Below are 54,927 nucleotides of genomic sequence, written 5' to 3' on the forward strand. Positions count from 1 at the left end.
GCCCGGCGGTGCGCTGCTGGTGGTCACCCCCACAGAGCGGCATCTCGCCGAGAGCACACCCAGTGGGTGTGCTCTCGCCGCGCTCGGTGCCTTAAGTCAAATCGATGGACTTACGCCGGGCGCCCTGGAGCTCCCATGCATGCGCGACGGTTCAGGGCCGCTGCACGCTGCCGTCGGTGTTCCGCAGCAGCGCCCACCGGTCGTGGCCGAGAGGCTCGGGCACGGGGTGGCGTCGGGCCGCGGCCTCGTCGAAGCCAACGCCGTGGCCCGGCACTCCGGAGGGCACGAGCAGCCCGTCGTGTGCCACCACGGTGCCGGGGAACACCTCGTGCGCCGGCTCCTTGAAGACGGCTGCCTCCTGAACGCCGAAGGCCTGGCTGCTGACGTCGAGCGCGAGGGTAGCGGCCTGGGCGACGGGGCTGACGTCCGCCGGTCCGTGCGGGGCGAGGCGGACCCCGTGCAGTTCGCACAGGGCTGCCAGCTTCCGGGCAGGGGTCAGGCCACCGAGGGTGGGGATGCGCACGCGCGCGAAGTCGATGTCCGGTCCCCTCAGGAGCGCCACGAACTGCTGTGGATCGCTGAAGAGCTCTCCCACGGCGAGGGGAACCGGCGAGACGGCGTGCAGCCGCGCGAAGTGCGCGGCATCCTCGGGGGCGAGCAGGTCCTCGACGAAGTACAGGCCGATGTCCTCCACACGGCGCAGAAAGTCCGCGGCCTGGCGAGGATCGAGCCGTTCGTGCACATCGTGCAGCAATTCGACATCCTCGCCCACGAGCTCGCGCACCCGCGCCAGCACCCGGGGGACGGTTCGCAGATACGCCGCGGAGTCCCATGGCACCCGGCGCTCGCGCACCGCCTGCGGATCGGCACCACCACCTGCCCCGTATGTGTCCGACCCCGGCACCGCGGCCTGGATTCGCACATGCCGGTATCCGCGCTGCCGGGCCGCGCCCACCTTGTCGGCGATCTCCTCGGCATCGGCTCCGTCGACATGCGTGTACGCTTCGGCGCCGGTGCGCACGCGGCCGCCGAACAGGGAGTACAGCGGCACGCCCAGGCGCTTCGCCTTGAGGTCCTACAGAGCCACGTCGACGCCACCGAGGGCGTTGCCGGTCACTGAACCGCCCCGCCAGTAGGCGCTGTTGAGGATCAGCCGGTGCAGGTCTTCGATGTCGTCCGGCTCGCGTCCGGTGAGCAGCGGGGCGAGGTAGTCGTCGAGGACCGAGCGGACGGCGAGGGTGCGCTGCGGATCGCTGGCGCAGCCCAGGCCGTGCAGCCCTGGTTCGTTGGTCTCGACCCGGACGATGAGATGGGGGCAGCCGTGCGGGGCGGTCAGGAAGGTGCGGACGGCCGTGATGCGGATCTTGGACCCGCGCTCATCGACCCAGGGGGCCGGAGCGAGCAGGCGGGCGGAGGCAAGGGCATCAGGCTGCGTCATACGGACTCCAGCATTCGAGTAACAGAATGACGTACTGCTATCCGAACGTACGAAGCGGGATCCTTTTTGTCAACGGCCATGCAGATACGGCACTTGAGGGCCGGGGGCACGAACTCCCGGCCCTCAAGCGCGCATGGCACCGCGCGTGTGCGCTCAGTGCTGGCCGAGGCGCTTGAGGAGCATGCTCAGCGAGTGCGCCGCCTCGGTCACCGCCTGGGCCACCTCCTCGATCCGGTCGTCGCCCATCCTGCTGCGCGGCGCCGAGCAACTCACCGCGTCACCGCCGTCCGGGGACACGCCCAGCGGCACGGCGACGGACCGGATGTCCACCGCGTTCTCCCCGTCGTCCATGGCCCAGCCGCGCAGCCGCGCCTCCGCGAGTTCGGCCAGGAAGGCGTCCGGGTCGACGACGGTGTCCGGCGTGAGTTTCTCCAGCGGCCAGGTGAGCCGGCGCTGCACCTCCGCCTGGTCCAGCTGGGAGAGCACGGCCTTGCCCAAAGCCGTGGCGTGCGCCGGCAGCCGATACCCCACCGCGGAGTACGTCCGCAGCGCGTGCCGTGACTCGCGCTTGGCGAGGTGGACGACGTGCGTGCCGTCGAGCCTGCCGAGATGCACCGCCTCGCCGGTCTCCTCGGCCAGGGCGTCGAGCACCGGCCCGGCCAGGCTCGCGACGTCGTCGCCGGCCAGATACGCGGTGCCGGTGAGCAGGGCCTTCAAGCCCAGGCTGTAGCGCGTGCCGGACGGGTCGACGTCCACCCAACGCCTGGCCTGCATGGTGCGCAGGATCGCGTGCAGGCTGCTCTTGGGCACGGCCATCGCGCTCGCCATTTCCGCGAGCGAGAGGCGGGCGCCGTCCCGCCCGAGGAGTTCGAGGACCTCCAGGACCCGAGCCGCGGACTTGACCTCTTCGACCTTGCGGACCCCCGCGGCGTCCGTCACCGATTCCACTGCCCCTCCGCTTCCCGCCCAGATCCCGACTGGACCGTCACCCACGCTCAATCCCGCCCTGCGTCTTGACGCTATATCACGACGAGCCTAAGTTCAGTCACTCCAACGCCATTCGGCCTTCTGAACGGTCGACCCTAGGTAGGGGTTCATGCGTATCTCAACTTCCCGCAAGGCCAAATACGTCGCCACCGCCGTGGCCACCGCGCTGTCGCTCAGCGCCCTGACGGCTTGCGGCAGCAGCGGCTCCGGTGGCTCGGACGCCAAGAGCCTCAAGATGTGGACCTTCAAGCAGTCCCACGTCAAGGCTCTGCGCAACGCCGCCAAGGAGTTCAAGAAGGAGACCGGCATCTCCGTCAGCATCGAGGTCTTCACCCCTGAAGAGGCCTATATGACCAAGGTGCAGAGCGCCGCCAAGACCGGCGATCTGCCCGACGTCCTCGAGGTGCACTCCGACGGCGAGGACCGCGTCCTCGGCGCGGCCGGCATCGCCGTAGACCTGCGCGACGACTACAAGGGCGACTGGCTCAACGAGATCCAGGACTCCGTGCACGAATCCGGCCTCATCACGCCCGAACGCTTCAAGAAGTCCCAGAACACGAAGTCCTCGGACAACGGCATCAAAGAGGGCGCGCGCTACAGCGTCCCGCTGACCATCGGCACGTTCGGCATCGTCTACGCGAACAAGCAGAAGCTGGCCGACGCCGGGATCAAGCAGCCCCCGAAGACCTGGGAGGACCTGATCTCCGCCCTCAGGGCGACGACGAAGAAGGACCCGAAGAACGGCGGCCTCACCACAGGTCTCAAGGCCAAAGGCCCCGGCCTCAACTGGATACTTCAGCCGCTCGCCTTCGCCCAGCTGGGCAAGAAGGGCTACGAGGACCTGTGGGGCAAGGACAAGAGCGCCGACTTCGGCTCCCCGAACGGCGTCAAGGTGCTCTCCCAGTACAACCAGCTCACCCCGTACTGGACGCCCGGCACCCAGTCGCTCGACGTCGACCAGGCGGACCAGGCCTTCGCCCAGGGCAAGGCGGCGTTCGACGTCGGCGGCACGTTCACCCTCGCCTTCCTCCAGCAGAGCGGCATGAACCCGGACGACGTCTACGCCTTCGGCCTGCCCGCCCCCAGGAGCGGCGCGGTCCCCGACCGGGCGCTGGCCCCGATGGCGCTCACCGGTATCACCCTCAGCTCGGCGAGCGGGCAGCCGGACAACGCCAAGAAATGGATGCGGTTCCTGGCCGGCAAGAAGGTCGCCGCCCAGTTCGCGCAGGACGCCACCGACCTGCCGGCCGCGGACCTCGGCGCCGACGCCGCGAAGGCGCTCGGCCCGACGCTCAACTCCATGGTCCAGAGCTTCAAGGGCACGCCAGAGACGACGTACGACGCCAACCTCAACCAGAACTTCCAGTCCCCCGGCTACGAGCAGAACGACGTCGGCGACATCCTCGCCGACATGTCCCCGCTCAAGCGCGCCTCCGTCGAATCCACCGCCCGCAAGATCAGCGATCTCAACCAGTCGTACTGGAAGGCAGCCGGCCAGTGACGCTCCAGCCCACGCTCCCCGCGAGGGTGGAGAAGGGCCGCGCCGCGGTGCCCGGGAGCGGGCCCTCACGACGCAAGGACCGCCGGTACGAGGCGCTCACGGGCTATCTGTTCATCGCGCCGGCCGTCGTGCTGTTCCTGGTGATGGGCCTGTACACGGTCGGCTACGGATTCACTCTGTCCTTCGCCAAGTGGAACGGTTTCGCCCCGAACTGGGAGTGGGTCGGCCTCGACAACTACAAGGACCTGTTGTGGCGCGACCCCGTGTACGCGCCCCGCGTCCGGCACGCCGCCGCCAACACGATCTGGGTGATGGTCGCTGCCCCCGCACTGACCGTTGTCGTCTCGTTTCCGCTCGCGGTGCTCCTCAACCAGGTCAAGCGGTTCCAGGGCGTCCTGCGCTCGGTCTACTTCCTGCCCTACGTCACCAGCGGCGTCGCGGTGTTCTTCGCCTGGCAGTACATCCTCCAGCCGGACGGGGCCATCAACTCCCTGCTCAGCGGCCTGGGTCTGGGCTCGCTCCAGCAACCGCAGGGCTGGCTCGGCAATCCCTCCACGGCCATGCCCACCATGATCATGATCACCGTGTGGGGCCATGTCCCCGTGGCGATGCTGCTGTACCTGACGGGGCTACAGGGCATCGACCGCAGCATCCTCGAAGCCTCCGAACTGGACGGCGCGGGCTGGTGGCGCACCAACATGTCCGTCGTGTGGCCGCTGGTCAGGCCGATCACCGCGATCGTCCTGCTGCTGAATCTGCGCGAGGCGCTCCAGGGGTTCCAGACGTTCCTCGTGATGACCAACGGAGGCCCCGGAGACCACACCAATGTCCTCGGCCTGGAGGCCTACCGGCTGGCCTTCCTCAAGAACCTCTCCCCCACTCTCGGCCTGGCAAGTGCCCTGGGCTGGCTCCTGTTCGCGGCCGCCCTCGTCCTCGCTCTGATCAACCTGCGAGCGCTGCGGAGCAAGACATGACAACGATATCAACGGTCCGGCCCCAGCCGGTCCGCCCCGCCCGACGAGCGCCATCCGGCCGCTCGTCGGCCCGGATCGTCATGGGCGTGCTGCTCACCCTGTACGCGCTGGTCAGCATCTACCCGTTCCTGTGGATGGTGTCGGCGGCGTTCAAGGACCAGGTCGAGGTGGTGCGCGGCGGTCATCTGATCCCGGACCACCCCACGCTCCAGACCCTGGTCGACACCTGGAACGAGCTGCACTTCTTCGACTTCTTCGTCAACAGCGTCCTGGTGACGCTGTACACGGTCGTGCTGACGGTGGTGTTCTACGCGGCGGCCGGCTACGCGTTCGCGGTGCTGCGCTTCCCAGGACGCGGTGCGCTACAGAAGCTTTTCGTCGCGCTGCTGTTCGTGCCGGGTGTGACGGTGATGCTGCCGATCGTGCTCCTGGAGAACAAGATGGGCATCCTCGGCACACACTGGGGGCTGGTGCTCCCGTTCGTGAACGGCGGCGCACCCCTGTCGATCCTGCTGATGACCGGGGCGTTCGCCGCGGTCCCCATGGAGCTGCGCGACTCCGCGCGGGTCGACGGCGCCGGGGAACTGCGCATCTTCACACAGGTCTATCTGCCACTCGCCCGGCCCGCGTTGATCACCGTCGCCCTGCTCACGGCGATCCCCACCTGGAACGAGTACCTGCTGACCCGTGTGTCGCTCAACGATCCGTCCCAGTACACCCTGCCCCTCGGTCTCCAGGTGCTCTCCTCCGAGAACGTGCCGCACTACAACAACCTGATGGCGGGCGCCCTCATCGTGGTGGTCCCCGTGATCCTCCTCTTCCTGTGCCTCCAGAAATACTTCGTCAACGGCCTGGTGGGGGCGGTGAAGGGCTGATGCGTGTCCTGATCACCGGCGCCGCGGGGCACATCGGCATCCATGCCACCCGCGCACTGGCCTCCGCAGGACACGAGTTAACGCTCACCGACCGGGTACCGTTCGACGCCCCTGCCCGTACCCGTGTCCTGATCGGCGATCTGCGGGACGCCGACCTCGTCCGCAAGGCGGTGGACGGCGCGGAGGCCGTCGTCCACCTCGGGGCGATCCCCCACCCGAACGCCGAGGACGGCAGCGCCCTGTTCGCCGCCAACTGCCTCACGGCCCACCGCGTCCTCGACGAGGCCGGACGGGCGGGCGCGCACCGCATCGTGGCGGCGTCCAGCCTGGCAGCCGTCGGTCTCGCCTGGTCACCGATCCCCGTCTCACCCCGCTACGTGCCCCTGGACGAGGAACACCCGACGCTCGTACGCGACCCGTACGGCCTGTCCAAACTCGTCCTGGAGGAGACGGCCCGCAGCACACACCGACGCTGGGGCACGGACATCGTCTGTCTGCGCTTCCCCTTCACCGGGACCGGTCAGCGACTCACGGACCAACTGGCCCACGTCGCGGCCGATCCCGGCGCCCACCGGCACGACCTGTGGGCCTGGCTCGACACCCGGGACGCGGCCGCCGCGATCAGCCGTGCCCTGGCGGCCACCGTGACCGGCTGCCACGTCCTCAACGTCGCGGCAGCCGACACATCATCACCGCTGAACACCGGCGAACTGCTGCACCGACACCACCCGGGCGTACCGGCCTTCGAACCGCTGCCCGACCGCATCTCACTGATCGACACCAAGGCATGCGCGGACCTGCTCGGCTTCACCCCGCGCCATACCCGTCCATCCGTCCAAGGAGAGTGACCCGGATGACCGCACACCCCAGACCTCTGTCCCGTCGAGGATTCCTCGCCGCCGGCGCCGCCGCGACCGCCGCCGTCGCGGCGGGTACCGGCAGCGCCACGGCAGCCCCGGCACACAAGCCATCCGCACGCGCCCACATCTTCTACTACCCCTGGTACGGGAACCCGCAGGTGTACGGCGAGTGGCGGCACTGGCAGCAGGGCGAGCTGACCCCGCCCGAGGCGCTCAGCTCCAACTACTACCCCGTGCTCGGCCCCTACGACTCCGGTGACCGGCGCGGCGCCGTCGACCGGCACATGCGCTGGCTACGGCAGGCCGGCACCGGTGTGCTGGTCAGCAGCTGGTGGGGGCAGGGCAGTTACGAGGACCGGATGGCACCGGTGGTCCTCGACGCCGCGGCCGCCGCCGGCCTCCAGGTGGCGTGGCACATCGAGCCGTACGAGGGCCGCGACGCCACCTCGGTGGTCGCCGACATCCGCTATCTCACCGAACACTACGGCGACCACCCGGCCTTCCACCGCGACGCGGAGCGCGGCGGGCGGTGCGCCTGTTACGTCTTCAACAGCCTTCTGACGGTGGACTGGTCGCCGCTTCACGAGGTCGACGACCGGGCGATCGTGATGGCCCAGACCTGGGACCTCTCCCGGATCGGGGACTTCGGCGGCGTGTACACGTACGACGCGATCGCCACGGCCAACAAGCCGGACTGGTCGCAGGTCGCCGCCTTCTGCGCGGAGCGCGGCATGGTGTGGGCGCCGTCGCTCGGCCCCGGCTACATCGACGACCGGGCCGTTCCCGGCAACACGACACCGTCCCTGGACCGGGCGCGGGGACGGACGTACGACCTGGAGTGGGAGTACGCCCTGTCCACCGGGGACTCGGGCGGCGTCCCGGACTGGGTGAGCATCACCTCGTTCAACGAATGGCACGAGGGCACCCAGATCGAACCGGCCACCGCCGACACTCCAGGCCCTCTCGACTACCTCTCGTACGAGGGAGCCTACGGCCGCAAGGGCGACCGCGCGCAGACGGCCTACCTGGACCGCACGGCATACTGGGTCGCCCGCTTCGAAGCCGCCCACGCTCGGCAGCGGGACTGACGCGGCGTTGCCGGTGCCCGGGGCGCTGCACCCCGGGCACCGGGGGGCTCACCTCTTCTGCTCGACCCGGACCCAGTCGATCTCCGCCTGCACTCCCCCGGCGGCGATCTTGTCGACGCTGGACTGAGGCAGACCCCAGTAGGGGGTGGTGACCTGGTTCCATCCGGCCGGGTAGGCGCCGCCGAGGGCGAGGTTCAGGATGACGTACTGATTGCGGTCGAAGACCCATTGGCCCCGCGTGGACTCCAGCTTGTTGCGGGTCGTCTCCTGAACCAACCGGTCGTCGACGTAGAACCGCATGGTCGTCGGCGCCCACTCCACGGCGTAGGTGTGCCACTGGTCGGCGCGGCCGCCGCTCGGGTAGATCTGGCGCGCGCCGATGTTGCCGTCGGCGGAGTAGCCGGGTCCGTGCAGTGCGGTGCTGGTCCAGTCGGCGTAGCCGATGTTCTCCATGATGTCGGTCTCACCGGAGGAGGGCCACGACACGGCCGGGTCGTCGACATTGCTGCCGAGCAGCCAGAACGCGGGCCAGAAGCCGTCCCCGACGGGCAGTTTCATACGGGCGCTGACCCGGCCGTAGGTGAAGTCGAACTTGGTGTTGGTGTCGATGCGTCCCGAGGTGAAGTCATAGGTTCCCCCGCCCGCCTGGGTGCAGCCCTTGCAGTACTTCGCGCGCAGGATCAGGTTCCCTCCCTCCGTGCGGATGTTGTCGGCGGAGTCGACGTACGCCTGCGATTCGCCGTTGACGGAGCCCATCTCGGTGCCGGTCCTGACCACCCGCCACTTGGAGCGGTCGAGAGAGGCCGCGGTGAAGTCGTCGAAGAACGACGTCTGGTAGGTGCCGGACTGCTCGCCGGGCAGTGCCTGGTACGCGGCGGCGGCGCTGCCGCCGGTGCCCCATACCTGGAACTCGTACAGCGAGTAGCCGAACTGGGCGGTGGCCGGTGCCGGGTTGTAGAAGGAGCGCCGTTCCTTGCCCAGCATCCGTACATAGCGACCGGTCGCGGGCTGGGACAGTCTGATGCTGTCGTGACGGCCGGTGGCCTCGGCCGGGGACTTCACATCGGCGCGCCGGGCGGCGACCTCGGCCGCCGTGGGCTGGTGGACGGTGCGCCAGGTGCGGTTGTCGTCGGAGACCTGGATCTCGTAGTCGACGGCGTAGGCCGCCTCCCAGTACAGGTCGACGGTGTCGATGGTGGAGGTGGCACCGAGGTCCACGGAGACCCAGCGGCTCGCGTTCCAGTCGCTGGACCAGCGGGTCTGGTCGGCCTTGAGGTCGGCGGGCCAGCCGCCGTCGGTGACGAAGGCCGGGGAGTTTCCGGCGTGCTGGTAGTAGTTGCTGTAGGCGGGGTGGTTCAGGGCGAGGTTGGTGCGGGTGGTGGAGGCCGGGGCGGGTGTCCCCCCGTAGACGCGGAACGAGTACAGCGAGTAGCCGTAGGGGGTGGCACGTTCGACACCCCGCAGCCGGACGTAGCGGCCGGTGACCTCCTGCGGGTAGGTGTGGGCGGTGACGGTGCCGCCGGTGCCCGCGGTCTCGCTGTAGAAGGGCGTCCAGTTGGTGCCGTCCCGCGACACCTCCAGGACGTACCTCTTGCCGTACGCAGCCTCCCAGTCCAGGACGACGCGGTCGACCCGGATGGTGGAGCCGAGGTCGATGCTCAGCCAGGCGGTGTCGGCGAAGTTGCTGGACCAGCGGGTGGCGCCGTTGCTGTCGAAGGCGAGGCCCGGCGCGGAGTCGGCGTTCTCGCTGCCGGATGCCGTGACCACACCCGGGTTGGCGGCGTAGGCCGCCGCGGCCCAGTCGGTGTCCCAGGCCGCGACGGCCACGGTGTCCCTGGGCGCGGCGAAGGACGGACCTGTGACGAGGGACAGGGCCGAGGCGACGGCCAGGGCGGCCATGAGCGTGCGGGGGCGCGGGGCATGTGCATGGGAAGGCATACGGCTCTCCTCATTGCGGTGGGGGTGCCCGAAGGTGTTGGCGGAAGGTGCCGTGGAGCGGGGAGTCGAGGGCTCCTGCCACCGGAAGGCCCGGGGCAGGATGATGCGCACGCCCGGCCGTCAGGTGCGGGCGGCTGCTCCGGCGAGGAACCGGGAGGCGACGGTTCCCGGCGGTGGGCGGCCGGAGCCCGCCGGGCGGTCGGTCCGGGACGGTCAGTCCCCGACGGCCGGCCCCGTACGACCGGCCCCGGGCGGCCGACGCCGGGCGGTCAGCCCGCCGCGGCCGGCGCCGACTGCCGTACGACGAGTTCCGTGGGCAGGACGACGGGTAGTGCCGTGGCCGTACCGCCCGCAAGCCGGGCGAGCAGCATCCCCGCAGCGGTCTCGCCCATCCGCCGCATCGGCTGCCGGACCGTGGTGAGCGAGGGCTCGGTCAGCGGTGCCGTCGGGATGTCGTCGAACCCGATGACGGCCACGTCGTCCGGCACACCGCGCCCTGAGGCGCGCAGGGCCGCCATCGCGCCGACCGCGCCGAGGTCGTTGTGCGCGAAGACCGCGTCGAAGTCCCGTCCCTCGCGGACCATTCGGCGTACGGCCTCGCGGCCGTCGGCCTCGGTGAAGTCGCTCTCGACGACCAGACCGGAGTCGAGGGTGTGCCCGTGCTCGGCATACGTCGTACGGAACCCGGCAAGCCGGTCGCGTACGCAGCCGAAGCGGGTCGGCCCCGTGAGGACGAGCGGCCGGCGGCGGCCCATGCTCAGCAGATGCCGGGCCGCCGCCGCCCCGCCCTCGTGGTTGGCGGCGGTGACGTAGGGGAAGTCGGGGTGGTGGCCCCGGTCGTCGATGAGCACGACCGGAAGCCCCTTGCGGTGCAGTGCCGTGAGCATGTCCAGGGTGTTCTCCGGTTCCACGACGAGCAGCCCGTCGAAGGCCCGCGCGGACACCTGGCTGGTGAAGCGCTCGACGGACTCGGTTCCGCGGTTGCAGGTGAACAGCAGCAGCCCGAACTCGGCCGCCTCCAAAGTGTCGACGACGCCCTGGACGACCTCGCCCATCCACGGCCAGGTCAGCGACGGGACGAGCATGCCGATGGTCCGGCTGCTCCCCCGGGCCAGGCCCACAGCGCCCGAGCTGGGTACGTAGCCCATCCGGTCGATCACCTCACGGACCCGTGCGGCAGTCGACCGGTCCACCTCACTGCGGGTGTTGAGCACCCTGGACACGGTCGTCTTGCTCACGCCCGCCACGCGGGCCACATCCGCGATGGTGACGCGCATCGCTACCTCCAGGGTTGGAGTCGCTGCCCTCGACGTATGGCAGGAGCACCACGGAAGCGGTACCGGAACCGGTTCCGGCGCTGGTCGACGAGTGAACAGCACTGTCATGGTGACGTCAATACTTGGCGTCAGAAGTGGTACGGCGCTGGGCGCTTGACCGGGTGGTGCCGCGCGTGTCCGCGCGGTTGCCTTGAAGTCTTGAAGCCATTGATGGCTGCCGATGGAGCAATGTCTACGAGAAGTATTGACGTTTGCATGACATGCGGTTTCACTCACGAAACAGGCCACGGAACCGGTACCGGAACCGGTTCCACCATCCGCGTTTCCCCACAACACGGAGGAGGAGTGCCGTGTCAGGCAGATCCCCCCGCACATCTGACGAGCGCCACCCGAGACCGCGCAGGAATCGCCGACCCGTCGTCCTGGCGGTTCTCGGCCTGGTACTGACCATGCTGTACGCCGGTTCGGCACCCGCGAGCGCCGAACGCGGCGGCGCCGCCCCGGCCGCCGCCGGGCCCGAGGTCGTCCGCGTGGCGGAGTTCCTCGCCGAGTGCCCCTACAGCCACCGTCTCCCGGACGACCCGATCGTCTACCCCGGGCTGCCCGGCGCCTCGCATATGCACAGCTTCTTCGGCAGCCGGGTGACGAACGCCCATACGAACGTGACCGATCTGGTGGGCTCCGCGACCACCTGCGGTCCGACCGTGGACACTTCGTCCTACTGGGTGCCGACGCTCTACCGGAACGACCAGCCCGTCGAGCCCACCGGCACCACCTTCTACTACCTGGGCGAGGGGGTGCGTGACGATGTCATCGCACGCATCAAGCCCCTTCCCCTGGGCCTGCGGATCGTCGCGGGCAACGCCAAGGCGACCGGCGTGGACGACCCCAGCTCCATCGCCCGCTGGTCCTGTCTGCACCACGGCGAGGTCAATCCCTCCAAGGACTTCGTCACGTGCCCGGCCGACTCGATGCTGGAGTCGTACCTCGACTTCCCGCAGTGCTGGAACGGCAAGGACCTGGACTCCGCCGACCACAAGAGCCACATGGCCTACCCGGTGAACGGTGACTGTCCCGCCAGCCACCCGGTGCCGGTCCCCAAGCTGCGGCAGGTGCTGCGGTATCCGGTGACGGGCAGCGCCCAGGGGCTGCGGCTGGCGTCCGGGCCCGGCTACACCATGCACGGCGATTTCTTCAACGCCTGGCCAGAGCAGGAGATGGCACGACGAGTGGCCAACTGCATCAATCCCATCATCAAGTGCGGGGCGGACGGCAACCCGTCCTGATCCGCGACGCGCGGCAACGGGCACGGCGAAAGGAGGCCATCATGACGGGACCCGCGGCGCGACTCGGCCGCCCCGGCACGGCCCTGGTCCTCGCGGCGACGCTCAGTGCCCTGGCCGTGTCCGGATGTGCCGGCCCCGAAGCACGGGCCGGCACATCCGGCGCGGCAGCGGCCACGGCGACGGGGACCGGACCGGAAACGCTCAACCCCACGGACCTCGCCTGGCTCCAGCTACAGCTGGCCATGGACGAACAGGCCCTGCACATCCTGGAACTCGCGCCCGGATCCGGCGCCGACCCCGAGCTGAAGCAGTGGGCGGCGAAAGTGGCGAAGGCCCATCGCGCCGACCTCGCCGCCCTGCGCGAACTGCTCACGGCGGCCCGCGTCCCCGACACCAACCCGCACGAGGGCCACGACATGCCGGGCATGGTCAACGCCACGGAACTCCACGCGCTGGAGGCCGCCGAAGGCCAGGAATTCGACCGTCTGCTGCGTTCCGCGCTGCGCGACCACCTCACCCACGCGGAGCGCATGTCCGGCGAGCAGCGGAAGGCGGGATCGGACCCGGAGGTGAAACAATGCGCGGCGAGCATCGGCCGGTCCGCCTCCGACCACCTGCGCCGTATGCCGGGGTGACGGCCCCAGGGCTGCCGGGCGGCCGGAACATCAGATGTCGAGGTATGCCCGGGGCGACGGCGATGGCTCTCACCGACGGGGGACAGCGACGGCCGTCCCCCTCGGACAACGACGATCAGCAGGTCCTTCCGGCATACCGGGCCTCTTGTACGGCCGGCCGGCCCGGAGCGTTGATTACTAGACCTTGAAAGTCTAGTCTCGACGGGATACACCGTGACCGGTCCCCGATGGAGGAAGCGTGAGAGCCGCCGACCACACGGCGCGCCCCGGCCGCCTGGCCTGGATGGACACAGACCTGTGGAAACAGCAGGTGAAGCAGCGCGCCGGGGACGACGGCCTGGCCCGCGCCCGCTCGCGGGTCCTCGAGGCGCTCCTGACCGCGTACGCCGAGGGGGCGATTGATGCGCCCGTTCCGGCCGGCAGCACGTTCGGCACGGCGGAGCGGGGCGGATGCCGCGTCTACCTCGATGAGAGAGTGTGCGAGAGGGCCGAGACCAGGTGGAAGATCCAGGAGCAGGCCCGCCGAGGAGGCGACCCCGGGTTCGGGCTGCTGTGTGAAGTGCTGTTGAGAGAGTACGCCGAAGGGCGCGTCGAACTGCGGATCACCGCGGCTCCCACCGGGAGCACAGGGAGCGTGGCGGCATGAGTGAAGCGGCAGCGGACGGGCACGGGCCTCTGATCCCACAGCCCAAGAACACAGCGGAGGACCTGCGCGCGGCTCTGGCGCGGATTGCGCCGAACCAGGTGGCCGCGTTCGACGCAGAGCGGACGGCGGCGGTGGAGGCCGCCCGCAGCCAGGTCGACGCGGCCCCCATGCGCCGGTTCCTGCGGCGGTGGGCGCTCGCGGTGGCGATCGAGCGCGTTCCCGCGCGGGCCGCGCGCCTGAGCGAGCTGGAGGCCCGCGCGGGGCAGGTCGAGGATCTGGCCGAGGGGCGTGCCATCGCCGCCGAGGTCGCTGCCATCCACGCAGAGGCGGCGGCCGAGGCCGGGATCGACGGGCGGACCGCCGGGTGACCGAAGACACCCGACAGGGGTGGCACTGGGAGTACGAGCCGGACTACGAGCACGTGGCGAAGGGGCTGTCCGAGCGCGTGGTCGGGGAGGTGGAGCGGCTCGCCGGGCAGCTGGTGGACCTGGCCGAGATGGGCATCGACGTCACGGCGATCGGAGACGGCCCGAGGCCGGGAGCCGCAGGCGGCGTGCGGCGCCTCCCGCTCCTCGAAGACGGGTTCATGCTGGTCCTGCCGCTCCCCCGGCTGCGCCTTGTCGCCGTCACCTATATCTGCCCGCCGTTCGCCGACCTGTAGGCCCTTTCGCACACCTGAGGACCGCAACCCCGCGCGGACGGCGGGCCATGCGGCGAGGCACACCCCCGACCCCGTCGCCGTACGACGGAGCGGGGCGGGGTACGGGGGCCCGGTGGTTCTGATCACCTCAAGGCGAAGGGGAACCCGGACAGACCCACGACGATGTGTATGTCGGCTAGCGCTGTCTTGCGTCGCCTTGCACGTTCTTGCGCTCGCGTTGGTACGCCCCCGGCGGCACGCCCACGATCCGCGTGAAATGCCGGTTGAGGTGCGGCTGGTCGGTGAACCCCACCAGGGCCGCCGCCTCGCCGGGTGCCGTCCCGGCGTCGAGCAGCCGCCGCGCCCGCCGCACGCGCGCGTCGGTGAGCCAGGCGTGGGGCGGCATGCCGTACGCATCGCGGAAGGCCCGCAGCAGCGCGAACGGACTGGTCCCCAGGTCCCCGGCGAGCCGTGCGAGGGCCGGGGGCTCGGCCATCCGCTCCTCCAGCACCTCACGCGCGCGTGCCGCGATCCGCGCCCCGGCCGTCCGCACCTCGCGCCGGGGCAGCGGGCCGCCGTTGAGCCGCAGCAGCCGTGTCACGGCCACCCGCAGCAGGGTGTCGGCGGCCAGCGCGTTGCCCTCGTCGGCGGCCCGCAGCACCTGGTGCACCAGGGCGACGGAGTACGGGTCGTCGAGCACCGGACTCAGGAACCCCGGGGTTCCCCGGATCGACGTGGTCTCGGCCGCGATCCCGGCCACGACCTCGGGCGACGGGTACACGGCCCCGTACCGCCACCCCTCCGGCACCCCGGCCCGCCCGGTGTGCGGGGTGTCCGGGTTGAGCAGCCCGAGCGCGCCCGCCCCGGCGTACTGGTCGGTGCCGTGGTGGTGGAAGACCTCGACACCCTCGGCGATGGCGGCGATCACGAAGTGCTCGTGGGTGTGCCGCACGAAGTTCTTGCGCACGTACCGCGCCCGCAGCAGATCGACGTCGGGCAGGTCGGCGTACCGCCAGTGCCGCGCCACATCACCCGATCCCGCCATGCCCTCAGGATGGCACGTGGTGTGTCCACCGGTCCGCGCCGGCCAGGTGACAGTCACAGTGGTGCCCTCGGCATCAGGCTCAGAACACCGGGGCGAAGAACACCCAGCGCCAGCCGAGTTCGGTCAGCAGCCCGCCGATACCGGCGAAGACCAGCAGGGCCTTGTCACGCTGCGCCCCTCCGCAACCTAGGCCGCCCCCTTATCCGTACCCGGAGGTTCGTGTGAGTGCCCAGCGCAGAGGTTAAAGATCAAGCTAAGCTAAGTTCCCGTTCCACATCCCGAACCCGTTCAGACCAGCAGTGCATGACCAGCCATCATGAATTCCGACCGGTAATGTCGATAGCAGCCGCACTGACGCCATAATGGCATATCGAGCTTGTAATGAATGCAGGTGATTAATCATGTCCGAGGTCAGGGTGGCGTTTACCCGGGGCGTTGAGTTTGATGAATTGGTCGAGCATGCTCGCGATCAGGGCTGGAGAGCGGAGACGCCTTCAGGTTATCCGATTCCCGCTACCGACCCCCTTGAAGCAGATGCCTACTATTTCGTCTGGCGGTTCGGTGTCGATGGAATCGCTCGATTCGTGGACGACGAGGTGACTGAGGTCCAGTTCATCCAACTGGACGGAGAGGGTGCTCATGCTGCCGCCACCATCTTGGCGGAAAAATTTTCAACCGTAAGTTATGCCGAATGCCTCGATCTCCTTAATGGCCAGATTTCCACCGACGAGGGCGAGAAGGCCTTGGAAAGGATTGACTTAATCGCCCCTCGCGATTACGCCAGTGGTGTTCATGAAGCCATTTTGAGAGGCCTGGAAAGCGACTCGTCCGTGGTCCGCACTGCGGCCATCTCAGCCATCCTTCAATTGTCTTGGGTGGAATTTAGATCCGCCTTGCGGAATGTCGTCGACAGCGATCCGGATCCCAATAACAGGGCCTGTGCAATTAACGCTTTGCACGCTCTGCCGCCGGTCTAATCGGCTATAGTTCCATCATCCGAAAAGCCGCTCTGCTGATGTCCGCCCCGCGCATGACAGGATGCCACGATGGACGACCATATCTGGTTCATCGGCCTGCCCTACGACGACGACCGTGACGGTTCCACCCCGGCCGACCAGAAGCGTCTCGCCGAGGTCCTGGAGGAGCAGGACTTCCGGACGGCGCCCGTTGAGTTGGGGCCGTCGCTGGAGGTGTGGCTGCCGGGCCTGTCGGATTTCGTGGCCTCAGTCCACCTCGGTGACAGCTGGATGGTGCAGGTCGCCGTCGACGAGGGCCGACTCGACGAGGACTACGACGAAAACCGGGGCAGCAACGACGCCCTGGCGAAGCTGATCGGCATAGTCACCGAATTCGCGAGCACGTACCTCGGGTTCGTCACCGCCGACGACGATGACGATCTGTCCTTCATGGAGGAGAACCCGCCGGTCCAGCTGGAACAGCCGCTCGCGATGGTCTATCTCGGACGGCGCTACCTGAGCGACTGGCCGACCGAGCCGGAGTGGGCCGCGGGCCCCAAGGCACGCTGGGAGTTGCCGACCGGAATCCTGCTGGTTCCGGCAGCCTCCCCGCTCGAGATCAGCCGGGCCCAGCCTCGCCGTTTCGCTTGAACGGCGTCCGCCTCAACGCAACGCCACGCGTTGCGCAGGCGTCTTTCGGCGCGCTTGACACCTACCGGTGCGGAGCGGTCCGAATCGCGTCGGCTGCGGCACGCAGAAGGCAACAACTCTCAGGATGACACTCCGTAGCAGGTGGCAATCGCGGCGGCGCGGTCGCGCAAGGAGGAGCGCAACCACTGCGGGGCCAGGGCTTCCGCGTTCGTGGCGAGCTGCCACAGCGCCCATTCGGCGTGTCGTGAATCCTGAAAGGTCACCTCCAGCCGCAGCCAGCCGTCAGGGTCGGTTTCTTCGGCGAGGACGGCCAGCGCTGTGCCCACCAGGTCCTCGCGCCGCGCCGGGTTCACCCGTACCAGCACCGCGACTTGGTCGCCGCCGGTCCGGAACCGCGTGCTGCGTTCCTGCCAGGCCCGGTCCAGGTCGACCCGGTCTGGTCGCTGGGCGGGTTCGTCGAGTTCCTCGGCGGCCAACACCCGGGCCAGCCGGTAGGTGCGGTCCGCGCCAGACCTCGTGGCCAGCAAGTAGCCCTGGCCGCGTACGGTGACCAGGCCGATCGGGTCCACGGTGCGCCACTTCGGGGCCTGGTCCACAGCCGCGTAGTGGATGCGCAGCTTGTGTCCGGCGAACACCGCGCGCCGGACCTCGGCCACTACGGTGTCGGGCACCTCCTCAGCGACCGCGCGGCGCGAGAGGAGGTCGGTCTCCGGGTCGATGAGCAATCGCTGCGCCGCGCCGGCCGCGGTGTCCCGATGGCCTTCGGGCAGCGCGTCAACCACCTTGAGCATGGCCGAAGCGAGCGCCGAACCGAGACCGAATACCTGCGCGCCACGTCGTGATCCGGCGACCAGCAGGGCGAGCGCCTCGTCGTGGTTCAGTCCGGTGAGCTCTGTCTGGAAACCGGGCAGCAACGCGAAACCGCCGTGCCGACCGCGTTCGGCGTAGACCGGGACGCCGGCTGCGGACAACGCCTCGATGTCACGCAGCACGGTGCGGGTGGACACGTCCAGCTCGCGGGCCAGCGTGGCCGCGGACAGTCGACCGCGCTGGCGCAGCAGCAGCACCAGTGAGACCAATCGGTCGGCGCGCATACGAAAAACTCTACCGGAATACACGACACAGGATGTCGTGGTTCGTTGAGAGGCTTTCAACACGACGTCAGCGATTGGCCGGCAACCGAGCCGATGGACGTACGTACGCCCAATGAATCGAATGGAGCCGATGTGGCATTGGAACGAACGGCAGTCAACCCGGTGACGTGGTCGACGGAGATGGGATTCAACCAGGGTGAGATCGTCTCCGGACACACCCGCACCCTGTACTGCTCCGGGCAGACCGCGATGAGCAACGACGGCAAGCCCCAGCACGACGGTGACATGGCGGCCCAATTGGCCCTGAGCCTCGACAACTTGGAGGCCGTTCTCGGCGAGGCCGGCATGTCTCTCACGAACCTCGTCCGGCTCAACGTCTACACCACCGACGTCGATCTGCTTTTCCAGCACTACGGCGTGCTGGCGTCGCGGTTGGGCGCCGCCAAGGTAGCGCCGACCACCACGATGCTCGGGGTGACACGGCTGGCGATCCCCACCCTGATGGTCGAGCTCGAGGGGACCGCCGTCGCGTGATGCGACCTCGCCACCTCCGCTGCTCGTGCCGGTTGAACCGGCACGAGCAGCAGGCAGGTGGGTGGGTGATTTCCGGTGCTCAGCAGTCGAGGGCGATCTCGCCGACGGCCGGGTGGCAGAAGGCCCTCGTGAGCATCGGCGCGGCCTGTACGTCGTGCCGTTCCCAGAACCGGGGGAAGTCGGGGCCGACGTTGTGGAGTTCGTCGATGGGGCCGGTCACCGCGGGATCGGTGGGGTAGCGGGCGAGGGTGGCGCGGAGCTGCATCACGACGCTCAGCCGGAACTCGGCGGCGTCGGAGATCCCGTAGAGCGTCACGTCGGCGCGCTGTGGCCCGGGGAAGGCCCGGCGCGCGAGGTTGCGGTGCCGGGCTGTAGCCGCCATCAGCCTGCGCAGTGGTGCCCCCTACGATCCAGGTCAGCCGTACATCGCCACGCGGTACAGAGTCGCAAGCGCGTCGTCGATAGGATGGGGCTGCGGCCTGCCGAAGGAGTCGAGCCTGTTCCACCTCTGCATGTTCACCGCGACTGCCATCTGCCGCGTGCCGTCGGCACGGGTCATGGCCAGCGCTCCACCGCCCCAGACCGTGCCGCCATGGCCCCAGAAGGTGCCCTGACCGGGACCTTCCATTGGGTGCAGGCCGAGGCCGTAATCGATCGTCCTCCCCTCTTGGGAGATGACCGGGACAGTGCGCTGCATCTGCGCCAGCGACGACGGACTGACGATCTTCCCGGCCAGCAGCATGCCGTAGAAGCGGTTGAGGTCCGAGACGGTTGATATCAGCGAGGCCGACGGCCCCACCCATGACATGTCGTAGACGCTGTAGTCGCGCGGCGGGTCGATCATGCCGAACCACGCCTCATAGAGCTGCGAGTGCGGCCCGTTGACGTGCGGTCCGGCGGGGAGTTCGGTGTCCCGGAGCCCGGCGCGCTCGATGACGTTCCGGGTGATGTACCGCTCCGCCGTGACGCCGGTCGCCTGTTCCAGGAGTTGGACGAGAAGCAGGTAGTTGGTGTTGGAGTACACCCCCGGAGTGCCGCCCGGGGCGCCGACGGCAGGTGCGGTGACCCCCATCTCGATCAGTTCAGTGGGGTCGAACCGCGTGAGCCGGTGGTCGTCCAGGCTCTGGGGTCCGGTGTCCGCGAGGGCGGGGTACGCCTTGAGTGAGGGGTAGGCGTACGGGAGGTACTCGGCGAGGCCGCTGGTGTGGTTCATCAGCATCCGGACCGTGATCGCGTCACCGCGTTCTCCGGGAACCAGCTTCGGAAGGTACCGGCCGATCGGTGTGTCGAGCCCGATGTGGCCGCTCTCGACCTGCTGTAGGACCGCGGCGGCGGTGAAGGTCTTGGTGATGCTGCCGACGCGGTGCCGCATGTCGGCGGTGACGGGGCGGCCGGTGGCCACATCGGCGACCCCGGCGGCGCCACGCCAGACCTGGTCGCCGTCTCGCACCTCGGCGAACAGGCCCGGCATCCCGGCGCGGTGGACGACTTCGATGGCCGCGTCCAGCGCCGCGGAATCCAGTGGGTTCTTCACGTCATGCGTCCTTTCGTAATCCCCGGGGTGAGCCACGCATTGGCGACCTCCTGCCGGGCCGTCGGGCATGCCCATGCCCTCATTATGCACGCGGTGCGCGCAACGCCAAGCGCATAGGTCAGGCCAGGACCGGCGAAAGGAGCGAGTTGGCAGGCCGAAGGTGCTGGTCGACCGAGGAGATCCTCCGCGCCGCATGGTCGCAATCTGATCATCCATGGGGGCGCGTTGATCACTTGAGAGTGCCATCGTTCGACGGCAGGGAAAGGCGTCCCGCCACGGAACTGGTACGTCCACGACGCCGGCGTATGGCGGCCTGGCCGGCTCCTGTTGTGGGTCGGACGGAAACCGGCGCGCTGAGAAGCCGCGAAACTCAGATCATGCGGCGTAGCGCGGTCTCAACGGCATCGATCAGCGCATCACCTTCGGACCGTGGGTGCCGTGCGAGACCGAATTCAATGTCCGGCAGGGTGGGCAGGGCGTCCGCGTCGCGGCAGACCATGGCCGGTTCGAGATTCGTCGGCAGGAGCGCCGCGACGCCGAGTCCGGCCCGTATCGCGGCGAGCACACCAACCAGGCTGTTGCTTTCGAACGCCACCCGCCAGGGTCGATCGGCACGTTCCAGCGTTTCCAGCACCGACGTACGCCAGGAGCACGTGTTCGAGAACAGCACCACCGGCAGGGGATCGACAGCCACGTCGACACCCTGGCCGATCGCCCAGACCAGCGGGCGGCGTACCGTCCAGCGCGGCGGTCCGGGAACGGCCGGCACCTCGTTGAGCACCAGTTGGACGCGGCCCGCGTCGTAGGCCTCCCGCATCGCGGCGTTGGACATGCTGAGCACCTCCAGCGTCGCGCCGGGGTGCAGCCGGGCGAGGTCGGCGAGGGCCTGCGGAAGCTGGGACGCGGCGAGGTCTTCGAGCAACCCGACGCCGCAGCGGCCGCTGAGCGTGCGCCCGGTTTCGCTGAGTGCCTGTGCGGAGAGCGAGAGAATGCGTTCGGCGTACGGCAGGAGTTCCTCGCCCGCCCTGGTCAGCGAGACACCGGACGGTGATCGGTGAAGCAGCGGACGGCCGATGGCCCTCTCCAGCTTGCGCACTTGCTGGCTGAGCGCGGGCTGGGTATGTCCAAGCGTGGTCGCGGCGCGGCTGATGCTGCCCGCCTGCACGATGGTGACGAAGGACCGCAGCAATGCGGTTTCAAGATCCTTGGCCATAACTGTTCATTATGTCGGCTCCAGCAAGTGAACCACTACCTATGTCATGGCGGAGGATCTAGCGTCACGCAAGTGACCGGATACCGACAGATACTCGCCATGCCAGGGATGGCATCGCTGTTGGGCGTTTCCTTTCTCGCCCGTACCGCGATCACGGCTGTCGTCATGGCGCTGACGATGTATGTCGTGCTGGGCCTGAACATGAGCTACGCGGCAGCCGGCGGTGTCGCGGCAGCTCTGACCATCGGGCTGGCGCTGGGCGGGCCGCTGCTTGGCCGCATGATCGATCGGCGGGGCCTGCGCGCGGTGCTGCTGGTCACTGTCGCAGTGCAGGTCGTGTGCTGGCTGAGCGTGCCGATCCTGCCGTACAGGGCCCTGCTGGGTGCCGCTTTTGCGGCGGGTCTGCTGATGGTGCCGACCCAGTCGGTGACCAGGCAGGCGATCGCCGCGATGACGACGGCGGGACAGCGCCGGGCGGCGTTCGCGCTGGAATCGGTGCAGGGCGAGCTGTCGTACATGGTGGGGCCGGCGGTCGTGATCCTGTGCGCCGCGAAGGTGTCCCCCGCTGTGGTGGTGTGGGGGCTCGGCGCCGCGATCGTGGCCGGCGGAACCGGGATCGCCTTGCTCAACCCGCCGCTGCGCGCCGAGGACGAGGCGGATGCCGGAGCGGCCGGGCGGCCCCCGCGACGGGAGTGGTTGGGCATCGACATGATTGCCGTACTGGCGATGGCGTTCGGTACCACAACGCTGCTCAGCGGCGTCGACCTCGCCATCGTCGCCACGCTCGAAGAAGCAGGTCAGGTGTCCTGGGCCGCCGTGGTCGTGGCCGTGCTCGGCGTGACCTCTGTCGTCGGCGGGCTGATCTACGGCGCGCTGTCCCGGTCGCTCCCCATGTGGTTGCTGCTCGGTTTGCTCGGGCTCGTGACGATTCCCGCCGGGCTTGCCCACGACTGGCCCTGGTTGTGTGTGGCCGTTGTCGGCACCGGGCTTTTCACCGCGCCGACCCTTTCCGCGGTGGCCGACGCGGTGAGCCGACTGACGCCAGCCGGCGTGCGGGGTGAGGCGACAGGTCTGCAATCCTCCGCGCAGAGCGCGGGTTTCGCGCTCGGATCCCCGATCGTCGGGGTGGCGATCGACGCCTCCGTACCGGCGGGCGGCTTCGCGGCCGCCGGGCTGGCCGGCCTCGCCGCCGCGCTGGCTGGATGCCTGCTGTCCCGGCGCCGTCCCCCGCCCCGGCCGCCTACTCCGGCTCGTCGCGAGTCGGTGAGAAGAACAGAGGCGACTCATGTTGGCGACGCGTGAGGCCCCCGTGACGTGTACGCGCCGCGGCGACCACCGTAGCCCCCACGAGCCCCAAGCACACCTGCCAGCCGCGCCCACTCGACCTCGTTCGCCTCCTTGTCCAGGTCGACGCCGGCGTCGTCGTCCAGCATCCAGCTCTTGAGGTCCAGGGAAGCGATCACCGCGTTCGGGTCACCGGTGACAACGAACGGCTCGTCCCCGGCCGGCCCGACGCGTGGAACATCGCACCGTTCGACAGCCACACGATGTCCTCGGTGTGCTCCATACCAGCGTGGCTCTCCATTCAGGTGTGCCGGTTCATCCGATGTATTGATGATCGGCGTGTTCCGGCCGTGCCCGACCACGAATCCGGCCGTTCCTGCACCAAGCTCCCCCTCGGGTTCGGCGAACCCCGAAATCGGTGCACACAAGGAGCACGCACATGAGTCCTGAGTGCAGGTCAGCGTCCCTGCTGGGACCGCAGCCCCGTCGCCGCGCGTGGACGACCGGCAGGGCGCTCGCCTCGCTCGCGCTGGTTCTGGCGGCCGGGGTGGTCAGCCCGGCCATGGCGTCGGGGCACCCGGTCGGCGCCACGGGGGCGACCAGGGCAAGCGGGACCTTCGCCAATGTCGGCGCGAGCATCTTCGCCGATTCCAGCCAGACGATCCCGACCAACATCCCCACCAAGATCAATTTCACCGGTGCGGACTTCGATACGGACTTGATGTTCGATCCGATGAACTCGGCCCTGGTGGTCCACACCGCCGGTCGGTACCTCCTCGAGGGAAGGATTCTCTGGGCCAACCTCATCCCGATCCCGGCAGAGGGAGCGAATCGGGAACTCCTCATCAACCTCAATGGCAACGCCATCGCCGGAGATGCACAGAACACCGTGGACCCCGGCGGCTTCGAACTGTCGCAGGACGTGTCCACGATCGTTCAGCTGAACGTTGATGACGTGATCTCCCTCAGCGCCTTCCAGACCACCGGACACGACGCCACCTCGTTGCACTCCAGCGGAGGGATGTCAGGGAAAACACTGGCCCCGCAGCTCGTGGCGGAATGGCTCGCCCCATAGGCAGTAGGCAGCGCCCAGTTGGACGGTCCTACGAGGCGTCTGCGGGCAGGATCTCGACCGTGGTGGCGGCCCAGTCGGCGGGGATGTCGAGGACGGCCGAGTCCGGGGCGGGGGTGGCGCCCGGCGTCTTCCGCGCCTGACCGCTGGATGAATGAGTCCGATGCTTTCAGCGGTCGTGCACGATCAGCGGGCGTTTGACCGCGCTGATGGCGACCGGCCCTCCAGAACAGGGCCGCCTCGCGTAGGTGTTCAGCCGCGGAGTCCAGCCGAACAACTCGGTGACATCCACGAGACGGCTGAAAAGAATACCGACACAGGATGTCGGGTTTTGGGTCGACCATGGCTTCACCGGTTGGCGCCGAGGGTGGACGCGGACCGGGCCCCACAGACAGACAAGGACCTCCATGCGCGAAACACCAGAAGATCTCAAAGAGCTCCAGGCCCTCCTTGACTCCTCCCTCTCCCGCTCCACCTCGCACCTCCGCTCAATCATCAACACCACGAGCACACTGACCGCAGATCAACTCACCCGCGTCCTCACGGGCATGTGCACCCTCGCCCTGTCCACCGTGACAGCGAAGGGTGAACCGCGGATCAGCGGCGTGGACGGGCACTTCCTGCATGGGAAGTGGCACTTCGGCACGGCGCGCGGCGCCGCCAAGGCCCGCCACCTCGCCGCGCGGCCCGCCGTCAGCGCCGCGCACATGCGCGGTGAGGACCTGGGCGTGTTCACGCACGGCGCGGTGGAGATCCTCAACCCCCAGGGCGGTGAGCCGGCCGCGGACTGGCCGGACCTGCTCGCGTACTTCAAGGACTTCTACGGCGACGACCTCTTCGACTGGGACAACGACGTGGTCTACTACCGGCTGCATCCGCACTGGATGACCGTCTACGCCCCCGACATGGCCAAGCTCACCGCGACGTCCCCCTCCTGATCCACGGCACGGCCCGGCACCGGGACCGGCCACGTGATGAGAGACGTCCGCCGCATTCGTCGCGAAGCGCCAACGCAGCAGGAACGCATCATCACGCGGTACCCGAACGAGGACAACGAGATCCAGGGCGTGCACATCCCCGCAGGATCGTGCATCAACGTCCAGCCCGGGCCGAGCACACCTTCGTGGTCGGCGCCGACCACTCCCCCACGCGTGGCAGAAGTGCCTGCTTTCATTAGAATACCGCCATGACCGTCCATCGAGTGGCTGTGCTGGCGCTGGACGGGATGGCCCCGCTCGACCTGGCCATCCCTTTGCAGATCTTCGGCCCGCGCACGGAGACCCCCTACGAGGTCTCCGTGTGCGGACCGAGCAGTCCCGCCTCCACCACCAGCGGTTTCCCGCTGGCCGTCACCAGCGGACTGGACGTCCTGAGCGGAGCCGACACGCTGATCGTGCCGGGGTTCGGTCCGGGGTTCCGGTCACACCCGGGGCCATTGCCGTCGGCGGTGCTCGACGCGCTGGCCACGGCCCGCGACCGGGGCCGGCGGGTGGTGTCCATTTGTACCGGGGCGTTCGCGCTGGCCGCGGCCGGCCTGCTCGACGGATTGCACGCCACCACACACTGGCAGCACACGGACGAACTCGAACGGGACTACCCCTCCGTGCACGTGGATCGTGACGTGCTCTACGTGGACGAGGGCAACGTCCTCACCTCGGCCGGGGTGTGCTGCGGCATCGATCTGTGCCTGCACATCGTGCGCCGCGACCTGGGCGCCGTCGTGGCCAACCGGATCGCCCGGGGCATAGTCGCCGCTCCCCACCGCGAGGGCGGCCAGGCCCAGTACGTACCCGCACCCGTCACGGTCACCGGCGACACCGCGCTGGCCGACACCCGGGCCTGGGCTCTGGAACGCCTCGGACAGTCGCTCACCGTGACCCAACTCGCCCGCCACGCCGGCATGTCCGAGCGCTCCTTCATGCGCCGGTTCGTCGAGGAGACGGGCACGACACCGTTGCAATGGCTGGTGGGCGCCCGGCTCGGCCTGGCACGCGAACTCCTGGAGACCACCGACCGCTCCATCGACCTGGTGGCGCGCGACTCCGGCCTGGGCTCGGCCGCCAACCTGCGCCTGTATTTCCGGCGCGCGCTCAACACCACCCCGACCGCTTACCGGCGCGCCTTCACCCGCCACGTCCCGCACCCACCCGCATGACGTCCGATCGAGCAGGCGAAGTGAGTCACGTGCCTCGGAACACCACCGTGGCCGGCGCTGTCGGTGAGGACGAGCGGACCGGCCCATGCCCTCGTCCCCTGTTTCCCGTGCCGTCCTCCCGCCTGCGTCGAGTCGCCGTCCTTGTGCTCGAGGGTGCGAAGCCACTTGACGTCGGCATCCCCGCGCAGGTGTTCACGACCCGGGCGAGTATGCCGTACGAGGTGCGGGTGTGCGGTGCGGCACCGGGGCTCGTGGCCGGCGGCGACGGCCTGGCGCACCACGTCGCCCACGGGCTCGACGCGCTCGCGTGGGCCGACATTGTCTTCGTCCCCGGCTATCGGTTCCCGGACCGCGACGACCCGCCCCAGGCCGTCGTCGATGCGCTGATCGCCGCACACGACCGGGGCGCACGGCTTGCCGCCATCTCGACGGGCGCCTTCGCGCTCGCCGCCACGGGCCTGCTCGACGGCAAGCGCGCCACGACGCACTGGCACTACACGCGGGCGCTCACGGCGAAGCATCCGCTCATCCGGGTCAACGAGAACGTGCTGTTCGTCGACGAGGGCAGCGTGCTGACGTCGGCCGGCGCCGCCTCGGGCATCGACCTGTGCCTGCACATTCTGCGCGGCGACCTCGGGGTGGCCGCGGCGAACCACGCGGCCCGGCGCCTGGTCGCGGCCCCCTACCGCAGCGGCGGCCAGGCGCAGTACGTGCCGCGCAGCGTGCCCGAGCCGCTCGGCGAACGGTTCGCCGCCACCCGCGAATGGGCCCTGCACCGGCTCGACGAACCCCTCAGCCTCGAAGCCCTCGCCCGGCACGCGGCGGTCTCGCCGCGCACGTTCTCGCGGCGCTTCGTCGAGGACACCGGGTACACGCCGATGCAGTGGGTCATGCGCGCCCGCATCGACCTGGCCCGTGAGCTGCTCGAGCGTTCGGAGCGCAGCATCGAGCAGATCGCGAACGACGTCGGACTCGGCACCGGCGCGAATCTGCGCACGCACTTCCAGCGCATCCTGGGGACCACACCGAGCGAGTACCGGCGGACCTTCACCCGGGGAGAGTAGCCCGCGGCCCGGCCTGGCGCGATCCTTTCGAACCATGGCGCACACGCCACAGCCGCGGCCGCATCGCGCACGCGAGGCTGGTGACGAACCGAAGGGACACCACTCATGACTCGCATCGCCATCAACGGATTCGGCCGCATCGGGCGCAATGTGCTGCGCGCCCTGCTCGAGCGCGACAGCGACCTCGAGATCGTCGCCGTCAACGACCTCACCGAGCCGGCCACCCTCGCCCGGCTGCTCGCCTACGACACCACAGCCGGACGGCTCGGACGTCCGGTGACCGTCGACGGCGACACCCTCGTCGTCGACGGCCGCCGTATCAAGGTGCTCGCCGAGCGCGAGCCGGCGCAGCTGCCGTGGGCCGAGCTCGGCGTCGACATCGTGCTGGAGGCGACCGGTCGCTTCACGTCGGCCAAGGCCGCCGGCGCCCACCTGGACGCGGGTGCGAAGAAGGTGCTGGTCAGTGCGCCGTCGGATGGCGCCGACGTCACGCTCGCGTACGGGGTCAACACGGAGACGTACGACCCGGCCGTGCACACGATCGTCTCGAACGCCTCCTGCACGACCAACGCGCTCGCGCCGCTGGCCGCGGTGCTCGACGAGCTCGCCGGCATCGAGCACGGCTTCATGACCACGGTGCACGCCTACACGCAGGAGCAGAACCTCCAGGACGGCCCGCACCGCGACGCCCGCCGCGCCCGCGCCGCCGCCGTCAACATCGTGCCGACCACGACGGGCGCCGCCAAGGCCATCGGCCTCGTGCTGCCCAACCTCGACGGCAAGCTGTCGGGCGACTCGATCCGCGTGCCCGTGCCGGTCGGCTCGATCGTCGAGCTCAACACCACCGTCGCCCGCGACGTGACCCGCGACGACGTGCTGGCCGCGTACCGCGCCGCCGCGCAGGGCCCGCTCGCCGGCGTCCTCGAGTACTCCGACGACCCGCTCGTCTCGTCCGACATCGTCGGCAACCCCGCCTCGTCGATCTTCGACGCGGCCCTCACCCGCGTCGAGGGCCGCCACGTCAAGGTGGTCGCCTGGTACGACAACGAGTGGGGCTTCTCCAACCGCGTCATCGACACGCTGGAACTCCTCGCCGCACGCTGACCGGGCCCCGAGCCTGCCGGGGCGCGCCTGTGGCGCAGGCGGTCTTGTGGGCCTCGCAGCCCACAAGACTGCCGTGATCCCGGCCCGGGTTTTCAGCCGCGCGCCGTGATGGCGGGTTGAGGGAACGTGACGCCGGTCAGTTCCTCGGAGACGGTCCACAGGCGTCGGGCGGTGACGGGGGCGCTGGCGGCGGGCGAGCGGCCGACCAGGGTCGGGGCGCCACGCATTTCGAGCCTGCCGTCGGGGCCGACGTAGCTCCCACCGGGCAGATCCTGGACCGCGGCGTACAGCGTGGGCAGCGCACCGGCCTGGCTGTCCTGGGCGATGAGCCGGTTGCCCAGACGCATGAAGAGGCCGCGCAGGAGGCTGGCGTCGTGGCCCTGGAGGTTGGTGGCGGCCCAGCCGGGGTGCGCGGCCAGGGCGCGCACGGGCGAGCCCGCCTCGGTGAGCCGTCGCTGGAGCTCCAGCGTGAAGAGCAGGTTGGCGAGCTTGGACTGGCTGTAGGCGGCCATCGGGCTGTACTCGCCGGTCAGGTCGAGGTTGTCGAAGTGGATGCGGGGGCTTCCCGGGGTCTTGTGCGCTGCGGAGGACAGCGTCACCACGCGGTCGGTGATGCGCGGCAGCAGCAGATTGGTCAGGGCGAAGTGGCCCAGGTGGTTGGTGCCGAACTGCATCTCGAAGCCGTCCTTGGTGCGGCCTTCCGGGATGTTCATGACGCCGGCGTTGTTGATGAGCAGGTCCAGGTCGCCGTCCCAATCGGCGGCGAACTCGCGCACGGACGAGAGGTCGGCCAGGTCGAGGCGGCGCACCTCCACGCTGCCGTTCATGCTCGCTGCGGCGTCCTCGCCGCGCTTCGGGTCCCGTATGGCGAGCACCACGTGGGCACCGGCGCCGGCCAGTGCCTTGGCGGTGGCGAGGCCGAGCCCGCTGTTGGCGCCGGTCACGACGGCGGTACGGCCACTCTGGTCGGGAATGTCACTGATGGTCCAGGGCTGTGTATTCGCGTTCTTTGCCATGCCCCCAATGTATGCGGTGCTCACAATGTTTGCAACGACTACAATGTGTGCGTTGCTCACACCGGGCTAGGCTGAGGGCATGACGAACCGCCGTTACCACCATGGAGACCTCCCTGCCGCCCTGCTCGCCCGCGCCGAACAGACCCTGCGCGAGCGGGGAGCGGGTGCGCTGTCCCTGCGGGAACTGGCCCGTGACATCGGGGTGAGCCCGGCGGCGCCCAGCCGCCATTTCAAGGCGAAGCAGGAACTCCTGGACGCCCTTGCGCGGACCGGCTTCGAGCGGCTCGCCGAGGCCATCGCGGACTCCCAGGAGGGTGCCGGTGAGTCGTTCCCCGAGAGGCTGGATGCCGCTGCTCGCGCCTACGTGGGCTTCGCAGTGGACAACGCCGCGCTGCTTGATCTGATGTTCTCCGTCAAGCACAGCCCGGAGGCGTCAGAGGCGCTGGGGGCGACAGCCCACCGCTGGTCGGAGCGGCTCCTCGAACTGATCAGTTACGGGCAGCGCAGGGGCGAGGTGCGCGACGGGCCCCTGGAGCGGGTCGCTCTGCCTCTCTTCGCGGGGCTGCACGGCTACGCCGGCCTGAGCGTGAGCGGCATGCTGCCGCCAGAGGTGGCCGAGCACGGACTGGACGACGTGATCGCCTCCCTCCTGCGCGGCTGCGAGCCGGATTAGAACCGTGCGGGACGAGCGGGTCGGCCCTGGTCAAGGTCGGCCCTGGTCAAGGTCGGCCCGGGCTGCGAAGGCCACGGCGGCGGAAAAGGGCGGCTGCGCTGATGGCGGCTCCTGGAATCGCCGATGGGGCGTCCGGAATCGCACAGTGGAAGGGGGCGGTCCCAGGCACGTCGGCTCGTGGAGGAGTTGACGGGCAAGCGGGTGCGGCACCGCCGCACCCGGTCCTCACCTCTCCGAACCTCTCCGATACGGAGGACAACGTCATGGGTTCTCTTGATCTGACCGGACGCGTGGCCCTGGTCACCGGAGCGACCAGCGGCATCGGCGCCGCCACTGCGGCGCTGCTGGCCCGCCGGGGCGCGCATGTGCTGGTCGCCGGCCGGGACGCCTCCCGCGGCGAGTCCGTGGTCGCCGCCATCCGCGACCGCGGCGGCAAGGCCGACTTCATCGCCGCCGAGCTGGGCCAGGTGCAGTCGGTACGGCAGCTGGCGCGCCGGGCCGTGGAGCTGGGCGGCGGCCGGGTGGACATCCTGATCAACAACGCGGGCATCTACCCCTTCGGGCCCACCGAGCAGGCGACCGAGAGTGAGATCGAGACCGTCTACGCGCTGAATGTGAAGGCGCCGTTCCACCTGGTGGCGGAACTCGCGCCTGCCATGGCCGAGCGCAACACAGGCGCCATCGTCAACGTGAGCACCCAGGTCGCCGCCTACGGGGCGCCGGGTATGGCCCTGTACGGGTCGAGCAAGGCGGCCGTGGAACTTCTGACCAAGGCGTGGGCCGCGGAGTACGGCCCGCGCGGGGTCCGGGTCAACGCCGTCCGGTCCGGGCCCGCCCGGACGGAGGGCACGGCGGGCATGGGCGAGGACCTCGGCGCGCTGGCCGCCCAAGCCCCGGCGGGCCGCCCGGCCGAGCCGGAGGAGATCGCCGAGGCGATCGCCTACCTGGCCGGCGACGCGGCAAGCTTCGTCCACGGTGCCGTACTGCCCGTCGACGGCGGCCGCACCGCCGTCTGACCTCCCGGCAGGACACCGCACGGCGGTCGGCTGGTCGAACCGGACTAGGCTGCCCGAGCGCGGGAACTGCGGGACCCGTCTGGTCAGCCGGTGACGTTGGCGAAGGGGCGGCCATCGCCGAACGCGAGCCGCGCGAAGTTCTCGCCGATGCGGCGGTGTCCTGCGGGATCGGGGTGGACCTCGTCGGGCAGCGGGAACTCGGCATAGTCCCTCTCGCCGTACAGGTCGCGGCCGTCGAGGTAGTGCAGGTTCGGGTCGTCGGCCGCACGCTGGTGGACGATCCGGGCGAGTTCGTCGCGGATGACGTTGAGCGTCAGGCGCCCGGCGGCGCGTTCCGCCGGATCGCCCGTCGCCTTGAACCGCAGGGTGCCCCCGTCGAAGTCGGGCGCGAGGGGGCCGGGGGTGTCCTCATGGACCGGGCACAGGATGGCGGACACGAGCAGCAGCGGCGTGGCCGGATGTCCCTCGCGGATGGTGTCGAGGAAGCCGTGGACCGCGGGGGCGAAGGCGCGCAGGCGCATGACGTCGGCGTTGACGATATTGATGCCGACCTTGACGCTGATCAGGTCCGCGGGGGTGTCCCGCATCGCGCGGGCGGTGAACGGGTCCAGCAACGCGCCGCCTCCGAACCCCATGTTGACCAGCTCCACTCCGCCCAAGGCGGCTGCCAGGGCCGGCCAGGTGGCGGTCGGATTCGTGGCGTTCGAGCCGTGGCTGATGGAACTGCCGTGGTGCAGCCACACCCTGCGCCCGCTGTCCGGCGCCCGCTCGACGGGGGCGTCGGTGCGCAGGGCGATCAGCTCGGTGATCTCCGTGTGCGGGAGCCAGATCTCGACATCCTTGTCACCCGCCGGCAGACCGGTGAACCGCGCGGTGCCGGCCGGCCCCTCCGACAGCTCGGAGGACTGGGTGACCATGTCGGTGATCGTGCGCACGTTACCGCCGGCCACCGTGGCCTGGGCAGCGAGACGGCCGTCGACCAGCAGGTCGTACACGCCGTCCGCCGGGGCCGGGAAACCCCGGTAGATCCGCTTGGTGGGCAGTGTGTCCAGTTCGATCGTGGTGGCCCGGGTACGGAAAACCAGCCGCACGCCGGAGGGCTGGGCCTCGGCCACGGCCAGTTGGCTGTCAGGGATCTGCCAACGCGCCCGGGCGGGCAGCCGGTGCGGGAGCAGACCGTGCGCGGTCGCTTCCACGTCGAGATGACCGCGCAGGATGTCGGCGGTGACGGGTGTGGTGATCGTGTCGTGCTCGGTTTTCATTGCTTCAGCCTGTTGATCAAGATTTGACGGTCCGGGGTCAGCCCGGCTCCAACCATAACCTCGCCCACATAAAGCGACAACCATCATGCGATCACCTAATGGATTTAGGCAAATGATCGATACGTATGGTCCGCCAGGATGACGCTGCCCGACGGGCACATCGCCGAGTTCACCGCCGCCTGACCACTGGGAGTGGTGCGGAAGGCGGCGGTGGGGGGCCGCGGGAGGGACGGATGAGGCACGATCCGCCCCTCCGGCGGCGCCGGGGGCGAGGTCCTCGTCAGCCCCCGGCAGGCGGAATCGGGGCATCGGCGGATTTCCGCTTTCCGGCCACCGGACGCAGCGCGGTCGGGGTCCGGGTGTCCGGGGGCATCTGTACGGCCAGGCCGTCGGCGTTGTCGGCGAGGGCGAGTTGGGAGATGGCGTTGACCAGGGTGAGTGTTCCGTCTGTGGCGGTCAGCTGCCAGCGCTGTGTGCGGGTGTTGTCCGAGCAGGTCTGCTGGGTGATGGTGGCGCCTGCTTCCAGGGGCGCTCCGAGGTAGCGCCGGCCGGTGGCCATGTCCAGGCACTTGCCGGTGGTGGTGCCGCCGCGGACCGCGCGGATGCGGTAGTAGCCGTCGGGGGTCGCCGACAGGGCCCAGGCCGCGTCGGAGTCGGCCGCCAGCCTGGCCGGGGCTCCTTCCGTGGTGCCCGCCGTGGTCAGGCGCTTGGCCGTGCCGGGGAGGGTGAGGGCGTAGGTGCCGTCCTTCAGCGGGAGGCGTGTCACGTTGTTCCAGCCGGGGGCGTGGCCGAGCCGGTCGGCGAGTTCGGCGAAACCGGTGTAGGCGGGGGCGGGTTTGGGGCTGCCCCAGGTGGTCTGGGCGATGAAGCGCAGCGGCATGAACGCGTCGGTCTCGACTTCGTTTTCGGTCTGTTCGGATGCGAAGTCGGGCCACATCGTGATCTTGGCGCCGGTGACCCGGGGCTGGGGGCCGGTGAGTGTCTCTTCTTCGAAGCGCAGGGGTGTCCAGTCGCTGTCGTACAGGGCCTGGGTTCTCATCTTCGAGCCGCCGCGGATCAGGTAGAGGGAGTAGGCGGAGTTCATGACCTGGTGGCCCTGGGCGAGGAGCGCGGAGGGCGGCTGCTTTGCCTCGGGGGTCCAGTGCTCGACGTCGATGTTCGGGTCGAGAGAGATGGTGTTGTCGCCGGTCAGCCCGTCGTTCCAGATCCGCAGGGTTCTCCCGCCGGCCCGCACGTGGGTGTTCACGCGGTTGACGAAGTCGATGAACGCGTCCTGAGGAGTGGCCGATGCGCCGTATTTGGCCTTCGCGTAGGCGGCGATCTGGGGGTAGGCGGCGTAGTCGGAGCCGAGCATGTACTCGTCGGCGCCCATGTGCCAGTAGGGGGTGTCCCAGACCGTGAGGGCCTCGTCGAGGAGCCGGGTGTAGAAGGTGTAGGCCTCGGGCCGGGTGATGTCCAGCCGCGAGGGCGAAGGAGTGCCGGAGGAGTCGGTGAGCTGGAGTTCGGGGTGGTTCTGGAGGTAGGGGTCGATGTGTCCCGGGGAGTTGATCTCGGGAATGAGGGTGATGTGGTATTTCTTCGCCATGGCCGAGAGCTGTCGTATCTCGTCCTTGGTGTAGTAGCCCCAGAACTTGGTCTTCGGGTAGTCGTCGCTGGCGACTTTCGCCTCGATCCACAGCTGGTTGAGCTTGAGATAGGACATCTCCCGCATCAGCCGCTCGAACCAGGGCATCGAGATGTGGATATAGCAGGCGCACACTCCCACGCCGCGCTCGGCGTACCGGGGGACGTCGACGGTCCGGCCGCGCGGCAGCTCGGTCTGGGGCTGGCCGTTGAGCATCTGTAGCACGGTGCGGGTGCCGAGGAACACTCCGTCGGCGGTGGCTCCGGTGACCCGTACGGTGTCGGAGACGAGAAGTTCGTATCCCTGCGCGCCGAGGTCTCCGGCGCCGGAGTCCAGGCGCAGGACCACGTCGCCGGTGCGGGGCTCCTGTCCGGTGACCACGGGCAGTCTCAGTCCGGTCGCGCCGGCCAGGTCGTCGGCGAACGTGGCCGCATCGGCCTGGGCCTGCCCGGTCGCGGGCGCGAGGATGCGGGAACCCTGGTGCAGTTGGAGGGTGCCGGTGCCGGCGGTCCATCCGGCAAGGGCCGGTATCACCTGGGGCGTGGCGGGGGTGCGGGCGGCGGCGGACGCGGGGGTGAGTGCCGACGCGGGCAGGGCCGGTGGCACGAACAGGGCCAGGGTGGCGAGGAGGCAGACGGCCCAGCGGGGGCGTCCACGCGTGGAGCGCAGTCGTTGGATCACTGTGTCCATGGGCATGAGGGTTGTTACCCACTTCCCAGCCGTGGACACGGTTACTAGGCTCGTCGGCCGTGACCGGTGTCCAGGCATCGAGAGGCGAACACATCCGATGAATCTGTTCCCGTACTCGAGAAAAAGTTCCCTGCGCAGCGCTCTGACCGCCGCCGCGATCACGGCGTTGACCGGGTTGGCGGCCCTACCGCCCGCAGCCTCAGCAACCACCACGACCACTGCGGCCACCGCGGCCGAAACGGCGGCGGGCGGCGCCGCGGGGTGCCAGGAGCCGGTGACGCCGGCGCCGGTCATGGCCGTGGAGGAGTGCGACAGCCCCGCGCGCGTCATCGAGAAGGCCGCGAACATCGTGCCGCGCCCCTCCCAGGTGGCCTGGCAGCAGCGCGGCATCATCGGCTTCACCCACTTCGGGATGAACACCTTCACCGACCGCGAGTGGGGCTCGGGCATGGAGAAGGAATCACGCTTCGCCCCGCCGGACGTCGACGTGGCCCAGTGGATGCGCGCGTACCGGGCGATGGGCGCCAAACAGGTCATCTTCACCGCCAAACACCACGACGGCTTCGTGCTCTACCCCACCCGCTACAGCGGCCATTCCGTGATCGCCAGCCCCTGGTGGGTCAGCACCACGGGCTGCGAACAGGCCGAGGAGGCCACCGCCGCCCGGGCCGCGGCCGAACGCGAACGTGACACCGACCCCGCCGCGTACTGGCGGGCGCGGAAAGCGGGCTGCGAGCGGCAGGGCGGGGACATCCTCGGCACATACGTGAGCGCGGCCCGCGCCGCGGGACTGCGGGTCGGCGTCTACCTGTCCCCCTCCGACGGAGCCGAACTGCCTCCCGCATGGCACCGTGACACCTATATCCCGGCCATCAAGGCCAAACCGGCCGGCTCACGCTCGACCGCCGAGAAAGCCACGCTGGAAGACGCGCCCGCGAGCCCGGCCGGCCACGGCCGGTACGGCAACTCCAGCAAACCCACGGCACGCACGATCCCCACCCTGGTCCCCGGGGACGACCGCACCCGCGCCGTGGCACAGGGCACCCTGCCGGTCTTCGACGTCACCGCGGACGACTACAACGCCTACTACCTGAACCAGCTCTACGAACTGTTCACCCAGTACGGGCCGATCGACGAGTTGTGGCTGGACGGCGCCAATCCATGGGCGGGCTCAGGGATCAGCGAAACATACGACTTCACCACCTGGTTCAAGATGATCAAGGCGCTGTCGCCGGACACCGTGGTCTTCGCCGGCCCGCAGGGCACCCGGTGGGTGGGCAACGAGGCGGGGGTGGCGCGGACCAGCGAGTGGAGCGTCACACCGGCCACCGGTGACCCGGACACGGCACACAACGAAGGGCTGATCCCCGGCGGCGCATGGGCCCAGGACATCGGCTCCCGCACCGTCCTCGCCCGGCCCGATGTGCGCTATCTCCAGTGGTTCCCCGCCGAGGCGGACTCCTCGATCAGGCCCGGCTGGTTCTACCACCCCGGCGAACAGCCCCAGACCGCGGCCGAACTCGTCGACAAATACCAGCAATCCGTCGGACGCAACGCCGTGATGCTGCTCAACGCGCCGCCCGGCACGAACGGGCGGATCGCCGACAGCGACCTCGCCCATCTCACTTCCTTCGGCACAGCCATCCGCGACACCTACCGCACCAACCTGCTCGCCCCCCAGCAGGATGCGACAGGCGCCGCGCTGACCGACGAGGACCTGACCACCGGCTGGTCCCCCGCCGGCCAGGCCACCACCGGCAGCATCACCCTGAATCTCCCCCAGGCACAGACCTTCGACCAGATCCTCCTCCGCGAGAACATCACCCGCGGCCAGCGCATCGAAGAATTCGCCATCGACACCTGGAACGGCACCACGTGGACCCAGGCAGCCAGCGGCACCACCATCGGGTACAGCCGCATCCTGCGACTGGACGCGTTCGTCCGCACCGACCGCATCCGCGTCCGTATCCAGGCCGCACGCGCCACGCCACAGCTGGCAACCGTGGGCCTGTACCGCACGGTCACACCCGCCACCCCAAAAGAATCGGGCGGCGATGTCGAGAATCCGTAGCCGGCTCCGTCCCCGGGGTGAAGGTGACCACAATGGGTGGCACCAGCACCAAGGAGTGACACGATGGCCAAGTACTTGCTGCTCAAGCACTACCGCGGCGCCCCGGCTCCGGTCAACGATGTGCCGATGGAGCGGTGGACGCCGGAGGAGGTCTCGGCGCATGTGCAGTACATGCGCGACTTCGCGGACCGGCTCGAGGAGACCGGTGAGTTCGTCGACAGCCAGGCGCTCGCCCCTGAGGGGACGTTCGTCCGGTATGACGGTGAAGGGCGCCCGCCGGTCACCGACGGCCCGTTCGCGGAGACGAAGGATCTCATCGCCGGCTGGATGGTGATCGACGTCGACAGCTACGAACGCGCCGTCGAACTGGCCGGGGAGCTGTCGGCGGCTCCCGGGGCGGGCGGGGAGCCGATCCACGAATGGCTGGAGCTTCGCCCGTTCCTGACCGAGCCGCCCACCATCACGCAGTGAGCTCACCGATGGACGATGCCCTGCTGAGGAGCCTGACGCCGGGCGTGCTCGGAATCCTCGTCCGCCGCGGAGCAGACTTCGCGGCGGCCGAGGACGCCGTGCAGGACGCGCTCATCGAGGCGGTCCGCGTCTGGCCCACCGACCCCCCGCGCGATCCGAAGGGCTGGCTGGTCACCGTGGCCTGGCGCCGGTTCCTCGACACCGCCCGGGCGGACGCCGCCCGCCGCCGGCGCGAGGACCGTACCGACGAGGAACCGGCGCCCGGGCCCGCGCCCACGGTGGACGACACACTCCAGCTCTACTTCCTGTGCGCCCACCCGTCGCTGACACCCGCGTCCGCGGTCGCGCTCACCCTGCGCGCCGTCGGCGGGCTGACCACCCGCCAGATCGCCCAGGCCTACCTGGTGCCAGAGGCGACCATGGCGCAGCGCATCAGCCGGGCCAAGCGCACCGTCGCCGGTGTGCGGTTCGACCGGCCCGGCGACGTCGCCACCGTGTTGCGCGTCCTCTACCTGGTCTTCAACGAGGGCTACTCGGGTGACATCGACCTCGCCGCCGAGGCCATCCGGCTCACCCGTCAGCTCGCGGCCGCGATCGACCACCCCGAAGCCGCGGGGCTGCTCGCCCTCATGCTGCTCCACCACGCCCGGCGCGCCGCCCGGACCGCGCCCGACGGCAGCCTGGTGCCGCTCGCCGGGCAGGACCGCGGCCGGTGGGACACCGCCGCGATCGCCGAGGGGATCGAGATCCTCCAGGCGGCCCTGGCCCGCGACCGGCTGGGCGAGTTCCAGGCCCAGGCCGCCATCGCGGCACTCCACGCGGACGCGCCCACCGCCGAGGAGACCGACTGGGTACAGATCGTCGAGTGGTACGACGAGCTCACACGCCTGACCGACAGCCCGGTCGTCCGGCTCAACCGCGCAGTCGCCGTCGGCGAGGCCGACGGGCCGCGCGCCGGCCTGGCGGCCCTCGCCGCCCTGGACGCCTCACTGCCCCGCCACACCGCGGCGGCGGCCTACCTCCACGAACGCGACGGCGACCCGGTCACAGCGGCACGCCTCTACGCCGAGGCGGCCCACAAGGCACCCAACCTCGCCGAGCGCGACCACCTGACACGCCAGGCCGCCCGGCTCAACACCCACCTGCGCCGCTGACTGATCTCCAAGGTGGCGCGCGCATGAACGCGGGCGCTCCTCATCAGCTCGGGGTTGGGGATGGCCGTCACCGCAGGGCAGCGGGCGCGGGCCGGGGAGCTGGGCGTTCCCCGTTCGGTCGGTTTGACCATCTGTTAGCGTGCGCGGATGGAGCATCTGGGACTCGTGGCTTGGCCGCCTGAGCCGATCAGGACCGAGCGGCTCGTGCTGCGTGAGCCCGAGGCGCGGGACCGTGCGGCGTTCATCGAGCTGCTCGCCTCGCCAGAGGTGAACACCTACGTCGGCGGTCCCCGCCCGCGTGACGAGCTTGAGCGCGAGACGCCTGAGGTGCCCGAGCGGTGGCCCGGGAGTTTCGTCGTTGATCTCGACGGGGCGATGATCGGCCAGATCCTGCTCAGGAGAGCAACCGGGCACCGTCGCCCGGCTGCCGTGGGGAAGGCCGATCTCGGATACCTGTTCCTGCCGCGGGCGTGGGGATTCGGGTACGCCGCCGAGGCGTGCGCGGCGGCACTCGGCTGGTTCCACGGCGTCCTTCCCGGCGAGCCGGTGGTGCTCACCACCCAGACCGCCAACGTCGGCTCGATGCGCCTCGCCGCGAAGCTAGGGTTCACCGAGGTAGAGCGGTTCGAGGCATGGGGCGCCGAGCAGTGGCTCGGCATGCGGTCCCCGGTCACGCCGTCCAGTTGAGTTCGTAACGGAACCCCCGGGGAGTACCCGCCCGTACGCGCCCAGGCTGCGGCCCGCTCGTGTGCTGGGCGACAAGGGCTACAGCTCCCGCGGGATACGTACCTGGCCGTGGCGGCACGGCATCGCCCACACCATTCCCGAGCGGGCCGACCAGAAGCGCAACCGGCCCGCCGCGGCAGCCGAGGCGGATGCCCGCCCCGCTACGACAGGACCGCCGAGTCCTACCAAGCGGCCGTCACCTTCGCCTCGCTCCTGAGGTTCGCTTCTTCGCCGCGCCCGCTTCGCGCCGTAACCCGAAAAACCAGTGGCCGCGAGGGCTCGGGGCCACATACGTTCGCCTCCATGGTTGACGCAATGTTCGGACATCCGCGCCTCGCTGCCATCTACGACCCACTCGATCCGGACCGCAGCGATCTCGACGCGTATCTCGCGATGGCGGAGGAGTTCGGCGCGCGGTCCGTGCTGGACATCGGGTGCGGTACGGGCGTGTTCGCGCTGCTGCTCGCCGAGCGCGGGATTACGGTCACCGGGATCGATCCCGCGCGGGCGTCCGTCGACGTCGCGCGTGGCAAGCCGGGCGCGGAGCGGGTGCGCTGGCTCGACGGCGACGCGGGGGACCTGCCGCCCATGCAGATCGACCTGGTGACGATGACCGGGAACGTCGCCCAGGCGATCGCCGATCCGCAGGCGTGGCGTACGACGCTGCGCGGCGCGTACGAGGTGCTGCGGCCCGGCGGGCGGCTTGTCTTCGAGACGCGCGATCCGGCGCGGCGCGTGTGGGAGGAGTGGGCGGAGTGGACGCGTGAGACCACGTACCGCATGACGGACATCCCGGGCGTCGGCCACGTCGAGACCTGGGCCGAGCTGACGGACGTGAGCCTGCCGCTGGTGAGCTTCCGGGGTACGCACGTGTTCGCTGCGGACGGGGACGTACTGACCTCGGAATCGACGCTACGCTTCCGCGAACGTGCGGAGGTCGAGCGGAACTTGCACGAGCACGGCTTCGTCGTCGAGGACGTACGCGACGCACCCGACCGGCCGGGCAGCGAGTTCGTGTTCGTGGCGATGCGCGGTACCGCGGAGCCCGTCCTTCCCGGAATGCCCTAGGTCGTGTCCGCACCACACAGCGCCGGGCAGACGGGACTTTGAAGACGCTCGCTTGGCCGAACTGCCGCACCCGCCCGGCCTTTCGGTAGCAGCCGTAGCCGACGTGCCAGAGGTCACCAGGGTGCAGCCGCCGCCTACAGCCGTCAGCCGTCAGCCGTCAGCCGTCAGCCGCTCCAAAGAGCCACTTGCCGCTCCGCCACCCACCAACCGCCGCTCCACAGGACGGATCGCCACACTCGCCACCAGCGCCAGACAGCCGACCACCACCCACGGCAGCACCCGGTCCACGCCGTACAGGACGCCGAACAGGCCGGGCGTCACCATGTCCGCCGCAGCGAACGAGTACTGGAACACCGCCAGATAAGTCCCCCGCACCCCCGCCGGCGCCGCGTCCGCGGAGAGCGCATTCGACGCCGGCCCGTGCAGCATCTCCGCCACCGCCCACAGCAGCATCACCAGGGCCAGGTAACCGACCAGCAGTGGCCCACGGGGCAGCAACACCGCCGCGGCGGCGGCCGCGCACCACACCGCCCACAGCCTGCCGCCCCAGGCCATCGCGCCGCCCCGGGAGGTACGCCGCCGGGAGCGGCGGGTCACCCCGGCCGTACAGGTGGCCACCACCACCGTGGTGACCGTGAGGAAGGCGCCGACCGCCCAGCCCGGCGCATGCAGCCCGCGGACCACGTAGACCGGCATCGCCACGGCAAGGAAGACCGTGCAGATGTTGAACAGAACGTTCACGGCGATCAGCCCCAGGTACGGGCGGTTCCGCAGCAACTGCCGTACCCCGTCCCCAGACCGACCGCCAGAGCCGCGAGTCGGCTGCCGTGCACCGCGGACGAACAGCCCGACAGTCACCGCCGCCACGACGAATGAGACCGCATCCACCAGCACCATTCCCTGGTACGCGTGCCGCGAGGCCAGCGCGAGCAGCCCGCCCGCGAGCACCGTCCCGGCACCCGTGCCGGCCGCCCGGATCATGCCTGCCCGGGCGAACCACTCGTCCTTGGCCTCCCCGTCCGCCTGCTCGGCGATCAGCGCGAACACCGACGACCAGTACACCCGCAACCCCACCGCCTCGACCAGCGCCGCGAGGAACAGCGACACCGGACCGGCCACCCCCAGATACAGAAAGAACCCGGCGGCCTGCGACAACAGCCCCGCGATCACCACCGGCCGCGGCCCGACGCGGTCGACGATCCGTCCGACCAGCAGCGGCAGCACGAGCGAACAAGCGGTCGCGGCGGTCAGCAGCAGACCGACATCGGCCTCCGACAGGCCGGTGACGGCAAGGAAATACACCATGGACAACGGCAGATAAAGCCCGGTGCCGACGGCATCGACGGCCAGCGCCACCGGAATCGCCCAGGCGGCCCCGTCCCGGGCCCGCGGCCACCTCACCGCCAACCGGGCACGGCCCACACCGCCACCCGGCGCCCCTCCGCGAACACGAAGGCGACGGCCGCCCCGCCCGCGACCGCACCCCACGCGGCTGCGCCGCGGCCTTCCCGCTGACGGACACCACTCGCTCGCACGGACCAGCCCTCCATTCCCGTATGCGATCATCAGGACCTGCCGGAAACCACTCCCCGCCACGAGGCGCGCGAGCAGGCCAGGGCCGCAAGATCGGCGAACCTCACGTTCTAGCCACAGGCACACGCCAACGTCAACGGGATTCCACGGGGCCACCGGTGATGGCGACGCCCCGTCGCATGGCACCCTGGCGGGGCAGCCGTCGGCGACGTGCCGGAACTCAGGTTCGGGCAGGCAGATCCGCTCCTGGCTGCCTGCGTTCGAAATCACACGCGATCCGCTCTTCGAGCTTGGCTCGGCAGTCAGGCCACTCCCCGCGGTGATCGAAAAGATCGCAGAGTCACGGAGCCTGCCGTCCTCGCCCGGAGCCCAGGACCGGGAGTGTTGCACCCAGTTCTCGAACGCGTGCCGGAACAACAAGTACTTGGCCTCAGTGTTCACGCCCATGCCCTGGGCCGAGGCCGCGAGCCAGGTGAAACCAACCTCGACCGCGCACAGACCGTCTCCTGTGGGCCGCAGTCGCGGGTCCCAGTAGGCCGTGGCCCCGACCACCCGTCCCGACGCCTGTTCCACCTGCGCGTACGGGGCCAGCTTCCCAGCAACGGCACGGGCGGTAGACGTGCTCCAGCGCCGCCGGCACGGCGAGTTTCATGGCGCGTGTGAGGGTGGGCCGGCCGACCCGCAGGCAGGGCGGCGGGGAGCCCTGGTCCATGCCTTGGTTGAGTGAACATGCGGATGGATTCAAGCTGTTCACACGGCATCGGGCAGCCTCGCGTTCGGCCAGCAGGACCTTGCCGTCTTCGCCCTGTCGCCCGAGGCCACCCTCTCAGCCTCGCCCAGGACGAGGTGCGCTCCTTGCACCAGCCCCCTGTTCACCCGACACACAGCTCCGATCGGGGCGCGCGGATGCACAGTTCCAATATGCGGTGAATACTGGAGGCGAGCGCTTTGGCTCCACGAGTTCGTCACTCTGCAAGTGGCGTACGTACCAGAACCGGGCCCGGGCCGGGGCAGCACAACGTCCCTCACCACCATTACAGCAGGCCGATAGCGCGATGCTCACGCGACGGTTCAGCTTGTTGTTGTCTTCTTCCTCGCGGTGGTCCTGACGAACCTGACCCGTGGCTCGAGGAACGAGAAAGGACAGCGCCATGGTCTATGACAACTCGTGGTCCTTCAATGTGTGGGGCTGGGGAAATGCCGATCACACCACAGTCTTCAATGTACCTGACCAGCCGAGGCCAATCTTCACCTACGGGAATCTGAGTGGACTGATCGGCAGCGCGAAGGCAGGAATCGCGAATTTCACCAGCGATGGACAGCCGACGGTCTCTTTCGGAGATCAATGGCAGCAGCCGACCACGCTCTGGGACGGGCACCTCACCCAGGTGACCTTCGACTTGTGGACTGGAGGGAGCTCCACCGGCTGGTCCATATTCCGCGCAGAAGAATGGACGTGATGCACATGTTCTACGGAACGACGGGAACGAGGGGCATCCAGTCGGTCAAGTGCTGCGTCGTGTACCACCCGGCGACCGGGGTCATCGTTCATGTGCACCGCGTCGTTGACTCGGCAGGTAACCCGGTGACCCCCGACCACAAAGTCAGGGAGCAGGCACTCGATCTCGCCGCCCGAAACGGCCGCGACATAAGCCAGTTCGAGGCCGTTGTAGTACCCGCAAACGACATTGCGCCGGGCTACATCTACCAGGTGGACCCGAATACCAAGCATCTGCGACGAGGCGAGGCCACCCCCGGCTTGCGCCCCCCTGCGGGTCCTTATGGCTAGTTCTCTGACCGGGGAGGTTGTGCTGTGGTGCCCTTACGACCACGAACCGCATGCCAAGCCTTCGACCGCGCTGTTCTGGCGGTCCGCCGCGGAGGTCGGCGATGTCCTCGCCGTGCCGCCGGAACCGTATGAGGCGGACTGGGAAGGCTACGTGCCGGAGCCGTGTCTGCTGGCACCGGAGCAGATCACCGAGTACCCCAACAGTCTCGATCTGAGCGCAGAGGTGCGGCAGTTGCTGGGGGACTGGAGCAGATGGCAGGCAGCTGACGTCGGCGTGGACAGCTCGTACGCGGACTATCCGGCGGAGTTCTATGCCTGTGAGCCGACTGACGCTCCCGGCTGGAAGGTCGGCGGCTGGCCCCGTGGGGCCGCACCGACCCGTATCCCCGATTCTGCGCTGTCTGCGACGCTCAGATGGTCCCGCTGCTGACCATCGCCTCCTTCGAATGGGACGGCGGTACGCTCGGCTGGGCACCGTACGAGGATCAAGCCGCCGCGTCTTCCGCCGGTCACGTCGCTGGCCAGAACCCCGCGCAGCCGACCGCGGTCGAAGTCGGCAGCACCGACAATCTGCAGCTCTATGTCTGCCCGGCATCTCCGGAGCATCCGCACACCGACCTGATCCAGTGACCTGTCGCTGAGCCCTCTTTCACGAGGCCGCACACACCGCAACAGCCCTGGGCGGGACCCGGGTTCGGCCGACCGTGCGGCGGTCGGGGATTCAGACACTTCCCGAGTATCAAACCGGCCGGACTGGCCGCCCGACCACAGTCACTGGCGAAGTCGTTGGCGGTCGTGGAGCGCTGTGGCCAGCAGTTCGGCGTGGGCGTCGCGCAGCGGCTTGAGCGCTCGGTAGGTGGGGTGTTCGTCGGGCGTCTTGATCGGTCCCATGCGCCACATCATCCGGCTCTGCCGATGACGACTATTGAGCTTCGGCTCATCGCTGGAGGTGTGGTGGCTGAGCCTGTCCGTGTGCGCAGGTTGACCGACCAGGAAGGTCAGAAGCTGCAGCAGATCGTGCGCCGGGGAAGCACGAGTTCGGTGCGGTACCGGCGCGCGATGATGCTGCTGGCTTCGGCCGGCGGGAACCGGGTTCCGGTGATCGCCAAGTTGGTCCAGGCCGACGAGGACACCGTCCGGGACGTGATCCACCGGTTCAGCGAGATCGTCCTGGCCTGCCTGGACCCTCGGTGGGCGGGAGGCCGTCCCCGCCTGCTCAGTCCTGACGACGAGGACTTCGTCGTCCAGACGGCCACCACCCGACCGACCAAACTCGACCAGCCCTCACCGTGCCCGCATGGCAGGCAAGCGGCAACCGTACTGGCCAACCCTTGGGACACCGGCGGCCCCGTCCCGTCCCGACCCACGGACAGATGGCGGTACGCCGTCTACTTCGCCGAACCGGACGGCGTCGCCGACGGCGCACTCGGCGATCCCGCATCCACTAGCGGCCGGAAACAGCCCTGGCGTACTGCGGCGCGCCGGTCGACCCACGCGGTCAGCGGACCGGCTACGACTCCTCTCCAAGCTGTGCCCAAGTATGGGTGTCCAGGCCGTCGTAAGGGCCGATGCGGGAGAGTTCGGAGCCGTCATGCCCGAGAGCCACAATGACGGGACGGGCTCCGCGGTCGGCGTGAGGAGACATCCAGGCGGCGATGAGCTTGCGCTGCTCGGGAACCTTGATCCGGCGGTTGCCGATGAGGACGTGGCCGACGTCCTGCCCAAGGTGGACTTCGACACAGCTGATCCATGGGGCCGTCGCGATGGAGTGTGGTGGATCATGGCGGCGAGTGAGGCTGCGCACGCCCCCGCCGCTGTGGATTTCGATGACGTCGACATCGACGGCGTCATTCACCGGGCCACTTCCGCCGCCCACGTACTGCCACTGCTCGCCGTACCACTCCAGGAGTGCGGTGTGCTCACGGGCCCGCGCGGACTTCGGACGCCACACGAACCAGACCGCCCCGACGCCGCCGGCGGCGTCGATATCGGCCGACACCACCGTCAGCGCGCGCCGCGGCACCCATCGCGGCTGCGGCTCTGCGCCCTCCAGCACGCGCCGTACCACCCGCCGCAGAAGAGTCTCCTCCCAGCGCCCCGCCCACAGACCCTGTCCCCATGCCCGCATACGCTTGGGGTACCCGGTGCGCCAGGACATCAAGCCGCAGAGACGCTCATGACCAATAGACCCCGGTGCCACCTTCACCGCAGACGGCGGTGGCCTGGTCCGCGCCGCGCTCCGCCCGATCGAAGGGGGCGAGCGGATCGCCGGTCGGCGATGGCGCTGGACTCGTCGCCTTCGCAGACGATCTTCGGCGTGAGGCCTCGTGCGGCGAAGAGCCGATCGAGCAGGCGCCGTTGCCAGTGCCCCTTGCGGGCGGTGATGAGCGGCTGGTCGGCGAGCTCGTCGATGCTCACCGACGCACGGCCCGCCATCGGGTGACCAAGTGGCGTGGCCACCCCCACGGCATCGTCGAGCAGTTGCACCTGCTCCAGACCCCCGGCATCGATCGGCTGGGAGGCGACGTCAGGGCGCACGTGGTCAGAGATGCTGAAGCCGGGGGCGCAGGAGGCAGAATTCGTTGCTTTCCGGGAGGCCGACGTCGGCGGGCCTGGCGCCGAGCGCGAGCAGCCGCTCCAGCTCGGCGTCCTGGTCGTGGTCGGTGGCGTTGACGTCGATGTGCAGTGGGAGCTTCCCGGTCCGCGGGTCGCTGCTCGGGCTGAGTTCGAACCCGGCCTGCCGGTCGAACGCCCCCAGCCCCTCGTTGCGTGCACAATCACCCCACCGGCCTGCGGCGATATCCAGTGGCAGGCCCCTGCCCCGGGTCGTGAAGATCGAGGCATGCATATCTTCCTGGAAACCGAACGGCTCGTGCTGCGCCCGTTCACCGACACCGACGCCGACGCCGACCACCTCTTCGCACTGGACAACGACCCCGAGGTCATGCGCTTCATCAACGGTGGCAAGCCGGCCGGCCGCGAGACGATCCAGCGGCAGACCCTGCCCCGACTCCTCCACGACTACCCCTGCTGGGGCACCCGCGGCTACTGGGCCACTGAGGAAAAAGCCACCGGAGTGTTCCTCGGCTGGTTCGAGTTCTGCCCCCTGGACGAACACAGCGCCGCCGTGGTCGAACTCGGCTACCGACTGAACAAGACCGCCTGGGGCAAGGGGTATGCCACCGAGGGATCCCGGGCGCTGACCAGCAAGGGATTCACCGACCTGGGGGTCGAGCGGATCACCGCGAACACCATGGCGGTCAACACCCGATCCCGGCGGGTGATGGAGAAGTCGGGCCTGTCGTTCCTGCGGCACTTCACCGGGGACTGGCCCGAGGCGATCGAAGGCTCCGAGCACGGGGAAGTCGAGTACGGCCTCACCCGGACCGACTGGGAGCGGCCCCGGTAGCCGCCCCCTGCCCAGCCGACCGGCCCGTTCCCGCGACTCCGGGACCAACCGCACGTCCTGACCGTCGCTCCCGGAAGTCCCGGCGGGAGGGAACGGCCCGGCGATGAGTTCCGGGGAGGGGCATACTGCGTCTACAGAGCGCAAGGACCGCTAAGGACCGCTGTAGAAGAGACCGGCCAAGTCCATCGCAGAGCCCCCACAGAACGCCGACACCACGACGGACCTGACCGCTCACGGCTACAGGGTGGAGGACATCCGCGACGCGCCTGACCGGCCGGGCACAGAGTTCGTCTTCCTTGCACGACGTGGATAGGCCAGCCGCCCAGATGTGTGCCATGCAGCGCTTACATCAGGACATGATCGATAGTACTGCCGCAACCGAACATAGAGTTTGCGGAATGAGTTGTTCCCCGTGTGTCGGCCCTCTGGCGCCTACGGCAAACAGAACGAGGCGTCCGCTCCTCGGCCCCAGTTGGTTCGCGGCCGTGATGGGCACTGGCATCGTCGCCAATGCGGCGGTCACCCTGCCAAGGAGCTTCCACGGGCTGCGGACTGCCGCCATGGTGGTCTGGCTGGGCGCCGCGCTCCTGCTGCTCCTGCTGGCTGTCGTTTATCTCCGGCAGCGGGCGCTGCGGTTGCACTCCGGTGATCCGGTGACAGCCCAGTTCTTCGGCGCGCCGCCGATGGCGCTGCTCACGGTGGGCTCCGGGGCGCTGCTGCTCGGCCACCGGCTGATCGGGCTCGAGGCGGCGCTGGACGTGGGCTGGGTGCTGTGGTCGCTCGGTACCGTGCTCGGTCTTGTCACGGCCTGCACGGTGCCTTATCTGATGGTCACCCGGCACCGCTTCGCGCCGGACGCGGCGTTCGGGGGCTGGCTGATGCCGGTGGTGCCACCGATGGTCTCGGCCGCGACGGGCGCTCTGCTCGTCCCTCATGCGCCGGCTGGACAGGTACGGCTTGCCCTGCTGCTGGGCTGCTACGCGATGCTCGGGCTCGGCCTGGTCTCGGCGCTGCTGGTGCTGGCCATGATTTACGGCCGCCTGGTGCACCATGAGGCCCCCACTGGAACGGTGGTGCCTACGGTGTGGATCGGGGCGGGGGCGTTGGGCCAGTCGGTGACGGCGCTCGGAGCGCTGGCCGCGGTAGCTCCGAGCGCGCTGCCCGCGCCCTACGCGCGGGGCGCCGCGGTGTTCGCGCTGCTGGGCGGGATTGTGGTGTGGGGCTTCGCCATGCTGTGGCTGGTGCTGGCCACGGGGCTGACTGTACGGGCGATCCGGGCCGGGCTCCCTTTCGCGCCCACCTGGTGGTCGTTCATCTTCCCGGTCGGCGCCTGCGTGACGGCCACCGGCGCCCTTGCGGCGCGGGCCGGTTCGGAAGTGTTCGTCTGGATAGCCGTGGTGTTCTACGGGCTGCTCGTCATCGCCTGGGTGGTGGTGGCCGGCCACTCCCTGCGCCATGCCGCCCGGCACGTGTGGCGTCGGCCCGTCGGCGGACACGCGCACCGGGGGACCGTCGGGCCGGAGGGGCGGTGACGCGACCACTACACCACCGTCGCCGGGTACCCGAGCAGTCGTCGATCGGCTGGGCCAACTGCGGACGGAAGTGGTCGCAGGCGCGCAGCGTCGCCTCGACGATCCCGGCCCGGGTGAATCGCGGGACGGTTGTTCGCCGGTCCGACTCCGTCGGGCGGCCTCGCGCAGTACTGCAGGCCGGGCCACTTGCCGACCCATAGGGTCGCGACCGTCGCCTGCAACCACCATCCGGACAGCAGTGACCTCGGGCCGCGGGGACTCACGGCGTCGGATCACGATGCGCGGCGCCATGGCAGCATTCCGCGCAAAGACCGCCGGCGTGATGCCATGTCCTCATCTGCCGCCGTTATGGCACATTCACATGTCTCTCTCATCTCCCACACTGTCATACCGTCGATGGCGTGACGGTCGGATGGGTTCGCTTCGTCAGCGGATACCAGGTGGAAACAGCGCCCTGGGCGGATGGGGATAATCATCCAGACTGGCCGTGTCCGCCATGGGTCGCATGGAATGAGGAAAGAAGGCGATCCACATCGTGGCGTCGCAATCCCGCGCCGGACAGCCGGCGCTGTATGGGCTGGAATTCGGCCTCAATGAATGGCTTGTGGACGAACAGTACGAGCGGTACATACGCGACCCGGGCTCGGTCGACCAGGCGTGGAGGGATCTCTTCACCTCCCTCGCCCCCGCTCCGGACCGGCGGGCACGCAACGCCGCGACCACTGTGAGTGACAATGTGGACGAGGCGGCGGTCAAGGCGGTCCGCGTTGCGGCGCTCATCCACGCGTATCGCGTGCGCGGACACCTGATGGCCGAGACCAACCCGCTCGCAGCGGAGCAGGGGGGCGCACACCCGGAGCTCGACATCGTGGCATTCGGGCTCGGTGACGAGGACCTGGGCAGGAGGTTCGTCGTCGACGGCTTCGCCGGGCAGGTGACCATGACTCTTCGCGACGTTCTCCAGGTCCTGCGGAAGTCCTACTGCCGGACCGTCGGCACCCAGTACATGCATATCCAAAGCTCCGAAGAACGTTGCTGGGTCCAGCAGCGGATCGAATCGCCTCACCCCCGGCCGGACCGCGCCGAACAATTGCAGATCCTCTACCGGCTGGGTGCAGCAGAGGCCTTCGAGATATTTCTGCACACCAAATATGTAGGCCAGAAAAGGTATTCACTCGAAGGCGGCGAGTCCGCGATCGTACTGCTGGACGCACTGCTGCACCGCTCGATCAGGCACGGGGTGAGGGAAGCCGTCATCGGTATGGCACACCGCGGCCGGCTCAATGTTCTGGCCAACATCGTCGGCAAGTCCTACGGAGAGATCTTCCATGAGTTCGAGGACGCGGTCGATATCCGGTCGGTCCAGGGATCCGGGGATGTGAAGTACCACCTCGGTGCGGAAGGGACCTATCACGCACTGGGCGGCGGCACCATCGCTGTCTCCCTCGTGGCAAACCCCTCACATCTGGAGATCGTAGGGCCGGTGGCCCAGGGAGTGGTCCGCGCCAAGCAGGAGGCGGCCGCAGACGGTGGCGACACCTTCCCCGTCCTGCCCATCGTCGTCCACGGGGATGCCGCGTTCGCCGGTCAAGGCGTGGTCGGCGAGACGCTGAACATGTCACAGCTGCCCGGATACCACACCGGCGGGACGGTTCACATCGTCATCAACAACCAGCTTGGCTTCACGACCTCACCCGCCCACGGCCGTTCGAGCACCTACGCCACCGATGTGGCACGGACCATCGAAGCCCCGATCTTCCACGTCAACGGAGACGACCCCGAGGCCGCCGTCCGCGTCGCACGGTTGGCCTTCGACTACCGTCAGGCGTTCCACAAGGACGTCGTCATCGATCTGATCTGCTACCGCCGCCACGGCCACAGCGAGGTCGATGATCCATCCATCACCCAACCGGCGATGTACGACCGCATCGCCGCCAGACCTTCGGTGCGCAAGCAGTACGCCGAGACGCTGGTCCGCCGAGGCGACATCGGCGAACGGCAGGTGGAAGGCGCCCTGCGGGACTACCGGGAACGCCTTGAGCGCGCCTTCGTCGAGACCCAGGCGCTGTCGCTGCCCGACCGCTCCCCGGAACACATCATCTCCGAAAACACCGAGGGCGCAGCCGCCACTCAGGTGACCACCGCGATCACGGAGGCGACCGCCCGGCACATCATCGCGTCCCAGACCGGTCCGGCGCACGACTTCACCGTGCACCCGCGCGTTCTGCCGCAGCTGCGCAGACGTGCCACGATGCTGGATGCGGGAACCATCGACTGGGCTACCGGGGAAACTCTCGCCATTGGCTCCCTGTTGCTGGACGGGGTTCCGGTGCGGCTGGCCGGGCAGGATTCCCGCCGCGGCACGTTCGGGCAACGGCACGCTGTGCTCACCGACCGGCGCACCGGCGTGGAGTACACACCGCTGAGCTCCCTCGGCGCGACCGCCGCGGACTTCTCGCCCTACGACTCGATGCTGTCCGAGCTGGCGGCCCTCGCCTTCGAATACGGCTACTCCCTGGCTCGGCCGGACGCTCTGGTGCTGTGGGAGGCCCAGTTCGGCGACTTCGCCAACGGCGCCCAGACCGTCGTAGACGAGTACATCGCCTCATCCGAACAGAAATGGGGGCAGCGCTCCGGGGTGACGCTGCTGCTGCCGCACGGCTTGGAAGGGCAGGGACCGGACCACTCCTCCGGAAGGGTCGAGCGATTCCTCCAACTGTGCGCGCAGGGGAACATGAGCGTCGCCATGCCCTCCCTGCCCGGCAACTACTTCCACCTGCTCCGACAGCAAGCGCTCAGCGAGCGCGAGCACACAAGGCCATTGGTCGTGTTCACTCCGAAGTCGATGCTGCGATCGAAGGCAGCCACCTCCACGCTGACGGAGTTCACCACGGGCGCGTTCCGTGCTGTCCTGCCGGATGAGACGGCCGATGTCGCCCGGACCGCGCGCCTGCTGGTGTGCTCGGGCAAGGTCTTCTACGACCTGGACGCCTACCGGCGAAGCTCAGACCTGTCGGACACCGCGATCGTCCGCGTGGAGCGTCTCTACCCGTTCCCGGAGCAAGAGCTCAGCGCGGAACTCGCCCGTTTCCCCGCCAACGCCGAGGTGCGGTGGGTACAGGAGGAGCCGGAGAACCAGGGAGCCTGGTCGTTCGTGGGGCCACACGTGCAGCGGCTGGCGAACCGTCCCGTCGGATGCGTCAGCCGACCCCCGGCGCCGACGCCGGCCGTGGGCTCTGCCCGACGGCATGCCGGCGAGCAGACGGACCTCGTGGCATCCGCTTTCCGCTGACCACGCCGCCTGCCGCGGTGCGGAAGGCGGGTTCCCGCGCCACAGCGCGCGATCCGCTGTTGCGGACCCCTCTCGACCACACCCGAGGGGGTCCGCTCGTTCGGGACCACCACCACGTCTGTGACCTGGTCCACTGCCATGACCGCGAGGTCTACGGCGAGACGGGTTCGGACTCCGAATCCTTCGTGCCCACGCCGGTCGTGCGGAAACTGACCCGGTAGGCACCGGGCGTCACACCCAGGTGCTGTACAAATGCTCTGCGCATCGACTCAGGCGAGCCGAAGCCCGTACGCCGCGCCACCACCGGCAGGGAGTCATCACCCGTCTCCAGCAGCACCCGGGCAGCTTCCAACCGGACCTGCTCCACATACCGGGCCGGGGTGGTTCCCACCTCGTCGTAGAAGAGCCGGGTCACGTGACGGACGCTGATGCCTGCCCTGCGTGCCATGGCCGACACGGTGTGGTTGGCCCCGGGGTTCTGAGCGACCTCGTCCAGCATGCGGCGGAGCGTCTCCCGGCGGGAGTGCGGGACCTGGGAGCGGACACTGAATTGGGACTGGCCCCCCGGTCGCTGCATGAAGACGACCATGTCCTTGGCCACCGCTCGCGCAACCTCTGCACCGTAGTGATCTTCGACGAGCGCCAAGGCCAGGTCGATGCCGGCGCTCACACCTGCCGAGGTCATCATTCGCCCGTCCCTCACGAAGATGGCGTCTGGTTCGACCCGCACGGACGGGAAACGCAGGGCCAGTTGCCGTGAGTGCCGCCAGTGCGTCGCTGCGCGACGCCCATCCAACAGTCCGGCCGCGGCCAGCAGAAACGCCCCCGTACACACCGATGCCGTGCAGCGGGCGTTGGCATGCAGCCGCCGAACGGCATCCAAGAGCGCGTCATCCTTGATCAGCGTTTCCCATTCCGGACCGCCCGGGATCACCAAAACGTCGGACGGCTCATGTACGTCATCGACACGCAGGTCAGCGCTGAGGCGGGTCCCGGCGGAGGTGATCACCTCCGCCCCGCCCTCGGACGCAATCTGCACTCGATAGCGCCCGCCGAACTCGTTCGCCGAAGCGAATACCTCGATGGGGCCGGTCACATCGAGCAGCCGAACCCCCGGGAAGACGAACACCGTCACGGTGAGCGGCCCCGTTCCAGGGCATTTGTGGTTCCCAGGGCGCTTGTGGTTCATCGGATGCCTCCGGGCCGATGCGCGGTGCGGAGACCAGCGACCCGTTGCGTGCTGGTCGGCGAGTGTTCCAAGGCGGATCAGGAAGCCGATCACAGCCGGGCCGGACCCCCGTTCGCCGGATTTCCCTTCGCCCATTCTGCGCCTTCGGCCAGAACCGAGACCATGACCGGCTTGCTCCCTGCTGGGAGGCAAATCCTCCCAGTCCGCTCTTCATGCCCGTCCAGGCCGCGCACGCCCTTTTCCTCGGCACCGGACAAGATCACAGCATTTGGTCACGCCACATGCCCGGAAAGGGTGCCTTGGCAGCGCGGGAATGTGGAGCCACCCTGGGAACCATGGCGGCGGCCGAGGTGATGGGCGCGGCTCAGCGCGCGCCAGGGCGAGGCGAGGCCATGCTGCACCAGTACGTGGAGCAGCGTTCGGACGCGATGGTGTACCGGCGGCTCGCCGAGTTGCTCCGGGACGGGCACCGACGAGGACCGGTGGGCATACCGACAGCCGGCGACGATGAGCAGGAGGTGGGCCCGTGAGTGGGGTAACCGACAGGGTGGCCTTGGTGACGGGGGCCAGCAGCGGAATCGGGGCGACCACCGCGGGCCTGCTGGCCGAGCGGGGGATGCGCGTGGTGGTCAACTACCTGCACAGCAGCAGCGCAGCCGAGAAGGTCGTGGCCGACATCGAGGCCGCAGGAGGCCGGGCCATGGCCGTGCAGGCCGATGTCCGCGAGGCAGCGGCGGTCCAGAGCATGGTCGATCAGGTCAAGGCGGCATGGGGCGGCATTGACGTGCTGGTGCACAACGCGCTCATCCCGTACGCGATCAAGTCGTTCCAGGACATGACATGGGAAGAACTGGGCGGCAAGCTCAACGACGAGATGCGTGCGGCGTTCACGGTCACCAAAGCCGTCCTGCCCGCCATGACCGAACAGGGCTGGGGGCGCATCGTCTACATCGGTACCGGCCTCAGCCGCCGGCCCCGGGAGTACATGATCGCGCTGGGCACGTCCAAGGCCGCCCTGGAGCAGTTTGCCCGGTACCTCGCCCAGGAACTGGGCCCGCAGGGCATCACGGTCAACATCGTCGCGCCGGGCCCGGTGGAGGACACCCGCATCGCGGATGTGCTCGACGATGCGCACAGGCAGCGCCAGCTGGCCGCCACCCCTCTGGGCCGCCTGGCACACCCTGCCGACGTCGCCCAAGCGGTCGCCTTCTACGCCGGCGAGGACAGCGCCTTCATGACCGGCACCACGGCCGCGGTCAACGGCGGGATGTCCATGTACTGACGTCCCGCGCACGCGGCACGCGCGGCCGCATGGCGGTGCCACGACCAAGGGAAGCGATCATGTGCACGATCGATCTCGCCTACGTCGGGCGGGGCCTGCACGAGGAACTCGTCGCCTACATCGCCGACCAGGAGGGCTACTACGCCGACGAGGGCGTCCACGTCGCACTGCACGACGGCTGCTCCTGGGACGAGGAGCGGCTGCGCCGCGGCGCCACCGTCGGGCTGGGCCGGGCACTGCTGTCCCGACTGACCGATGGCATCCCCTGGGTCGCACTCAGCGTGAACACCTACAGCCCGCTGTTCTGGTTCCTCGCCGCCCGCCCCGGGCTGACCTCCCTGGCCGACCTGGCCGGCCGGCGGCTGGCGGTGCACGCCCCCCACACCGCGCCCGGGTGCTTCGCCCGGATCGTGCTGCGCCAGGCCGGCCTCGACCCGGACCGCGACGTCCATGCCGTCGTCCGCCGCCCCGGCGACTACGGCATGGACCTGCGCCGACTACAGGACGGCAGCATCGATGCCGCCCTGGTCGGCAGCACCATGGCACCGGAGGCGGTGGCCGCCGAGCACGGCTGGCAGGTGCTGGCCTGGGTCGGCGGTCACTTCAAGATCCCCACCGTCGGCGTGGCCGTCGACACCACCCGCACCGACCCGGACGACCCCGCGGTCCGGGCCGTCGTACGAGCCCACCGGCGCGCCCTCCAGGTGATCCACAACGACCCCGACACCACGGTGCGGCACATGCAGACGTTCCTCGGCCGACATACCGAGGACGAAGTCCGAGCCCACTACGAGGCGTTCATCGCGCCGCATTACACCACCGACGGCCGAGTCGACCTCGCCGTCGGCTCCACCGCGATCACGACGGTCGCCGCCGAACTCGGTGTCCCCGCCACCGTCACCGCGGCCGAGTTCTACCGCACGGTAACCACCACACCGTAGGGGGTGTCCGGCGGATCTTTCCGCACCCCGCCCCTTCCCTCAGTGTCGAGCCCCTGCCGATGTGCGGCTCCGCCGCGCGGGGCTCCGCCGCGTGGCAGGGGCTTTGACGGGCGCCTCGGCGAGCACACCCGCACCGCCTGGCCACAGCTGGAGCAGTTGCACGTCCGCCACCGCGGCGCCTTCGCCCATGTGGAGGCGGAGCTGGCCGACGGCGAACAGGTCAAGCTGATGCGGCTGTGCTGGACCGGCGCCGTCGGCAGGTGGGGCTTCGCCCTCTACTACGCCGGCAGGCCGGCAGCGACCGCTGCGAGGACTCCCTGCTGCCCACGGGCGACGCC

The 54,927-nt window shown here is 69.3% G+C and carries 54 protein-coding genes and 6 pseudogenes; 39 read left to right on the forward strand and 21 right to left on the reverse strand.

Annotated features, from left to right (window positions below; translation table 11 throughout):
• Positions 1-151 precede the first annotated feature (151 nt).
• The 3 genes from ABTY62_RS31210 to ABTY62_RS31220 form a co-directional block, all read right to left on the reverse strand.
• Positions 152-1,051, reverse strand: a complete 900-nt coding sequence (locus ABTY62_RS31210) for an enolase C-terminal domain-like protein (protein ID WP_352132772.1) — start codon at positions 1,049-1,051, stop codon at positions 152-154.
• 24 nt (positions 1,052-1,075) lie between these two features.
• A complete protein-coding gene (locus ABTY62_RS31215; protein ID WP_352132773.1) occupies positions 1,076-1,438 on the reverse strand; it encodes an enolase-like domain-containing protein in 363 nt (120 codons plus the stop codon).
• A 153-nt stretch (positions 1,439-1,591) separates the two neighbouring features.
• Positions 1,592-2,386: an IclR family transcriptional regulator gene (locus ABTY62_RS31220; protein WP_014181960.1), complete on the reverse strand. Its 795-nt coding sequence runs from the start codon at positions 2,384-2,386 to the stop codon at positions 1,592-1,594.
• 148 nt (positions 2,387-2,534) lie between these two features.
• Here ABTY62_RS31220 and ABTY62_RS31225 point away from each other — a divergent pair, with 148 nt between their 5' ends.
• The 5 genes from ABTY62_RS31225 to ABTY62_RS31245 are packed head-to-tail and all read left to right on the forward strand — an operon-like array spanning position 2,535 to position 7,723.
• Positions 2,535-3,926, forward strand: coding sequence for an ABC transporter substrate-binding protein (locus tag ABTY62_RS31225; RefSeq protein ID WP_352132774.1), 1,392 nt, complete (start codon positions 2,535-2,537; stop codon positions 3,924-3,926).
• Positions 3,923-4,900 carry a carbohydrate ABC transporter permease gene (locus tag ABTY62_RS31230; protein WP_352132775.1) on the forward strand — a complete coding sequence of 326 codons (978 nt, stop codon included), beginning with the start codon at positions 3,923-3,925 and terminating at the stop codon, positions 4,898-4,900. Before ABTY62_RS31225 ends, ABTY62_RS31230 begins: the two co-directional genes overlap by 4 nt.
• On the forward strand, positions 4,897-5,775 hold the full coding sequence (locus ABTY62_RS31235) for a carbohydrate ABC transporter permease (RefSeq protein ID WP_352132776.1): 879 nt from the start codon (positions 4,897-4,899) through the stop codon (positions 5,773-5,775). Before ABTY62_RS31230 ends, ABTY62_RS31235 begins: the two co-directional genes overlap by 4 nt.
• A complete protein-coding gene (locus tag ABTY62_RS31240; RefSeq protein WP_352132777.1) occupies positions 5,775-6,623 on the forward strand; it encodes an NAD-dependent epimerase/dehydratase family protein in 849 nt (282 codons plus the stop codon). The genes ABTY62_RS31235 and ABTY62_RS31240 overlap by 1 nt, the downstream gene beginning before the upstream one ends.
• A gap of 5 nt (positions 6,624-6,628) precedes the next feature.
• On the forward strand, positions 6,629-7,723 hold the full coding sequence (locus ABTY62_RS31245; RefSeq protein ID WP_352132778.1) for a glycoside hydrolase family 99 protein: 1,095 nt from the start codon (positions 6,629-6,631) through the stop codon (positions 7,721-7,723).
• Between the two features lie 48 nt (positions 7,724-7,771).
• On the opposite strand, the gene ABTY62_RS31250 is transcribed toward ABTY62_RS31245, so the two are convergent.
• Positions 7,772-9,661 carry a discoidin domain-containing protein gene (locus ABTY62_RS31250; RefSeq protein WP_352132779.1) on the reverse strand — a complete coding sequence of 630 codons (1,890 nt, stop codon included), beginning with the start codon at positions 9,659-9,661 and terminating at the stop codon, positions 7,772-7,774.
• A 269-nt stretch (positions 9,662-9,930) separates the two neighbouring features.
• Complete coding sequence (locus ABTY62_RS31255) at positions 9,931-10,938, reverse strand: LacI family DNA-binding transcriptional regulator (protein ID WP_352132780.1); 1,008 nt, start codon at positions 10,936-10,938, stop codon at positions 9,931-9,933.
• Positions 10,939-11,387: 449 nt separating this feature from the next.
• On the opposite strand from ABTY62_RS31255, the gene ABTY62_RS31260 reads away from it, so the two are divergent.
• From ABTY62_RS31260 to ABTY62_RS31280, 5 genes are all read left to right on the forward strand, one after another.
• A complete protein-coding gene (locus ABTY62_RS31260) occupies positions 11,388-12,224 on the forward strand; it encodes a DUF1996 domain-containing protein (protein WP_352132781.1) in 837 nt (278 codons plus the stop codon).
• A gap of 41 nt (positions 12,225-12,265) precedes the next feature.
• Positions 12,266-12,859 carry a DUF305 domain-containing protein gene (locus tag ABTY62_RS31265; RefSeq protein WP_352132782.1) on the forward strand — a complete coding sequence of 198 codons (594 nt, stop codon included), beginning with the start codon at positions 12,266-12,268 and terminating at the stop codon, positions 12,857-12,859.
• Positions 12,860-13,097: 238 nt separating this feature from the next.
• Positions 13,098-13,505 carry a hypothetical protein gene (locus ABTY62_RS31270; RefSeq protein WP_352132783.1) on the forward strand — a complete coding sequence of 136 codons (408 nt, stop codon included), beginning with the start codon at positions 13,098-13,100 and terminating at the stop codon, positions 13,503-13,505.
• Positions 13,502-13,873, forward strand: coding sequence for a DUF6247 family protein (locus tag ABTY62_RS31275; protein ID WP_352132784.1), 372 nt, complete (start codon positions 13,502-13,504; stop codon positions 13,871-13,873). The genes ABTY62_RS31270 and ABTY62_RS31275 overlap by 4 nt, the downstream gene beginning before the upstream one ends.
• On the forward strand, positions 13,870-14,166 hold the full coding sequence (locus tag ABTY62_RS31280) for a hypothetical protein (RefSeq protein WP_352132785.1): 297 nt from the start codon (positions 13,870-13,872) through the stop codon (positions 14,164-14,166). Before ABTY62_RS31275 ends, ABTY62_RS31280 begins: the two co-directional genes overlap by 4 nt.
• Before the next feature lie 175 nt (positions 14,167-14,341).
• Here the strand turns inward: ABTY62_RS31280 and ABTY62_RS31285 are convergent, their stop codons facing one another.
• On the reverse strand, positions 14,342-15,190 hold the full coding sequence (locus ABTY62_RS31285) for an AraC family transcriptional regulator (protein WP_352132786.1): 849 nt from the start codon (positions 15,188-15,190) through the stop codon (positions 14,342-14,344).
• A gap of 401 nt (positions 15,191-15,591) precedes the next feature.
• On the opposite strand from ABTY62_RS31285, the gene ABTY62_RS31290 reads away from it, so the two are divergent.
• Entirely contained in the window at positions 15,592-16,167 is a 576-nt protein-coding gene (locus ABTY62_RS31290) for a hypothetical protein (RefSeq protein WP_352132787.1), read from the forward strand.
• A gap of 69 nt (positions 16,168-16,236) precedes the next feature.
• Positions 16,237-16,797 carry a hypothetical protein gene (locus ABTY62_RS31295; protein WP_352132788.1) on the forward strand — a complete coding sequence of 187 codons (561 nt, stop codon included), beginning with the start codon at positions 16,237-16,239 and terminating at the stop codon, positions 16,795-16,797.
• 119 nt (positions 16,798-16,916) lie between these two features.
• On the opposite strand, the gene ABTY62_RS31300 is transcribed toward ABTY62_RS31295, so the two are convergent.
• Positions 16,917-17,891: a helix-turn-helix transcriptional regulator gene (locus ABTY62_RS31300; protein ID WP_352132789.1), complete on the reverse strand. Its 975-nt coding sequence runs from the start codon at positions 17,889-17,891 to the stop codon at positions 16,917-16,919.
• 138 nt (positions 17,892-18,029) lie between these two features.
• Between ABTY62_RS31300 and ABTY62_RS31305 the strand changes: the two genes are divergently transcribed.
• Positions 18,030-18,425: a RidA family protein gene (locus tag ABTY62_RS31305; RefSeq protein WP_352132920.1), complete on the forward strand. Its 396-nt coding sequence runs from the start codon at positions 18,030-18,032 to the stop codon at positions 18,423-18,425.
• Positions 18,426-18,504: 79 nt separating this feature from the next.
• On the opposite strand, the gene ABTY62_RS31310 is transcribed toward ABTY62_RS31305, so the two are convergent.
• From ABTY62_RS31310 to ABTY62_RS31320, 3 genes are all read right to left on the reverse strand, one after another.
• Positions 18,505-18,807 carry an MmyB family transcriptional regulator gene (locus ABTY62_RS31310; RefSeq protein ID WP_352132790.1) on the reverse strand — a complete coding sequence of 101 codons (303 nt, stop codon included), beginning with the start codon at positions 18,805-18,807 and terminating at the stop codon, positions 18,505-18,507.
• Positions 18,808-18,840: 33 nt separating this feature from the next.
• Positions 18,841-19,959 (reverse strand): serine hydrolase domain-containing protein, encoded by a 1,119-nt coding sequence (locus tag ABTY62_RS31315; RefSeq protein WP_352132791.1) that lies wholly within the window; start codon positions 19,957-19,959, stop codon positions 18,841-18,843.
• Positions 19,960-20,329: 370 nt separating this feature from the next.
• Entirely contained in the window at positions 20,330-21,172 is an 843-nt protein-coding gene (locus ABTY62_RS31320; protein ID WP_352132792.1) for a LysR family transcriptional regulator, read from the reverse strand.
• 108 nt (positions 21,173-21,280) lie between these two features.
• Here ABTY62_RS31320 and ABTY62_RS31325 point away from each other — a divergent pair, with 108 nt between their 5' ends.
• A complete protein-coding gene (locus tag ABTY62_RS31325; protein WP_352132793.1) occupies positions 21,281-22,474 on the forward strand; it encodes an MFS transporter in 1,194 nt (397 codons plus the stop codon).
• Here the strand turns inward: ABTY62_RS31325 and ABTY62_RS31330 are convergent.
• Entirely contained in the window at positions 22,456-22,716 is a 261-nt protein-coding gene (locus ABTY62_RS31330; protein ID WP_352132794.1) for a hypothetical protein, read from the reverse strand. The two genes, ABTY62_RS31325 and ABTY62_RS31330, sit on opposite strands and share 19 nt — an antisense overlap.
• Positions 22,717-22,895: 179 nt before the next feature.
• Here ABTY62_RS31330 and ABTY62_RS31335 point away from each other — a divergent pair, with 179 nt between their 5' ends.
• Positions 22,896-23,531 carry a hypothetical protein gene (locus ABTY62_RS31335; protein ID WP_352132795.1) on the forward strand — a complete coding sequence of 212 codons (636 nt, stop codon included), beginning with the start codon at positions 22,896-22,898 and terminating at the stop codon, positions 23,529-23,531.
• Positions 23,532-23,562: 31 nt separating this feature from the next.
• Here ABTY62_RS31335 and ABTY62_RS47560 read toward each other — a convergent pair.
• Positions 23,563-23,646, reverse strand: a pseudogene (locus ABTY62_RS47560) (DUF4097 family beta strand repeat-containing protein); the annotation flags it as partial.
• A gap of 289 nt (positions 23,647-23,935) precedes the next feature.
• Between ABTY62_RS47560 and ABTY62_RS31340 the strand changes: the two are divergent.
• From ABTY62_RS31340 to gap, 4 genes are all read left to right on the forward strand, one after another.
• Positions 23,936-24,466, forward strand: a complete 531-nt coding sequence (locus ABTY62_RS31340) for a pyridoxamine 5'-phosphate oxidase family protein (protein ID WP_352132796.1) — start codon at positions 23,936-23,938, stop codon at positions 24,464-24,466.
• A 248-nt stretch (positions 24,467-24,714) separates the two neighbouring features.
• The gene (locus ABTY62_RS31345; protein ID WP_352132797.1) at positions 24,715-25,683 is read left to right on the forward strand and encodes a GlxA family transcriptional regulator; all 969 of its coding nucleotides are present in this window, start codon (positions 24,715-24,717) and stop codon (positions 25,681-25,683) included.
• 107 nt (positions 25,684-25,790) lie between these two features.
• The gene (locus ABTY62_RS31350; protein WP_352132798.1) at positions 25,791-26,747 is read left to right on the forward strand and encodes a GlxA family transcriptional regulator; all 957 of its coding nucleotides are present in this window, start codon (positions 25,791-25,793) and stop codon (positions 26,745-26,747) included.
• Between the two features lie 105 nt (positions 26,748-26,852).
• Entirely contained in the window at positions 26,853-27,851 is a 999-nt protein-coding gene (gene gap / locus ABTY62_RS31355; RefSeq protein ID WP_352132799.1) for a type I glyceraldehyde-3-phosphate dehydrogenase, read from the forward strand.
• A gap of 92 nt (positions 27,852-27,943) precedes the next feature.
• Here gap and ABTY62_RS31360 read toward each other — a convergent pair whose 3' ends face one another.
• Complete coding sequence (locus ABTY62_RS31360) at positions 27,944-28,867, reverse strand: oxidoreductase (protein WP_352132800.1); 924 nt, start codon at positions 28,865-28,867, stop codon at positions 27,944-27,946.
• Positions 28,868-28,946: 79 nt separating this feature from the next.
• On the opposite strand from ABTY62_RS31360, the gene ABTY62_RS31365 reads away from it, so the two are divergent.
• Entirely contained in the window at positions 28,947-29,540 is a 594-nt protein-coding gene (locus ABTY62_RS31365; protein WP_352132801.1) for a TetR/AcrR family transcriptional regulator, read from the forward strand.
• A gap of 263 nt (positions 29,541-29,803) precedes the next feature.
• Positions 29,804-30,556, forward strand: a complete 753-nt coding sequence (locus ABTY62_RS31370) for an SDR family NAD(P)-dependent oxidoreductase (protein WP_352132802.1) — start codon at positions 29,804-29,806, stop codon at positions 30,554-30,556.
• A gap of 83 nt (positions 30,557-30,639) precedes the next feature.
• Here the strand turns inward: ABTY62_RS31370 and ABTY62_RS31375 are convergent, their stop codons facing one another.
• Complete coding sequence (locus tag ABTY62_RS31375; RefSeq protein ID WP_352132803.1) at positions 30,640-31,818, reverse strand: GDSL-type esterase/lipase family protein; 1,179 nt, start codon at positions 31,816-31,818, stop codon at positions 30,640-30,642.
• Between the two features lie 280 nt (positions 31,819-32,098).
• A complete protein-coding gene (locus ABTY62_RS31380; RefSeq protein WP_352132804.1) occupies positions 32,099-34,132 on the reverse strand; it encodes a glycoside hydrolase family 20 protein in 2,034 nt (677 codons plus the stop codon).
• A 97-nt stretch (positions 34,133-34,229) separates the two neighbouring features.
• Between ABTY62_RS31380 and ABTY62_RS31385 the strand changes: the two genes are divergently transcribed.
• The 5 genes from ABTY62_RS31385 (at position 34,230) to ABTY62_RS31410 (ending at position 39,622) form a co-directional block, all read left to right on the forward strand.
• On the forward strand, positions 34,230-36,203 hold the full coding sequence (locus ABTY62_RS31385) for an alpha-L-fucosidase (RefSeq protein WP_352132805.1): 1,974 nt from the start codon (positions 34,230-34,232) through the stop codon (positions 36,201-36,203).
• A 63-nt stretch (positions 36,204-36,266) separates the two neighbouring features.
• Entirely contained in the window at positions 36,267-36,674 is a 408-nt protein-coding gene (locus tag ABTY62_RS31390; protein WP_352132806.1) for a YciI family protein, read from the forward strand.
• Positions 36,675-36,682: 8 nt separating this feature from the next.
• Entirely contained in the window at positions 36,683-37,828 is a 1,146-nt protein-coding gene (locus ABTY62_RS31395; RefSeq protein ID WP_352132921.1) for an RNA polymerase sigma factor, read from the forward strand.
• A 147-nt stretch (positions 37,829-37,975) separates the two neighbouring features.
• Entirely contained in the window at positions 37,976-38,515 is a 540-nt protein-coding gene (locus tag ABTY62_RS31400; RefSeq protein ID WP_352132807.1) for a GNAT family N-acetyltransferase, read from the forward strand.
• 342 nt (positions 38,516-38,857) lie between these two features.
• Entirely contained in the window at positions 38,858-39,622 is a 765-nt protein-coding gene (locus ABTY62_RS31410) for a class I SAM-dependent methyltransferase (protein WP_352132808.1), read from the forward strand.
• Between the two features lie 150 nt (positions 39,623-39,772).
• On the opposite strand, the gene ABTY62_RS31415 is transcribed toward ABTY62_RS31410, so the two are convergent.
• Positions 39,773-41,023 carry an MFS transporter gene (locus ABTY62_RS31415; RefSeq protein WP_352132809.1) on the reverse strand — a complete coding sequence of 417 codons (1,251 nt, stop codon included), beginning with the start codon at positions 41,021-41,023 and terminating at the stop codon, positions 39,773-39,775.
• 352 nt (positions 41,024-41,375) lie between these two features.
• A pseudogene (locus ABTY62_RS31420) lies at positions 41,376-41,755 on the reverse strand (GNAT family N-acetyltransferase); the annotation flags it as partial.
• Between the two features lie 551 nt (positions 41,756-42,306).
• On the opposite strand from ABTY62_RS31420, the gene ABTY62_RS31425 reads away from it, so the two are divergent.
• From ABTY62_RS31425 to ABTY62_RS31450, 5 genes and pseudogenes are all read left to right on the forward strand, one after another.
• The gene (locus ABTY62_RS31425; protein ID WP_352132810.1) at positions 42,307-42,615 is read left to right on the forward strand and encodes a hypothetical protein; all 309 of its coding nucleotides are present in this window, start codon (positions 42,307-42,309) and stop codon (positions 42,613-42,615) included.
• Positions 42,615-42,944 carry a hypothetical protein gene (locus ABTY62_RS31430; protein WP_352132811.1) on the forward strand — a complete coding sequence of 110 codons (330 nt, stop codon included), beginning with the start codon at positions 42,615-42,617 and terminating at the stop codon, positions 42,942-42,944. Before ABTY62_RS31425 ends, ABTY62_RS31430 begins: the two co-directional genes overlap by 1 nt.
• Entirely contained in the window at positions 42,937-43,374 is a 438-nt protein-coding gene (locus ABTY62_RS31435; protein ID WP_352132812.1) for a hypothetical protein, read from the forward strand. The genes ABTY62_RS31430 and ABTY62_RS31435 overlap by 8 nt, the downstream gene beginning before the upstream one ends.
• Positions 43,359-43,574, forward strand: a complete 216-nt coding sequence (locus ABTY62_RS31440; RefSeq protein WP_352132813.1) for a hypothetical protein — start codon at positions 43,359-43,361, stop codon at positions 43,572-43,574. Before ABTY62_RS31435 ends, ABTY62_RS31440 begins: the two co-directional genes overlap by 16 nt.
• A gap of 324 nt (positions 43,575-43,898) precedes the next feature.
• Positions 43,899-44,228 (forward strand): annotated as a pseudogene (locus tag ABTY62_RS31450) (helix-turn-helix domain-containing protein); the annotation flags it as partial.
• Positions 44,229-44,454: 226 nt separating this feature from the next.
• Here the strand turns inward: ABTY62_RS31450 and ABTY62_RS31455 are convergent.
• The gene (locus tag ABTY62_RS31455; protein WP_352132814.1) at positions 44,455-45,072 is read right to left on the reverse strand and encodes a hypothetical protein; all 618 of its coding nucleotides are present in this window, start codon (positions 45,070-45,072) and stop codon (positions 44,455-44,457) included.
• A gap of 55 nt (positions 45,073-45,127) precedes the next feature.
• On the opposite strand from ABTY62_RS31455, the pseudogene ABTY62_RS31460 reads away from it, so the two are divergent.
• Positions 45,128-45,214 (forward strand): annotated as a pseudogene (locus tag ABTY62_RS31460) (RNA polymerase subunit sigma-24); the annotation flags it as partial.
• A 16-nt stretch (positions 45,215-45,230) separates the two neighbouring features.
• Here the strand turns inward: ABTY62_RS31460 and ABTY62_RS31465 are convergent.
• Positions 45,231-45,482, reverse strand: a pseudogene (locus ABTY62_RS31465) (LysR family transcriptional regulator substrate-binding protein); the annotation flags it as partial.
• A gap of 4 nt (positions 45,483-45,486) precedes the next feature.
• Complete coding sequence (locus tag ABTY62_RS31470; RefSeq protein WP_352132815.1) at positions 45,487-45,792, reverse strand: VOC family protein; 306 nt, start codon at positions 45,790-45,792, stop codon at positions 45,487-45,489.
• Between ABTY62_RS31470 and ABTY62_RS31475 the strand changes: the two genes are divergently transcribed.
• The 4 genes and pseudogenes from ABTY62_RS31475 to ABTY62_RS31490 all read left to right on the forward strand — a co-directional run bounded on the left by ABTY62_RS31475 (position 45,787) and on the right by ABTY62_RS31490 (position 51,177).
• Positions 45,787-46,353: a GNAT family N-acetyltransferase gene (locus tag ABTY62_RS31475; protein WP_352132816.1), complete on the forward strand. Its 567-nt coding sequence runs from the start codon at positions 45,787-45,789 to the stop codon at positions 46,351-46,353. The two genes, ABTY62_RS31470 and ABTY62_RS31475, sit on opposite strands and share 6 nt — an antisense overlap.
• 220 nt (positions 46,354-46,573) lie before the next feature.
• Positions 46,574-46,666, forward strand: a pseudogene (locus tag ABTY62_RS31480) (SAM-dependent methyltransferase); the annotation flags it as partial.
• Between the two features lie 85 nt (positions 46,667-46,751).
• Positions 46,752-47,885, forward strand: a complete 1,134-nt coding sequence (locus ABTY62_RS31485) for a TDT family transporter (RefSeq protein ID WP_352132817.1) — start codon at positions 46,752-46,754, stop codon at positions 47,883-47,885.
• Positions 47,886-48,420: 535 nt separating this feature from the next.
• Positions 48,421-51,177 carry a multifunctional oxoglutarate decarboxylase/oxoglutarate dehydrogenase thiamine pyrophosphate-binding subunit/dihydrolipoyllysine-residue succinyltransferase subunit gene (locus ABTY62_RS31490; RefSeq protein WP_352132818.1) on the forward strand — a complete coding sequence of 919 codons (2,757 nt, stop codon included), beginning with the start codon at positions 48,421-48,423 and terminating at the stop codon, positions 51,175-51,177.
• Between the two features lie 151 nt (positions 51,178-51,328).
• Here the strand turns inward: ABTY62_RS31490 and ABTY62_RS31495 are convergent, their stop codons facing one another.
• Complete coding sequence (locus ABTY62_RS31495; RefSeq protein ID WP_352132819.1) at positions 51,329-52,312, reverse strand: GlxA family transcriptional regulator; 984 nt, start codon at positions 52,310-52,312, stop codon at positions 51,329-51,331.
• Between the two features lie 389 nt (positions 52,313-52,701).
• On the opposite strand from ABTY62_RS31495, the gene ABTY62_RS31500 reads away from it, so the two are divergent.
• The 3 genes from ABTY62_RS31500 to ABTY62_RS31510 are packed head-to-tail and all read left to right on the forward strand — an operon-like array spanning position 52,702 to position 54,589.
• On the forward strand, positions 52,702-52,896 hold the full coding sequence (locus tag ABTY62_RS31500) for a hypothetical protein (RefSeq protein WP_352132820.1): 195 nt from the start codon (positions 52,702-52,704) through the stop codon (positions 52,894-52,896).
• Positions 52,893-53,648, forward strand: a complete 756-nt coding sequence (locus ABTY62_RS31505) for an SDR family NAD(P)-dependent oxidoreductase (protein WP_352132821.1) — start codon at positions 52,893-52,895, stop codon at positions 53,646-53,648. The genes ABTY62_RS31500 and ABTY62_RS31505 overlap by 4 nt, the downstream gene beginning before the upstream one ends.
• A gap of 59 nt (positions 53,649-53,707) precedes the next feature.
• On the forward strand, positions 53,708-54,589 hold the full coding sequence (locus tag ABTY62_RS31510) for an ABC transporter substrate-binding protein (protein WP_352132822.1): 882 nt from the start codon (positions 53,708-53,710) through the stop codon (positions 54,587-54,589).
• Positions 54,590-54,927 lie beyond the last annotated feature (338 nt).

This window comes from Streptomyces sp. NPDC097640 (assembly GCF_040302705.1).
Lineage (GTDB): Bacteria > Actinomycetota > Actinomycetes > Streptomycetales > Streptomycetaceae > Streptomyces.

Coding starts and splice junctions, on each gene's coding strand:
- ABTY62_RS31215 (WP_352132773.1), bottom strand. CDS start 1,438: ATGACGCAGCCTGATGCCCTTGCCTCCGCCCGCCTGCTCGCTCCGGCC.
- ABTY62_RS31225 (WP_352132774.1), top strand. CDS start 2,535: ATGCGTATCTCAACTTCCCGCAAGGCCAAATACGTCGCCACCGCCGTG.
- ABTY62_RS31235 (WP_352132776.1), top strand. CDS start 4,897: ATGACAACGATATCAACGGTCCGGCCCCAGCCGGTCCGCCCCGCCCGA.
- ABTY62_RS31240 (WP_352132777.1), top strand. CDS start 5,775: ATGCGTGTCCTGATCACCGGCGCCGCGGGGCACATCGGCATCCATGCC.
- ABTY62_RS31245 (WP_352132778.1), top strand. CDS start 6,629: ATGACCGCACACCCCAGACCTCTGTCCCGTCGAGGATTCCTCGCCGCC.
- ABTY62_RS31250 (WP_352132779.1), bottom strand. CDS start 9,661: ATGCCTTCCCATGCACATGCCCCGCGCCCCCGCACGCTCATGGCCGCC.
- ABTY62_RS31255 (WP_352132780.1), bottom strand. CDS start 10,938: ATGCGCGTCACCATCGCGGATGTGGCCCGCGTGGCGGGCGTGAGCAAG.
- ABTY62_RS31260 (WP_352132781.1), top strand. CDS start 11,388: ATGCTGTACGCCGGTTCGGCACCCGCGAGCGCCGAACGCGGCGGCGCC.
- ABTY62_RS31265 (WP_352132782.1), top strand. CDS start 12,266: ATGACGGGACCCGCGGCGCGACTCGGCCGCCCCGGCACGGCCCTGGTC.
- ABTY62_RS31275 (WP_352132784.1), top strand. CDS start 13,502: ATGAGTGAAGCGGCAGCGGACGGGCACGGGCCTCTGATCCCACAGCCC.
- ABTY62_RS31285 (WP_352132786.1), bottom strand. CDS start 15,190: ATGGCGGGATCGGGTGATGTGGCGCGGCACTGGCGGTACGCCGACCTG.
- ABTY62_RS31290 (WP_352132787.1), top strand. CDS start 15,592: ATGTCCGAGGTCAGGGTGGCGTTTACCCGGGGCGTTGAGTTTGATGAA.
- ABTY62_RS31295 (WP_352132788.1), top strand. CDS start 16,237: ATGGACGACCATATCTGGTTCATCGGCCTGCCCTACGACGACGACCGT.
- ABTY62_RS31300 (WP_352132789.1), bottom strand. CDS start 17,891: ATGCGCGCCGACCGATTGGTCTCACTGGTGCTGCTGCTGCGCCAGCGC.
- ABTY62_RS31310 (WP_352132790.1), bottom strand. CDS start 18,807: ATGGCGGCTACAGCCCGGCACCGCAACCTCGCGCGCCGGGCCTTCCCC.
- ABTY62_RS31320 (WP_352132792.1), bottom strand. CDS start 21,172: ATGGCCAAGGATCTTGAAACCGCATTGCTGCGGTCCTTCGTCACCATC.
- ABTY62_RS31325 (WP_352132793.1), top strand. CDS start 21,281: ATGGCATCGCTGTTGGGCGTTTCCTTTCTCGCCCGTACCGCGATCACG.
- ABTY62_RS31335 (WP_352132795.1), top strand. CDS start 22,896: ATGAGTCCTGAGTGCAGGTCAGCGTCCCTGCTGGGACCGCAGCCCCGT.
- ABTY62_RS31340 (WP_352132796.1), top strand. CDS start 23,936: ATGCGCGAAACACCAGAAGATCTCAAAGAGCTCCAGGCCCTCCTTGAC.
- ABTY62_RS31345 (WP_352132797.1), top strand. CDS start 24,715: ATGACCGTCCATCGAGTGGCTGTGCTGGCGCTGGACGGGATGGCCCCG.
- gap (WP_352132799.1), top strand. CDS start 26,853: ATGACTCGCATCGCCATCAACGGATTCGGCCGCATCGGGCGCAATGTG.
- ABTY62_RS31360 (WP_352132800.1), bottom strand. CDS start 28,867: ATGGCAAAGAACGCGAATACACAGCCCTGGACCATCAGTGACATTCCC.
- ABTY62_RS31365 (WP_352132801.1), top strand. CDS start 28,947: ATGACGAACCGCCGTTACCACCATGGAGACCTCCCTGCCGCCCTGCTC.
- ABTY62_RS31370 (WP_352132802.1), top strand. CDS start 29,804: ATGGGTTCTCTTGATCTGACCGGACGCGTGGCCCTGGTCACCGGAGCG.
- ABTY62_RS31375 (WP_352132803.1), bottom strand. CDS start 31,818: ATGAAAACCGAGCACGACACGATCACCACACCCGTCACCGCCGACATC.
- ABTY62_RS31380 (WP_352132804.1), bottom strand. CDS start 34,132: ATGGACACAGTGATCCAACGACTGCGCTCCACGCGTGGACGCCCCCGC.
- ABTY62_RS31385 (WP_352132805.1), top strand. CDS start 34,230: ATGAATCTGTTCCCGTACTCGAGAAAAAGTTCCCTGCGCAGCGCTCTG.
- ABTY62_RS31390 (WP_352132806.1), top strand. CDS start 36,267: ATGGCCAAGTACTTGCTGCTCAAGCACTACCGCGGCGCCCCGGCTCCG.
- ABTY62_RS31395 (WP_352132921.1), top strand. CDS start 36,683: ATGGACGATGCCCTGCTGAGGAGCCTGACGCCGGGCGTGCTCGGAATC.
- ABTY62_RS31400 (WP_352132807.1), top strand. CDS start 37,976: ATGGAGCATCTGGGACTCGTGGCTTGGCCGCCTGAGCCGATCAGGACC.
- ABTY62_RS31410 (WP_352132808.1), top strand. CDS start 38,858: ATGGTTGACGCAATGTTCGGACATCCGCGCCTCGCTGCCATCTACGAC.
- ABTY62_RS31425 (WP_352132810.1), top strand. CDS start 42,307: ATGGTCTATGACAACTCGTGGTCCTTCAATGTGTGGGGCTGGGGAAAT.
- ABTY62_RS31430 (WP_352132811.1), top strand. CDS start 42,615: ATGCACATGTTCTACGGAACGACGGGAACGAGGGGCATCCAGTCGGTC.
- ABTY62_RS31435 (WP_352132812.1), top strand. CDS start 42,937: ATGGCTAGTTCTCTGACCGGGGAGGTTGTGCTGTGGTGCCCTTACGAC.
- ABTY62_RS31440 (WP_352132813.1), top strand. CDS start 43,359: ATGGTCCCGCTGCTGACCATCGCCTCCTTCGAATGGGACGGCGGTACG.
- ABTY62_RS31455 (WP_352132814.1), bottom strand. CDS start 45,072: ATGCGGGCATGGGGACAGGGTCTGTGGGCGGGGCGCTGGGAGGAGACT.
- ABTY62_RS31475 (WP_352132816.1), top strand. CDS start 45,787: ATGCATATCTTCCTGGAAACCGAACGGCTCGTGCTGCGCCCGTTCACC.
- ABTY62_RS31470 (WP_352132815.1), bottom strand. CDS start 45,792: ATGCATGCCTCGATCTTCACGACCCGGGGCAGGGGCCTGCCACTGGAT.
- ABTY62_RS31485 (WP_352132817.1), top strand. CDS start 46,752: ATGAGTTGTTCCCCGTGTGTCGGCCCTCTGGCGCCTACGGCAAACAGA.
- ABTY62_RS31500 (WP_352132820.1), top strand. CDS start 52,702: ATGGCGGCGGCCGAGGTGATGGGCGCGGCTCAGCGCGCGCCAGGGCGA.
- ABTY62_RS31510 (WP_352132822.1), top strand. CDS start 53,708: ATGTGCACGATCGATCTCGCCTACGTCGGGCGGGGCCTGCACGAGGAA.